Below are 56,320 nucleotides of genomic sequence, written 5' to 3'. Positions count from 1 at the left end.
GGCGAGCGCGTGCTTGCCGACCTCAACGGGCTCCGCGCCATCGGCGCCTACAAGACCGGCGTGCACAAGCCGACCCTGTCCGAGTCGCATCGCCGTTCGCTCGCATGGCTTGTCGAAAAGCTCCCCGAAGCGGGGCTCACCGGTACGATCGACGGCATCGGCAACGTCCTCGGCACGAGCACGCGCAGGGGACCGAAACTGCTGGCCGGATCGCATCTCGAAAGCCAGAACTACGCCGGCTGGCTCGATGGTCCGCTTGGTGTCGTCTATGCGCTGGAGGCCGCCCGCGTCATCAATTCCGATCCGTCGCTGCCCGGCGCGGTCGAGGTCGCGGCGTGGTGCGACGAGGAAGGGCATTTCGGGCATTTTCTCGGCTCGAGGTCCTATGTCGGCGGCGTCAGCGAAGCCGACATCGACGCTGCGCGCGACCGCACCACCGGGCAGAGCATGCGTGAGGCGCTATCCGATGCGGGTCTTGCCGGCCGCCCTCGCATCACTGCCGAACCAGGACGTCACATCGGATATCTGGAGGCTCATATCGAGCAAGGCGACGCGCTCGAGACGAGCGGCCTTGCGATCGGCGTGGTCACCTCGATCGTGGGCATCTGGCAGTATCGCATCAATTTCGTCGGCGAGCAGAACCACGCGGGCACGACCCGCATGGCCTCGCGCAAGGACGCAGGGCTGGCGCTGGCCAAATTCTGCGTGGCGATCGACGCGCGGTTTCCGGCCGTGGCCGGGCCGCGCACGGTGTGGACGACGGGCCGCATCACGCTCGATCCGGGGGCACCGAGCATCATCCCCGGCGGCGCCGAGATGCTGTTCCAGATCCGCGACGACGATCCGGCCGTGATCGCCCGGCTGGAGGCCTTGCTGCGGACGATGATCGATGAGACCAACTTGAGCGGCCCCTGTCACGCGACGCTGGAGCGGCTACGCACCGGCGTGCCCGCCAAAATGCATCCGCGCTTCCAGGAGGCCATCGAAGCTGCGGGCAAGGCCTTTGCGAACGGACGCTCCGTCCGCATGCCCAGCGGCGCCGGCCACGACGCGCAGGTTCTCGCCACCATCATGCCCGCGGCAATGCTGTTCGTGCCCTCGATCGGCGGCATCAGCCATCACTGGACCGAGAACACGGCTGACGCTGATCTCATCACCGGCGCGCAGGTGTTCGTAGACGCCTGCCGGCGCATTCTCGCGGGATGAGCGCGAAGCGGCCGTCGTCGCGCGACCATGTCGGTCGCTTGCAAGCCCTCGCCATATCTCGTTGCTCAATTTGCAGGGCAACCGAGCGGACCTTTCAAGACGTCACCTTCCGTCTTCGCCGCGTACGGCGCAGAAAGCGCCGTCTTCCCGAGAATCAGATCTGCCGCCTTCTCCGCTATCATGATGGTCGGCGCGTTCGTGTTCGATGAGGTGATACGCGGCATCACTGAAGCGTCGCAAATCCGCAGACCATCGAGGCCACGAAGGCTCAGCGACGGATCGACCACCGCCAGCTGGTCAGTGCCCATCCGGCAGGTGCCTACAGGGTGATGATCAGTCTTGCAGGTCCGATACGCATAGTCGGCGAGCGCGGCTTCGCTTGTGGCGGCAACACCGGGCATCCGCTCGACCATGACGAACGGCTCGAGCGCGGGTTGCCGGAGAATCTCGCGGGCCATCTTCAGCCCCTCGATCGCTGCCGAGCGATCACGCGCATCAGACCAATAGTTGGGATCAATCAAGGGCGTTGCGGAAGGATCGCCGCTCGCTAGCCGCACCTTGCCACGCGAGCTCGGCCGCAAGAACGCCGAATTGAGCGTGACGCCTGCATGCTCAAGCTTCTCCACGCCCGCCTCGATTCCCGAGCCGAGCCCGAGATGGAATTGCACGTCCGGCCATTCCAGCGCTCTCGTCGCCGGGTCGGCGTACCAGAAGCCCCCGGTCTCAAACAGGGTGGACGCAACCGGTCCGCGCTTGAACAGCAGATATTCCAGTCCCGCCCAGATCGTGCGGTGCAGCTTTACATAGCTGTCGTATGTGAAGTCGCCCTTGCACTCGGCAATCGCATAGAGGTCGAGGTGGTCCTGAAGATTCTCACCCACACCCGGCAAATCGTGGATCGGCCTGACACCGACTGCATTCAGATGGTCGGCCGGACCGATCCCCGACAGCAGGAGAAGCCGAGGCGATCCGATGGCGCCGCACGCAAGGATAACCTCTCGCTCGGCCCGAACCATCTCCCGTTGCCCTCGACGTACCGTTTCTAGTCCGACAGCCCGCCCATTCTCGACCACGATCCGCGTGCTGTAGGCGCCGGTCAGGACGGTGAGATTTGGTCGGCGACGGATCGGCTTCAGATAGGCGGTCGCGGTCGAGCACCGCCGCGCGTCTCGCACCGTCACCTGGTAGTGCCCGACGCCCTCCTGCCGCGCGCCGTTGAAATCGGGATTATAGGGCATCCCGTATTCCTGCCCCGCTCGCAGAAAAGCTTCGCTGATCGGCAGCGGGTTGATGGGCACCGAGACGCCGAGCGGACCACCGCGCGCATGGTAGGCGTCGACGAAGCGCTGGTTGTCCTCGGCGCGCTTGAAATACGGCAAGATATCCGAATAGCTCCATCCCGTCGCACCATCCGCTGCCCAGCCATCATAGTCTCGGGCATTACCACGGGTGTAGACTTGCGCATTGATGCTGGAGCCGCCGCCGAGCACCTTCGCCTGGGTATAGCGCAGCACGCGCCCGCCAAGATGGCGCTGGGGTACTGTCGAGTATCCCCAGGAAGCGATGCCCTTGGTCATCTTGGCAAAACCCGCCGGCATGCTGAACAGCGGGTTGTTGTCGCTGCCGCCAGCCTCGAGCAGGAGCACCCTGGTCGACGCATCGACGCTCAGTCGATTGGCGAGCACGCAGCCGGCGGAGCCGGCGCCGACGATGATGTAATCGTAAACCGTCATCTCATGTCCCCATGGATACGAAGATCATGGGTACGAAGATCATGAGTTCGAAGATCGGTCCTCGCAACATGATCTGCGACGCGCAACGCCTGGGCAGCGATCGTCAGTGACGGATTCACCGCTGCCGAAGTGGGCAGGAACGACGCATCGACGACGAACAGATTGGGATGATCAAAGGCGCGGCAGAACGGATCGAGTGGTGATGCCGCGGGATCGAGCCCGATGCGCACCGTCCCGCACTGATGCGAGGGCGTGCGCCGGTCGAACGCCTTTGACAGCACGATCGGGTAACCTGCAGCACGCAGCCGTTCCTTCAATGCCGCCACCAGCGCCAGATGGGTCGCCCAGTTCGAACGCTGCCAGTCGAGCCGGATCTTCGCGCCATCGACCGTCACGCGACTCTCCGCGCTCGGCAGATCCTCGCTCATCGCGTACCAGTCGACCGCATGCCGGCTCATCAGCCCAAGCGCCAATTCCGGTGCGAGCGGCATGCTGGCCTTCAGAATCGGCGCGGTGACACGTCCAAGCAACTGGATGTTGCCGAGCGGCGGCCCGCCGTGCCCGTCATCGAGATAGAAATCATTGATGCCGATCGTCTTCTGGTAGATCGAGTCGTTGACGACGCGCGGGTCGATCGCCAGCACGGCCGAAGCATTGTGGTTCATGAAATAGCGGCCGACTGCATCGGAGCGGTTCGCGATGCCGACCTTGGACGAGCGCAGAAGCAGTGAGGCCGAATTGACGGCGCCCGCCGCGAGCACGACGATCTCGGCACAGATCATCCTGCGCTCACCGGCCTGGATGACTTCGACGCCGGCGATGCGTTTGCCGTCCGGCTCGGCGACAAGCCGCTCGACCTGCGTACCTTCGCGCAGCTCGACATTGTCGTAGGCGAGAGCACAGGCAAGCCCGCAGGATTCGGCATCCATCTTGCCGTGCCCGGCGTCCGGGAATGCATCCCAGGGCGTCTTGGCGCGTTTGAGCCATGTCTCGATGTCGATACCAAGCGGCAGTGAAAACGGATTGAGCCCGATCTTCTTGAGCCGCTGCCGTACCGCTGATATCGCGGGCTCATCCGGCACCGGACCAAATGGATAAGGAGCCGAGTGAAAAGGCTCCGAGGAATCGTCCCCGAGCGCGCCGCGCACGTTGTAGAGCTGCTCCGCGCGGCTATACCATGGCTCCAGTTCGCAATAGCTGAACGGCCAGCCCGGCGTCGTTCCCTCGCGGTGCGCGATAGGCGCGAAGTCCTCCGCGCGGTAACGGATCAGCACCGCCCCGTAGAGCTTGGTATTGCCGCCGACATAATAGTAGTTGCCGGGGTTGAAGGCCTTCCCTGCCCCATCAAGCCAGGACTCCTGTGGCCGGAACACCCCGCGCTGGAAGATCGCCCTCGCGTCCCGCGCAGCCTCACAGTCGCGCAAACGCTGGCCGCGCTCGAGGATCACGATCCTTGCGCCGGTCGGCGCCAGACCCGCGGCAAAGGTCGCACCGCCCATGCCCGATCCGATGACGAGGACATCGGCTGTCTCCGTGGTCTTCATGCAGCTCTCGCAGCGCTCGATCAGATGCGGCGTGTCGTCTCTGGATCGAACAGCACCGCCTTGTCGAGGTTGAACGCGAAGGTGTGCTGTTGTCCGAGCCGGACGTCGGCATCGGCTCGCATGCGAGCGGTCACCTCCTTGCCCGCGACCCGGATGACGACATAGGTATCCGATCCGGCAGGTTCGATGATCTCCACACCTGCATCGAACCGGACCACCGATCTGGCGTTGCGGTCCATGCTTTCGTCATCGTTCACGGCCTCGGGACGAATGCCGAAGATCACCTTGGCACCGTCCTTGAGCGCGGTAGCATCCGCGCTCGCCGGTACCGGCAGCATGATCGATGAGCCATCCTTGCGCGCGAGCGCGATACGCTGCTGGCCATCCGCCTGGGTAACGGTACCCTCCAGCAAGTTCATCGCCGGCGACCCCATGAAGTCCGCGACAAACATGTTGGCGGGACGATTATAGATCTCACTCGGGCTTCCCACCTGCTGCAATTCGCCATTCTTCAATACGGCGATCTTGGTCGCCAGCGTCATGGCCTCGATCTGGTCGTGCGTGACATAAACGATCGTCGTACCGGTCGTCTGATGCAGACGCTTGATCTCGACCCGCATGTCGACGCGCAGCTTGGCATCGAGGTTCGACAACGGCTCGTCGAACAGAAAGACACTGGGGCGTCTGACGAGCGCCCGTCCCATGGCGACGCGCTGTCTCTGTCCGCCGGAAAGCTGGCTCGGCCGGCGCGACAGGAGATGTTCGATCTGCAAGGTCTTGGCGACCCCGGCCACCGCCTTGTCGCGCTCCGCTCGGGGAACACCGCGCATCTCCATGCCGAACCCGATGTTCTCGGCGACCGACATGTTCGGGTAGAGCGCATAGGACTGGAACACCATTGCGATGTCCCGCTTTGACGGGTGCAGGTTATTGACGACGGCACCGCCGATGCGGATTTCGCCCGAGGAGATCCCCTCAAGGCCTGCAATGGTGTTGAGCAGAGTCGATTTACCGCAGCCTGACGGACCGACCAGCACCAGAAAGCCGCCCTTCTCGAGCGTGATGTCGATCCCCTTCAGAACCTCGATCGTCCCGAAGCGTTTGCGAAGCGAGCTGATCTCGAGCGTGGCCATCTCTTCATCCCTTTACGGCGCCAGCCATCAGGCCGCGGACAAAATATCGACCGGCAATGACATAGACGAGCAGCGTCGGCGCGGCGGCGATGATCGCGGCCGCCATGTTGACGTTGTATTCGACCACACCCGTCGAGGTGTTGACGAGATTGTTGAGCGCAACCGTCATCGGTGCGGTATCGCCGGCCGCAAAGGTTGAGCCGAACAGGAAATCGTTCCAGATATTGGTGAATTGATAGATCACGGTGACGATGATGATCGGCGTGGAGTTCGGCAGCAGGATCCGGCGGAAGATCTGGAAGAAGCTCGCACCATCGATCATCGCGGCCTTGATGAGTTCGGACGGAAACGCCGCGTAATAGTTGCGGAAGAACAGGGTGGTGAATCCGAGGCCATAGATGACGTGCACGATCACCAGATTGACCGTCGCGTTGCCGAGACCGAACGACCAGCCGGTCAGGTCAGCCAGTTCGACCCCGATGCGGCCGAGCATACCGAGGATCACGGCCATCGGGATGATGACCGACTGGAAGGGGATGAAGCAGGCGAACAGCATCATGCCGAACACGAGCTTGTGGCCGGGAAAGCTCCACTTGGTCAGGACGTAGCCGTTCAATGCGCCGAGCAGAGTCGAGATCAGAACTGCCGGAACGACCATCTTCACCGAGTTGAAGAAATAGCCACTGATCCCGCGCGTCTCCGACACCCCGATGCGTGCCTCGCCCCATGCCATGGACCAGGGCGCGAACGTCAGGTGCCGCGGGAGAGCGAACATGTTGCCGCCGGTGACCTCATCCAACGGCTTGAGCGACGTCATCACCATGACCAGGAGCGGCACGAGATAAACGAGCGCGAACAGAAACAACAGGCCATAGATGACGATCCGTGTCGTCCGAGAATGACCCGGACCACGGCGCGCCGGCGCTGACGTGATCAGATCCGCGGCGCTCATCGGTTCTGCTCCCTGGTTTCGGAGTAGATGTAGGGCACCATGATCGCCGCGATCGTCATCAGCATGATCACCGCGCTGGCCGATCCAACCGCCATCTGGTTGCGAGTGAACGTATAGGAGTACATGAATGTTGACGGCAGCTCCGCCGCCCCGCCGGGGTTCTTGCCGGTCACCGACAGCACGAGGTCATAGGATTTGATCGCCATATGGGCCAGAACGATCAGGGCCGAGAAGAAGACCGGGCGTATGATCGGAATGACGATGCGGCGGTAGGTCTGGTAGGTCGAGGCGCCGTCGATCTGTGCCGCCTTGAGGATTTCGCCATCAACACCGCGCAGTCCCGCAAGAAACATCGCCATGACGAAACCCGAGCTCTGCCAGATGCCGGCGATCGCGACGCAATAGATCATCATCTTCGGATCGACCACCCAATCGAAATGGAAGCTGGTCCATCCCCAATCGTGCAAGGCGTTTTCCAGGCCGATACGCGGATCGAGAAACAATTTCCAGGCCGTGCCGGTCACGATGAATGACAGCGCCAGCGGATAGAGATAGATCGGCCGCAAAATGCCTTCGCCGCGAATCTTCTGATCGAGCAGGATCGCCAGCAACAGGCCGAGAAACAGGCAGAAAAAGATGTAGAGGCCGCCGAACAGACCCATGTTGACGAGGGCGGTGTACCAGTTCGACGGCGGGTCGGTCTCGAAGGTCCAGTTCCACAGCCGCACGTAGTTGGTAAAGCCGATCAGGTTTGTGGTCGGAAACGCCTTCGAACTCGTGAACGACAGAAACAGGGTCCAGAGATTGAAGCCGTAGACGAAGACCAGCACGAGCAGGAACGACGGCGCCAGCACAAGCCTTGGCAGCCAGTCCTGAAGCCTTCCGCGCAGAGACGGGCCGAGCTTCCGCCGGGCCATTGCGGTTGCCGCCTCGCGTTCGGTCATCGCGGTCATGATGATCCTCCGAAAGCCACACCCCGCCGCCGCGACGAGCCCTGACGGCGACGCAGGCGCAGCGATGACTTCGATTTCAATAGCCTCTCCCGTTTACAGAGCAGAGCAAACGGGAGAGGAGCCGCTGCGCCACTACTTGGCGGCGTTGATTGCCTTCACCAGCTCAGTTACGGCGATATCCGACGTCTTGATGCCGCCATGCATGAACTTCGTCACGACATCGTAGTACGCCGTGGCGATGGCTGGCGGCTGGGCGTAGTTCTGGGCGAGCGAGCCGAAGAACGTTCCCTTCGCGTTGGCCGCCTTGACGTCCGCGATGCCCTTCTTTCCGCAGATGTCGAAGGCCGCATCCGAAACATCCAGTCTCGCCGGCACGGAGCCCTTGATGACGTTGAACGCCGACTGGACTTCGGGGCTTATCGTCACCTCTGCGAGTGCAAGCTGCGCCGCCTGGCGGTCCGCCGGGACCTTGAAGAAGGCGAACATGTCGGAGTTATAGAACACCGATCCGTCCGTCCCCGGGAAGCGGTAGCACAGGAAATCCTTGCCGGCTTCCTTGTGGGCTGCTGCGAACTCCCCCTTGGCCCAGTCCCCCATCACCTGCACGAGCGCATCGCCCTTGATCACCATCGCGGTGGCCAGATTCCAGTCGCGACCAGTGTAGTTCGGGTCGACATAGTCGCGCAGCTTGGCGAGGTTGTCGAAAGCCTTCTTCATCGTGTCCGACTTGAGCGCGCTCTCGTCGAGATCCACGAACGCCTTCTTGTAGAACTCGGTGCCACCGGTCGACGCGACGATCGAATCGAACATCGTCGCTTCCTGCCAGGGCTGGCCGCCAAGCGCGAGCGGAACGACGCCGGCTTTTTTCGCCTTGTCGAGCAGTGCGACGAATTCGTCGAAGTTCTTGGGCTCCGTGCCGCCAATTTTCTCCATGACGGCCTTGTTCAGCCAGATCCAGTTGACGGAGTGGATGTTGACAGGAACGGCGCCCCATTTGCCGTTGGTCTTGGCGAACTTCTGCAGCGCCGCCGGGATGAGCTTGTCCCAGCCCTCCTTGTCGGCAAGCTTGGAGATATCGGCAAGCGAACCTTGCTCGGCGTACTCGAGCGCGTAGTAGCCAAGGATCTGCGATGCCGTCGGCGGATTGCCCGCGGCGACATTGGCCTTCAGTGTGGTCATCGCCGCGCCACCGCCGCCGCCAGCAACCGGCACGTCCTTCCAGGCGTATCCCTGCTTGGCGACGGCCTGCTTAATGACGTCGAGCGCGGCCGCTTCGCCACCTGACGTCCACCAATGCAGCATCTGCACTTCCTTGATGTCCGCCGCGTGCGCCAGCGTCCCATAGCTGATGGTGACGGCAGCCAAAGCCGTCGAGATCAGAAATGCGCGGAACTTCATACGCGTGTCCCTTCCCTTTTTTGGTCGTTTCCTGCCGGAAGCGGTCCGGCACCGTTTCGAGAGGCCGGTTCGGCTCTTGAATATCATTATCGTTGTCGTCTGCGGTTGCCGCCGAACCCATAAGAAGCGGCCCGCCTTCCGAAGCTCCTTTCCTAGTGTCCAACAAAACGAGGGGCGCGCTTGCCCCTGAAGGCGGCAACGCCCTCGGCGAGATCATCGGTCGTGGCGGTGAGCGCGCCAGCAAGCCCTTCGATGGGGGCGTCACTGTCCTCCCCTTCGGCCGCATTAATCATGGCCTTGACGATCTGCACGGCAAGTGGGCCGCGCGCGGCAACGTCAGACGCCAGGCTTTCGGCGCGTGTCAGTGCTTGGCCATCGTCGGTCACTTCGTCGACCAGACCGAGCTCGCAACCTTCTTCGGCGGTGAACAGACGTCCCGTGAGTGCCATGCGGCGCACGACGGAGGCGCCGAAGCGGCGAACCAGTCGCTGCGTTCCCGACCAGCCAGGCGCCATGCCCAGTCCCGTCTCCGGAAGCCCGAGCTTGATGCCGCGCTCGGCGATACGTATGTCCGCCACCGCGGCGAGTTCCAGTCCACCGCCGAATGCGTGGCCGGTGAGCGCCGCAATGAGCGGCACGCGCAGGCGCGCCAGCGCCTCGAACGCGCGATGGCCCGCACGCGTCCAATCGCGCCACATGTCGAGCGCCGGCAAGCCGCCCCAGGCTGCAATATCGCCGCCGGCGCAAAATGCCTTGCCTTCGCCGAACAGGATCGCCACGCGGGTCTCGCGCGAGGCCTCGATGGCCCGCGCCGCCTCGCCGAGCGCCTCGATCATGTCGCGATCAAGCGCATTGAGCTTATCGGGGCGCTTGAGGCCGAGACGGGCGATCGATCCCTGGAAGGTCAATTCGACAAACGGGCTCAAGCTGCCCTCCGCAATTCGAGGCCAATCGGTTCGGGACGGAACAGCACGGCCGGCATCAACTTGAGATTGCCCGCCACTCGCAGTGGGAATTCCGATTGTGCAAGCACGTCACGCTGCAAGTCAACACCGGGCGCGATCTCGACGACTGTGACGCCTTCGGGCTCGAGCCTCAAGACGCAACGTTCGGTGACGTAGACGATCTCCTGCCCCTGCGCGACCGCCTGCCTGCCCGAAAACGACACCTGCTCGACCTCGTTGACGAGCTTTTTGACTTTCCCTTCCCTGGCAATCCGCAACGAGCCATCGGCGATCTCGAGGCCTGCGCCCGCGGTGAAGTAGCCGGAGAACACGATCCGCTTGGCCCGCGCCGTGATGTCGACAAAGCCGCCAGCCCCGGCCGTCACATGGGGACGGAGGCCGAGCTTGGAAACGTTGACCGAGCCTGAGCGGTCGATCTGCAGAAACGAGAGCAGCGACATGTCGAAGCCGCCACCCTGGAAATAGGTGAATTGATGTGGCGACTGGACGATCGCCTCGGCATTCGACGCACAGCCGAACTGAAAATCGAGCAGCGGAACACCGCCGATGGCGCCCTGCTCGATCACCCAGGTGACCGCACCGTGCCGGCCTTCCTCGATCAGAATACGCGGGACGTTGGCCGAAATGCCGAACCCGATGTTGACGGCGTCGCCGTCGCGAAGCTCCATCGCGACGCGACGTGCGATGGCTTTGCCGACGTCGAATTTTGGCGTCTCGAACGAGGCGATTGGCCGAAAGATCTCACCGGAAATCGCGGGCTCATACGGCGTGTTCGTGGTCTGGAGTTGGTCCGGAGCCACGACGATCACATCGACGAGCACGCCTGGCACGACCACGTCATGAGGACGCAAGGTGCCGGCAGCCGCAAGGCGCTTGACCTGTGCGATCACGAGGCCGCCATTGTTGCGCACGCTCAGCGCCTGGTCGAGCGGCCCGAGAATGCCGCCCTCGTGCTCGTACGAAAGATTGCCGCGTTCGTCCGCAGTGGTGGCGCGAATGATCGCGACCTGCGGAATGATGCTCGGGAAGAACAGCCAGTCCTCGCCGGCGAAGTTCACCCGACTGACGATCGGCTCGGAAGCAGCCTTGCCGTTCATTGCGCAGCCTTCACGCGCTGGGTCGACGAAGGTGTCCATGCCGACCTTGGTCAGCACGCCCGGGCGCTTTGCAGCGGCTTCGCGGTGCATGTCGAACAGGATTCCCGACGGCACATTGTAGGCGGGAATGCTGTTCCCCGAGATCATCTCCCAGATCGCGGGGGGAGCGGCCGAGGAAGGGCCGGACGGATAAGAGCCGGCCAGGACCTTCTTGAGGCATCCAGGCTTGGCGATGTGATCGATGCCTTTGACGCCCCACATGTCGCCAGCAGCGATCGGATGCAGCGTCGTCAGGTTGCGCGGGTGGCCGTCGGCTTCAAATCTTGCGCCGATGGCGGCGAGCACCGCATCCGGGCAGCCCAGCCCGGATGACGAAGAGACCGTCACGACGGCACCGTCGGGTATCAGATGGGCCGCCTCAGAAGCGCTCAAGACCTTCGTTCGTGCCATAGTCCGCCTCAGGTCGCCAGATCGATGGGCGTCTCGTGCCCCGTTCGTGCAGCCTCACGCGTCGACAGCGCGAGGCTCAGAGACTTGATTCCATCCTCGCCCGTTGCAGAGGGTGCCCCACGGCCCGCGACCGCATCGCCGAAGAGGCGCACCGCCCGCAGATAGAGATTCTCGTGCGCGACCGTGAGCTGCCTCTCGCCGTCTTTGGTCCGCAGCAGGACCTCGCCTTTCGGCTGCTGGGTCATACAGTCGATCCCGATCAGCGACCCCTCTTCGCCGTGGACCTCGAAGCCGGTCACCGCGTATCTGGTCGTGAAGGCGTCGTGGAACTGGGCAATCAGCCCGCTTTCAAAGCGGACGACCCCCATGACGCCGTCTTCGAGACCTGCCTGGCCCATACCACCCCGCGAGGTCATCGCGGTCACGGCAACAGGCTCCTCGTCGAGCACGAAACGCATGGTGTCGGCATCATGAACGGTGATGTCGAGCACCACGCCGCCACCCGACCCCGGCCGCTCGATCCGCCAGCCCTGCAGATGCGGCGGCAGGTAGACCGAATGAAACACGCGGGCAAACAGCGGCTTGCCGATGTGGCCGGCCTTGATCGCGGCATGAATTGCGCGATGGGTGGCCGCATTGCGCAAATGATGGTTCGTCCCCATTTGCACGCCCGCCGCCTTGCAGGCCGCAACCATCCGCTTGGCATCCGCCAAATTCAGTGCGAGCGGCTTCTCACACAGAACGTGTTTTCCGGCCGCAGCTGCGGCCAGCGTTTGCGAGCAATGATGCTCGTTCGTTGTCGAGATATAGACCGCATCGATACCGCTTCCGAGCAACGCCTCGAGATCCGTCGTTGCGGTCGCGATTCCATTCTCGCCGGCAAAGCGCTGCGCGCGCTCCGGATCGCTGCTCATCACGGCTACCACCTCGCCATTCCCCCCGCGGATGGCCTCGATCACCCACTCGCGCGCGATCGTACTTGCACCGATCAATCCCCAACGCAGGCCACTCAAGATGCGATCCTCCGTTTGAATGTCGCTCCACAACTCTCCCGAACGACCAAGCGCGCTTCGCCGACATAGCTCTCGAGACGACGCTCGCCCTCGTTGATCTGCCTCAGCAACATCTGCGCTGCGCGTTCTCCGAGACTGCCGGCATCGACCGAGACGGTGGTCAGAGCGGGAGAGACATGACGGGCCTCGGCGGTGTCATCGAAACCGACGACGGCAACATCGCGCCCGACGGTCAACCCCTGTCGTGCGATCGCCAACATCGCGCCGATGGCCACGACGTCGTTGAAGCAAACCACCGCCGTCGGTCGCCTCTCCGACGACAACAGGCGCTTCATTGCGTCGAAGCCGCCATCCTTCGTTGGCATGCTCTCAATGATCCGCGCGGGCTCGACGGCAAGTCGCGCCTGCTCCATGGCGCCGGCAAATCCGGCGACACGGTCCTGGAAGACGACCATCCGGCCGACACCGCCAACGAAAGCGACATCGCGATGGCCGAGCTCGATGAGATGTTCGGTCGCCCGCGTTGCACCAGCCAGATTGTCGGAAACCACCAGCGAGGCCCGGGCTCCGATGATCCGCCGGATCGCGAGCACGATGGGCAAACGCGCCTCGAGCCGCGAGATCTCCGCCACATCGGTATCGAGCGCCGGACTAAGGATCAGGCCGGCGGCGCCATGCTCCCGCATTGAGCGCACCACCTCGGCCTGCCGGACGACGCTCTCGGCAGTATTGGCGATGAACGGAACAAACCCGGAGTTTTGCAGGGCTCGCTCGATGCCAATGGCAAGCTCGGCAAAAAACGGGTTCGACAGATCATTGATCACCATTCCGACGATGTCGGCCCTCGCGCGGCGCAAGCTCGCAGCACCACGGTTGTAGACATAGCCGAGAGCGTCCATCACGCCTGCCACGCGCTGGCGCGTCTCCTCTTTGACGAGAGGACTCCTCTTGAGCACAAGCGACACCGTCGACTTCGACACCCCCGCCGACTTGGCAATGTCGAGGATCGTCACCGCACGAGATTTGCGCCCCGCACGCGCCATGCCCTTCGCGAGCCTCCCTGAATTTGGAACGTTCCAAATACTCCTATTCTTCTTGACGCGCAAGGCTCGAAATTGCGGCTACTGCGGAATTTTGACCTCAAACGTCAGACGCTTCATATTATAGAACGTTCCAAATAGTGCCCGTTCGCTTCGGCGCGAGCGCATGGAAGGAAACCGATATGGATGATCAGCGACGACCTAGCGCTTTGGTGACGGGAGCGGGACGCGGCATCGGCCGCGCAATCGCGCTCGCTCTATCGAGAGCCGGCTTCTCGATCATCGTGAATGATCTTCCTGGCTCGGAAGATCTCGACGAGACGCTGGCAGCCATCCGCGAAGCAGGCGGGGATGCAAAGGCCATCAGCCTGGATATTTCGCGGGTCGAGCAGCACCATCAATTCGTGGACGACGCCTGGAATGCCTTTGGCGGCATCGACTGCCTCGTCAACAATGCTGGTGTATCCGTCAGCGTGCGCGATGATCTCCTGAAGATGACACCGGAGAGCTACGACCGCATCATGAATATCAACCTGCGCGGCCCCTTCTTCCTGACTCAGGAGGTCGCGCGGCGGATGATCGGCGCGCAATCGCAGCACTTTCGCAGCATCATCACGATCTCGTCGATCAATGCCGAGTTCGCCTCGATTGACCGCGGAGAGTACTGCGTCTCCAAGACGGGACTGTCCATGATGGCCCGACTTTTCGCGATCCGGCTTGCCGATCACGGCATCGGGTCCTACGAGCTTCGGCCAGGGATCATCCGAACGCAAATGACTGCCGTCGCCAAGGATAAGTACGACCGGCTCATTGGCGAGGGTCTCACGCCTATCAAGCGCTGGGGTGAACCCGAGGATATCGGAAAAGCCGTCGCCACCTTGGCGATAGGCCAACTCGGCTATTCGACGGGAGATGTCATCCACGTCGATGGCGGCCTGGCGCTGCGGAAGCTCTGACGGCGGATGGAGGCCTATCGCCTAAAGCGCGATGAGATTGGGACGCATCGTCATCGCGCTTTAGGTTATTGCTTGAGCATGATCCTTTCGGAAAACCGCTTCACACTTTTCCGGATCATGCTCTACACAATCCCCGCCGACGTTCCGGCGATGGCGGGACGCTCCCTCGCCTTTTGCGCGCGATAACCGGATGCGCGATAGGCCGCGATCGGCGCGATCGCACCGCCGGCGCGCAGGCGGGCAATGGCGAGCAGTGGCGAGACGTCGGTCGTGAAGGCGCGCTTCAATTCGAGATGTGCGCCGAGCGCGTCATTGGACTCTTGCGCCGCTTCGAGTGCTGCGCGATCGACGATGAGCGCCTGCGCATAGGCGCGCTGCAGCTCGATCGCCGATTGCATCAGGCTCTCGATCGGATCGGTCACGTTATGCGACTGGTCGATCATATAAGCTGGCGCAAAGCCTTCCGCCTTGCGACGCTCGGCGTCGATCAGCTCGTTGAAGACGAGAAACAGCCGGAACGGCTCGACCGAGCCGCTGTCGAGATCGTCGTCACCATATTTTGAATCGTTGAAATGGAAGCCTGCGAGCTTGCCGAAGCGAACGAGCCGGGCGACGATCTGCTCGATATTCACGTTCGGCGCATGATGGCCGAGATCGACGAGGCAATACGCCTTGGGCCCGAGCTCCTGCGCAACGGCAAAACTCGAACCCCAATCCGAGATCACGGTCGAGTAGAACGCCGGCTCGTAGAGCTTGTGCTCGAGGAACACCCGCCAATCAGCAGGGAGTGCGGCGACGATCTCGCGCATCGCGTCGATATAGCGGTCGAGCGCCTTGGTCAGATTCGATTGGCCGGCAAAGTTCGAGCCGTCGGCGATCCAGACGGTCAGCGCATTCGAGCCAAGCTTGCGGCCGATCTCGATGCACTCGATATTGTGCGCGATCGCCTGAGCGCGCACGCGCGCATCGGTATGCGACAACGAACCGAACTTGTACGAAAGCTCCTGCCCCGCCTGATCCTGGAACGTGTTGGAATTGACCGCGTCGAAGGCAAGGCCATGCGTCGCGGCTTTTTCGCGCAAGGCTGCATAGTCGTCGACCTTGTCCCACGGAATGTGCGGCGAGATCGCAGGGGTTGCCCGCGCCAGTTGCTGGATTACGGCGCAATCGTCGATCTTCTCGAAGACATTGCGCGGCTCACCTGGCCCCGGAAAGCGGGCAAATCGCGTCCCCCCCGTGCCGACGCCCCAGGTCGGAATGGCGACGCCGAAGGCCATGACCTTCTGGACCAAGGCGTCCGCGTCGATCCCGTGCCGCGCCAGTGTGCGCTTCAGGGCATCGAAGTCTTCAGTGGTTGCGTCTTCGAGCCGCGCGTTCTGCTTGGCGACGAAATCCGCGCTGATCGAGAACGGCGTGCTCATCGCGTGAAGGCCTGGGCGTTGCCGGCATCGACATTAAGAATGTTGCCGGTCGATTTGGCCGAAAGGTCGGACGCGAAGAAGTAGACACCCTCCGCAATATCCTCGGGGAAAACCGACAGTTTGAGCATCGAGCGCTGGCGATAGACTTCCTCGAGTTGATCTTCGGTGACCTTGTTGGACGCCGCACGCTGCTGACGCCACTCGCCTTCCCAGATCTTCGAGCCGCGCAGCACCGCATCCGGATTGACCGTGTTGACGCGAATGCCATGCGCCGCGCCTTCCAGCGCCAGGCAGCGGGCGAGATGGATCTCCGACGCCTTGGCTGCGCAATAGGCCGAAGCGCCCGCCGAAGCGGCAAGGCCGTTCTTCGAGGCGACGAAGATGATGGCGCCACCAATGTTCTGACGCTGCATCAGCCGGAACGCCTCGCGCGAGACAAGGAAATAGCCAGTGGCGAGAATGTCCATGTTCTTCTGCCACAGTCCAAGACTCGTGTCCTCCACCGGCGAGGCCGAGGCAATCCCCGCGTTCGAGACGACGATGTCGACACCGCCAAATGCGCGCGCGGCCTGTTCGAACGAAGCGACCACTGCTGCCTCGTCAGTCACGTCGAGCTTCACGCCGATCGCCGCGTCGCGGCCATGGCGTTTCGTGATCGCCGCAACGCGCTCGTTCAGCGCCTTCTCGTCGATATCGGCAATGACGAGGCAAGCGCCTTCATCGAGCAACCGCTGCGCGGTCGCTCCGCCAATGCCGCCGGCACCGCCGGTCACATAGGCGATCCGCCCGGCAAGCGATTTCGGCTTGGGCATGCGCTGGAGCTTGGCCTCCTCCAGCAGCCAATATTCGATGTTGAAGGCCTCCTGCTCGGCAAGGCCGACATAGGCACTGACGCCCGAGGCGCCACGCATGACGTTGATTGCGTTGACATAGAATTCGGCCGCAACGCGCGCCGTCGCCTTGTCCTTGGCAAACGTGAACATGCCGATTCCCGGAGCGAGATACACGACCGCGTTGGGATCGCGCATGGCCGGTGTGTCAGGATGTTTGCAGCGCTCGTAATAGGCCGCGTAGTCGCGCCGGTACGCGGCGAGGACGTCGTCGAGGCCAGCGATCACCTCGTCGAGATTGTCGCGCACGGGATCGTAGGGCAGCAGCAATGGCCGGATCTTGGTACGAAGAAAGTGATCCGGACAGGAGGTGCCGAGCGGCGCCAACTTCGTCAGCGCGCTGGCGTTGACAAACTCCAGCACCTCCGGGGCATCGGTGAAATGGCCGATCTTGCGCTCGTCGGAGGAGATCTTACCGCGGATCAGCGGCATCAGCCTGGCCGCAATCGCGCGGCGCTTCTCCGGCAAAGCTGTTTCGACCTTGGCACCGCCGAAAGCCGGCTTCTGTTCATGCAACGCAAGCCAATCAGCGGCCTGCTGAATCACGCGCAAGGTCATCTCGTAACAGGCTTTCGACGTCTCGGCCCAGGTGAAGAGCCCGTGGCCGCCGAGAACCACCCCGACATAGTCGGGATGGCGCGTGGCCATCTCGCCGAGTTTCAGGCCGAGATCGAACCCGGGCCGCTGCCACGGCAGGAATCCGAGCTTGCCGCCGAAAACCTCGCGGGTCAGACGCTCAGCGTCGACTGAGGCGGCAATGGCGATGACCGCGTCGGCGTGGACGTGATCGACATGACGGTGCGGCACGAAGGCGTGCAGGGGCGTATCGATCGAAGTCGCGCGCGGATTGAGATCGAAGGTGCAGTGATTGAACAAGGCGACCATCTCGTCCTCATGGGCGAGGCCGCGATAGAGGCCTTTCAGGCTCTCGAGCTTGTCGAGGTACAGCGTTGAAAAGCCGTCCCGCTTCATCGAGCCGAGGTCGCCGCCAGACCCTTTGACCCAGAGCACGCGTGTAGTCTCGCGCGTCAGTGGATCCTTCATCTCGATCTTGGCTGAGGTGTTGCCGCCGCCGAAATTGGTGATGCGCAGATCGGCCCCGAGCAGGTTCGAGCGGTACAGCAACTGACCTGCCTCATCGAGCCCGGCGGCGAGCGCGTCGTCCCAGAGATTTGGCAGGGGCGTGGCCGCGACCTCGCTCATTAGGCATTCTCCCTGTGCTTGATCTCTGGGCAGCTTAGGCCACGGATTCAATCAAGGTCAATCACCGACACTCAGCAGTGCGACGCAATATGATTGATGCGGCGCGATATTGAGCGAATTTGACGGTTTGCAGTTGACCACTCGTCGAGAGCGTGACCTATTTACGGGCAAAAGGGAGGGCGACGTGCACGAGCGGGAACGCTGGCAGGTCATCAAGGCACTCTTGCGTGAGCGGTCGCTGGTGCGCATCGCCGACGCTTGTCGCGCGACCGGCGTCTCCGAAGCCTCGATACGGCGCGATTTCGCCAGGCTTGCCGAGCAAGGTGTCGCGATAAGGGTGCACGGCGGACTCGAAGCCCTGCCGGAAACCGCCAACGCACCGGGCGACGTCCTCTCCCTTGCCACCCGCTCCTTCGACGTCAGCCAGACGCTCAACATCGACGCCAAGCGCGCCATTGCGAAAGCGGCAGTCGCCCTCTGCACCGACGGCGAGACGATCATCATCAATGGCGGCACGACGACGTACCAGATGGGCGAGTATTTGCGCGAGCGCCGTCTGAAGGTGTTGACCAATTCCTATCTGCTCGCCGACGCGCTGATCCACACGTCGAAATGCCGCGTCGCCTTGCCGGGTGGCGAGGTCTATCGTGAGCAGGGAATGATCGTCTCGCCTTTTGAAGAGGATGCGATCCAGCACTATTCGGCGACGCGGATGTTCATGAGCGCAATCTCGATCGGACCGCTCGGCGTGATCGAGGGCGATCCCCTGCTCGCCCGCGCCGAATCCAAACTGCTGAAGCGTGCCGACAAGCTGATCGTGCTGGCCGATTCCTCGAAGTTCGTCTCGCGCGGCAGCCTTGTCGTCTGCCCGCTCTCGCGCATCGATATGCTGATCACCGATTCCGATGCGCCGAGCGACGCACTCGACATGCTGCGCGCACATGGTGTCCGCGTCGTTGTCGTCGATGCGGGCGCTCAAACCATTGCGGCGGCGTGACCATGACAACGGACGCGCACAGTCATCCTCCTGCGGCGCCGCTTCTGTCGGTGCGCGCGGTCGAGAAATCCTTTCCAGGCGTGCGGGCGCTGTCCGGCGTCTCGTTCGACGCTGCCAAAGGCGAAGTCCACGCCTTGCTCGGCGAGAACGGCGCCGGCAAGTCGACGCTGATCAAGATCGTTTCGGGCGTGTTCCCGCCCGATCGCGGCGAGGTTCTCGTGGACGGCAAGCCGGTCGATCTCGCACGGCCGGACGATGCCCGGCGCGCCGGCATCGCCACGATCTATCAGGAGCTGCTGCTGTTTCCGGAGCTCACCGTCGCCGAGAACATCTTCATGGGGCATGCGCCGCGCGCAGGCCTCCGCCGGATCGACTGGCGGGCGATGCGGGAGAAGACAAATGCGCTGCTCGCCTCGCTCGAGATTCATGACCTGCAGGCAGACCGCATCGTCGGCTCGCTCAGCGTCGGCAATCGTCAGCGCGTCGAGATCCTGCGCGCGCTGTCGCAGGACGCGCGCATACTGATCATGGACGAGCCGACCGCGGCTCTGACCGAGTACGACGTGACGCGGCTGTTCGACATTGTGCGCAAGCTGAAAGCCCGCGGTGTCGCCGTGATCTATATCAGCCATCGGCTCGACGAGATTTTCGCGATCGCCGATCGTGTCACGGTGCTGCGCGATGGCGCCCATGTCGCTACCAAGCGCGTTGCCGACACGGACGCGGCCGAACTCGTGCAATTGATGGTCGGCCGCAGGATCGAAAGCCTGTTCCCGAAGATCACGGTTCCAATCGGCAAGCCGGTGCTGGAGGTGAAGAACCTCGAACGACGGCCACTGACGAGGAACGTCTCGCTCACGGTGCGCGCCGGCGAGATCGTCGGCGTTGCCGGCCTCGTCGGCTCGGGTCGCAGCGAGCTGGCGCAAACCATTTTCGGCGTCACGCCGGCCGATAACGGCGAAATCCGGATCGCCGGACACAAGGTCGACATCCGCTCGCCGGCACAGGCACGGTCTTTGGGCGTCGCCTATGTTCCCGAAGATCGCGGCACGCAGGGCCTGGTGCGGCCGATGACGGTGCGCGAGAACTTCAGCCTCGCCGCGCTTGGCAAGATCGCATTCGGCGGCTTCATCGATCGCGGCGCCGAACGAAAGCTCGCCGGCGACGGCGTCAAGCGCTTTGCGGTCAAGACGAGCTCGCTCGAGCAGACCGCCGGCAAGCTCTCCGGCGGCAATCAGCAGAAGATCGTGCTCGGCAAATGGCTCGCCAATGGGCCGAAGCTGTTGATCCTCGACGAGCCGACGCGCGGCATCGATGTGGGCGCCAAGGCCGAGATCCATCGGCTGATGGGCGAGCTTGCGGCCCAGGGGCTCGCCATCCTGATGATCTCGAGCGAGCTGCCAGAAGTGCTCGGCATGAGCGACCGCATCCTCGTGATGCGCGAAGGCCGTATCGTTGCCGAATTCTCGCGCGAAGAAGCAACCCAGGAGTCGATCGGCGCAGCGATGATGGGCAGTCATGACAACGCGGAGGAAGCGGCATGACGACCGTGACCTTGGCCGGCGCCGAGGCTGATCCGCGGCGGCGGCTGAAGGTGCTTGCCTCGCAGGAGGCTTTGCTCGCGATCGCAGTGATCGGACTCGCCATCGCCGTCGGCCTTTACAATCCGCGCTTTCTGGCGGCGCGCAATCTTTCCGACGTGCTGCTCGGCAACGCCTATATCGCAGTCGCGGCAGTCGGCATGTCGATGGTGATCGTTTCCGGCAACATAGATATTTCCGTTGGCGCGCTGATCGGCGTCCTGGCGACGATCAGCGGCACTCTGGCCGTGAACGGCGCGCCGATCGTGGTCGCCTGGCTCGCGGCGCTCGTTGCCGGCGTCCTCGTGATGGCCTTGCAGGGCGCCATCATCGCCTATCTGCGCATTCCGGCGATCGTGGTTACGCTCGGCATGCTGTCGATCCTCAAAGGCGGTCTGATCAGCGTCACCGGCGGCAAATGGATCACCGACCTGCCCGACAGCTTCCATCTCGCCGATATCGAGCTCTTCGGCGTGCTGCCGTTTCCGGTTTTTCTCATGATTTTGGTGACGATCCTGGCCGCCTTGTGGATGCGCTATTCGGCCTCGGGCCGCGCCATCTACGCGGTCGGCGGCAACGCCGAAGCGGCGCGGCTCTGCGGCATTTCGCAGCCGCGCACGATCGTGATGGTCTTCGCGTTGCACGGCTTCTTCGCCGGAGCGGCCGCCCTGCTCTACGCGACGCAGCTGCGCGTCATCCAGTCGACTGTGCCGCCCAATCTCGAGCTGACGATCATCACCGCGTCGGTCGTCGGAGGCGTCAGCATTCTCGGCGGCGTCGGCACGGTTATCGGCTCGACGCTTGCGGCCGTACTGATCGCGGAGATCGCCAGTGCGCTGGTCTTCATCGACGTCTCGCCCTACTGGATCCGCGCGGTCCAGGGCGTGCTCATCCTCGTGACCGTGATCGCCGACATTCTGCGGCGCCGTCGCATGGCCGGAGCATGAGCGCCATGAGCGAAATCCCACTTCCCCAGGCCGCCAAGCGTGTCGTGCCCTGGTGGCTGCTGCGCCACGAGACCATGCTCGCAGTGATCCTGCTCATTGCGCTGATCGTGCTCGGCGGCTTGAACAGTCGTTTCCTCACGCTCGACAATCTGCTCAATCAAGGCAGGCTGACCACCGAGGTCGGGCTGATCGCGCTGCCGATGACCTTCATCATCATCACCGGCGGCATCGATCTCTCGGTCGGCTCGATCGTCGGGCTGTGCGCGATCCTGCTCGGCTATTCCTGGAAGATTTTCGGCTTTCCCTTGCCGTTGGCGATCTGCTTCTCGCTACTCGTCGGCGCCGCGGCAGGTTTCCTCAATGGGATCGTCATCACTAGGGTGAAGGTACCGCCACTGATCATGACGATCGCGACGCTCGCGCTCTATCGCGGGCTCGCCGAAGGGATCAGCCAGGCGCGTTCGGTGCGCGGCTACCCGGAATGGTTCTACTTCATCGGACAGGAAAACCTGTTCGGCGTGCCGGCGCAGCTCTGGCTCTTGCTGATTGCGATCGTGGTCTCGGCGATCGTTCTTGACCGCACCACCTTCGGCCGGACGCTCTATGCGATCGGCAACAACGAGACCGCCGCGCGCTTTTCCGGTTTGCCGGTCGATCGCGTCAAGCTGATCATCTACACGCTATCGGGCTTCATGGCCGGCCTTTCCGCCTGTGTTCTCGTCTCGCGCGTGACCACGACCCGCTCGGACATGGGGATCGGCTATGAGCTCGACGTGATCGCGGCGGTGGTGCTCGGTGGCACCAGCATATTCGGCGGCATCGGCACGATCTGGGGCACGGTGGTTGGCCTCGCAATGATCCAGCTCTTGAAAAACGGACTGGCTCTGACCGGTGTCAAGGGCGACGCGACGATCGTGGTCATCGGCGCGGTGCTCATCCTTTCAACTCTTGTGGCGAGTTCGCTCCAGCGGCGCCGCGACGGCGTTTGATGGAGTGTCTGACCGCGAAAACAGCGGCTTAAACATGGGAGGACAACAAGATGAAGCTCGGATTAGCCTTTGCATTCCTCAGCGCGACGCTGCTGGCCGGAACGGCCTCGGCGGCGGACAAGAGATGGGACGGCGCGGACGACCTGCCGGTCAATCCGCTTGCCTGTTCTGCCGGCGAGGCGAACGCCGCGCCCGCGGCCAAGCCTTATGACGGCGGCCGGCCAACCAATGCGGCCGACAAAGCCGGCAAGCCGATCACGCTGGTTGACGTGCCGAAGCTGATCGGCATCGGTTATTTCAACGCGACCTCGAAAGGCATGCAGGACGCAGCCAAGGCGCTCGGCAATGTCACGGTGAAGACCGACGGCCCGACCGAGGCCAAGATCGACGAGCAGATCAAGTTCATCGACAATTACATCACCAGCGGCGTCGACGGCATTCTCTTCGCCGCCAACGATCCGGTGGCCATCGCGCCGGTCCTGAAGAAGGCTCTGTCGAAGGGCATCCATGTCGTCGGCTATGACGCCAATTCGACGCCGGACGCGCGCGAATGGTTCGTCAATCAGGCCGAGTTCAACGGCATCGCCAAGGCGATGATGGACTCGATGGCCAAGGAGGCCGGCGACGACAAGAGCTTCGCAATCGTCACCTCGACCTTCACGACGCCGAACCAGGCGCGCTGGATCGCCGAAATGTGGGCCTATGCTCAGAAGTGTCATCCCAAGCTGAAATGGCTGGAAACGGTCGAGGCGCAGGAGGACAATAACCTGTCCTTCAACCAGGCGACGACGCTGATCAACAAGCATGGCGACAAGCTGGCTGGCCTGTTCGGCATGACCTCGGTCGCGACACCCGCTTCGGCGGAAGCCGTGACCAAGGCCAAGCTCTGCGGCAAGGTGGCGGTGGTCGGCCTTGCCACCCCGAATGCGATGAAGCCGTATGTCAACGCGGACTGCGTCAAGTCGGTCGTGCTGTGGAATCCGGTCGATCTCGGCTATGCCGCGACCTACGTGATGCGCGCGGTCGTCGACGGCACCCTGAAGCCCGGCGCGACCTCGGTGGACGCAGGCAAGCTCGGCAAGCTGAACGTGGTCAATGGCAGCGAGATCCTGCTTGGCTCGCCCTTCATCTTCACGAAGCAGAACGTCAAGGACTTCGATTTCTGATCTGGACTCGTCGCCCGGCCGCAGAACGCGGTCGGGCGACGCCCTTTTGGTTTTCGCGTCGTGGCCATGACAAACCAGCCGTGACACTCATGACGTCGCCTGTTGAGATGTAGCTTAATGATGGGCCAGACGGTCGCAGTGCTCGACATCGGCAAGACAAATGTAAAGCTTGCCTTGTTCGACGACGGCCGACTTCTCTGGGAAAAGTCGGCGCCCAACCGCATTCGACCAGGCCCGCCCTATCCGCACGAAGACGTTGAGAGCGCGTGGAGCTTCTTCCTCGATGCGCTTGATGAGGCCGCACGCACGCATCAGATCAGCGCCATCGTTCCGACCGCGCATGGCGCAGCCGGGGCTTTGATCGGCGAGAGCGAGCTCGCCGCTCCGGTCATGGACTACGAATTCACGGGCGTAGAAGTGATCGAGCCCGACTATGCCAGTTTGCGGCCACCCTTTTCGGAGAGCCTGTCGCCGAAGCTGCCAGCGGGCCTCAATCTCGGTCGGCAGCTCGCCTATCAGAAGTGGCGCTGTCCGGACCTCTTTGCCAAAGGGAGATATTTCGTCGGCTATCCGCAATATTGGACCTGGCGCCTGAGCGGCGTCGCTGTCTCTGAAGTCACGACACTCGGTGCCCATACGGATCTCTGGGCGCCGCGGCAGGGACAAGTCTCGAGCCTCGTCAAAGCGCTCGGCGTCGACCACTTGCTGCCACCCCTGCGCCGCGCCTTTGATCCGCTCGGTCCGATCAAAGCCGAAATCGCCGCCGCATGCGGGCTGGCGCCGGAAACGCCAGTGTTTTGCGGTATCCACGATTCCAACGCTTCACTTCTGCCCTACCTCGTCTCGCGCCAGGCGCCGTTCACCGTGTTGTCGACCGGCACCTGGGTGATCCTGATGAGCGTGGGCCTTGCTCTCGATCAGCTCGATCCTCGCGACGACACGCTCGCCAACGTCGGCGCGCTGGGCCAACCGATCGCCTGCGGGCGCTTTATGGGCGGACGCGAATACGCCGTCGTCGCGGGCGGCAGCGGCAATCCTGATCGTGACGCGATCGCGCGCGTCATCGCCTCGGGGGCGATTGCCCTACCCTGCTTCTCCGGCCACGGCGGACCTTATGCGGCGACCAAAGGCCTGATCCGCGGCGAAGTCGCAACGCGCGATCGGACCGCGCTTGCGACGCTCTATTGTGCCCTGGTCAGCGATCTGATGCTGACGCGCATGGGAGCGAACAGCGGCGATCTCATCGTCGAGGGGGCCTTCGCCGGCAATCTTCCTTTCTGTCAGACTCTCGGCGCGTTGCGACCGACCCAGCGCGTCTTTGCCGCGGAAGACGCCGCGGGCACGGCCCGCGGTGCCGCAATGCTTGCGCATTGGCCGCCTTCCTACCCCATCGCGGCGCCAATGCCCGTCCCCGCAACTCCGATTTCCGGCCTTGACGCATATCGTGACGTTTGGACGGCGCAGATCAGCCTGATCGGTCGCTGACCGCATCGGCGGCGATGTGAGGTTATGGCTCCGCGATTCCTTGATCGTGCTATGCGATCACAGAACCGGTAGTGGCTGCGCGTTTGAGTGGGATGCTATCCTGTCGCGAGACCAGCTTGGAACCATGTCCGAAGCGCTGCGATGTCGGGGCGCTGCTCCAATCCCATTGCGCATGAAAAATGGTAGGTGTCGCCAGACAAGGTCTGCGCGAACGGCGCCTCCAGCAGGCCCGCTGCAAGAGCATCGGCGATCAGGAGCCGGCTGACTATGACGACGCCGTGGCCGGCAATCGCGGCCTGAACCGCCAGCATGCTATCGGAGAAACGGGGACCTGCATCGGTATCCACCTCCGTGACACGCGCCTGTGCGCACCAGCGGGACCAGTCCGGCGTTAGTGCCGGTCGGGTTCGCCCGTCGATATGGATCAGTGTCGAGCCTCGCAGATCGTCCAGGCGCGATATGCCGAGATGTGGGCTACACACGGGCGTGAACACGTCGACGCAAAGGGGCACGCTGATGGCACCGGGAAATGGCCCGCTCCCATAACGTATGGCTGCTTCGATACCTCCCGGCCGCAGTTCCTCGACGGCATTGGACGTATGCAGCCTGAGATTGATCTCCGGAACTGCCTGCCGCAGTGAATCCAGTCGCGGAATGAGCCAGTGGCTCAGGAATGCCGTTGTGGATGAAAGGGTGACGATCGTTCGTTCAGTGTCCGCCCGCAGCCGCGAGATGGTTCTCTCGATCTCGCCGAAACCGGTCGCGGTAGCCTCGTAGAGAGCTTGGCCCGGCCGGGTCAGCGCCACGGCCCTGAGAGTACGGTCCAGAACGCGAAAGCCCAGATAGGTTTCGAGTTGCCTGATCTGATGGCTGATGGCCGTGGGCGTCACCAGCAATTCTTCCGCTGCGGCCTTGAAGCTTTTCCGCCGCGCCGCCGCCTCGAAGGCGCGCAGCGACGACAATGGCGGCAGGCGCGAAGCGGCCATGATGAATCTGACTCATCTCTAAGCTGAGGATTTCGATTTTTCTCCTTTAGCACATTGGGATTATGATCCCAAAAAGGAACACGCAAATAAAAATTCTCATCAAGAAAAGAAGGAATCCATGGCTGACCTCGTCGTGGGACTAATCGATGTCTTCGCCGACAGGCCGTTGTCGGGCAATCCGCTTGCCGTGGTGCAAGGGGCCGACGATTTATCGGACGATGCGATGCGACGGATCGCGGGCGAGTTCAATCAGGCCGAAACGACGTTCATCATGCGCAGCATGTGCGCAGACTGGAAGCTACGGTCCTTCACCGCGAGCGGCGCAGAAGTATTCGGCGCTGGGCACAATGCGCTCGGTGCGTGGCTCTGGCTCGGAGAACATGGCGATCTGGGCCCGCTCACCCCCGCGCGGACATTCCGACAGGAGATCGGTTCGGATGTCCTGCCGATCGTCCTTGAATCGATCGATGGCCGTGTCCACGGCCGAATGCGTCAGGCGCCGTTGCGCTTGTCTGATCCACTGGAAGACATCGTACCGCTGGCTGCCGCCCTGCGCCTCGATCGCGGAGATGTCCTTCCTGAGCCGCCACCGCGACCTGCCGACACCGGCGCCGCTCATCTGATGGTGCACGTTCGCAATGCCGGCATTGTGGACAGGGCACGCCCCGATGCCGGTGCGTTGCTCGCTGTTCTGTCAGAAACCTCGGCGGAAGGCTGCTATCTCTACGCTCTCGATCCTGACGCGCCTGGCACAGCCTATGCCCGCTTCTTCAATCCGACGGTGGGACTGTGGGAGGACGCCGCGACGGGAACGGCTGCTGGCCCCCTTGCGGCCTACCTCGCGGCCACGGGGACGTTGCAGGCCAACGATCTGACGATCGAGCAAGGCACAAAAATGGGCCGTCGCAGTATTCTGCGGATCAGGTTGACACCCGAACCGGAACTCTCCGGGACGGGGATCGTCGTCATGCGAGGCGTGCTCGTTCTTTGAAAGCTTCTGCCAGAAACCGCAAAAGCCGCCGTTCCATCGCTCGGTAGGAGGCGATGCCGGGAACTCGACGGCTTTTCGGCCAGCCTACTGGCGCGCTCGGAGAGATTCGAACTCCCGACCCTCGGAATCGAAATCCGATGCTCTATCCAGCTGAGCTACGAGCGCATCCTGCCCGGAACCGGGCGAGTTCCGAGTTCCGTCAGGCTGGGGAGCCCGACAGTTCGGCTGCATTGGGATTAGCAGAGAGGTTAACCGAGCAAAAGCCCCCACCTGCCCGATCCGGGCAGGTTAGAGGACGCTCACCAGGTCGAGTTGAAGAGCCCGAAATGGGGCTGCTGCGCGACGCGCATCGGCCTGCCGAACATCGGCTGCCCATAACCATAGTATGTCGGCTGCCCATAGTAGTAGGGCTGTGGAGACCGCCTGGCGACCTTGCGCTTCGGCTGGACCGGCTTCTTGACCTCACCCCTGGGTTCCGTCGGAATGAACTGGGCGAAGGTCTCGCGGACACGTGCTTTGGCTGACGCGTCGCCGGTTGCCGACTGCGCAGGAGGTTGCGGAGCAACGCTTGCCATGTTCACCGGCGCTGTCGACGCAATCGTCGGCTGGCTGGTATCCAGCACCACACGTTCCGGCAGCTTGCGATCCGAGCGAATCCGGATCAGCGGCGCCTCGTTGCTCGATGTCACGATGCTCGGGCCCACCGGCCCTTCGGGCAACGTAAGATTCACGGCCAGCAGCAGCACAAGCAGTGCGCCGCCGACGAACATAAAATATCGGAGGATGGGCATCTGGCAGCGCTCCACCCGCACAACAGCACACGGGCCCTTCGCCTCAACCGGCGATCCTTTAATTTGTTCCTGTGCCGCCGCTTCGGTTCAACGACAACGCGAACTTTTTTTCGCGGTCGAACGGCACGACAGCAAGGTTTCCCCTATCGCGACAGATGGCCGTTTACACACGTCGCGCAGCGGCCAGCGAGCACTTGGCCTGACTGGCGTTTACGTTAACGAAGCCGATTTGCACATGCGCAAACGTCTTGCGGCTTTTCATGTTCACTGTTTCGGCAAGCACGCGCCTGCGATCGGTGAGATGGCTTCCGTCACGGCGGGCGAAGGTGCAGACAATCTCGACGTCCTTCACCGCATAGTCATTGTCATTTCGCAGCGTGAAGGTGACCAGCGCCCGCGATCCGAGCCCGCCACGGCGCCAGGTTTGCGACGAAATCCGCAGGCGATCGAGTTCGGCCGGCACTGATGCCGGGGTCGCTACAGCCGCCGCTGGCACAGACTGCGCAGGCTCAGGCTCGACGGTTGCCAACTCGATCCCATCGCTCTCATTGCCTTCGGAGGCAGCCATCAGCCCCCACGCGCCGCCGCCGACCAGGACCGCTGCCGCAAACCACAATGGGCTTCTTCGCCTCATCGAAAAAGCCGGCCTCAGCAACGCACCGAGTTTGACGAAACCGTTGAGATCGACGCGATAGAGCCCTGCGAGCATGGATGCGTCACCCGATATGCGACGACGCGCGTCTCGCGCGTGCCGTCCACATGCATAACCCGCAAGGCAGATTTGGGTTCCCGTAGGCACCCGAATCTCGGGTAACAGGGATGCGCGAGTGGCGATCGGCCCGGGGGATCGCTAACATGACCGCAAGCCGCAAAGCCCGACGGGAGGAATGAAATGCCTGTAGTCACCTGGGACCATGTCCATCTGCGCAGCCCCGATCCGGAGGCGACGGCGGCCTGGCTGCGGGACGTGCTGGGTGGCGAAATCGTGCGCGGCCCGGCGCGCATCGATGTCAAGCTCGGCGGCGCCAACATCTTCATTGCACCGCTCGAGCCCGGCAAGCCCATGAACCCGCCCCCGCCCCATCCCCATCAGGGCCTCGACCATTTCGGCGTCGCGGTGAAGGACATCGACGCCGTTGCCGCCGAGATGAAGGCGAAGGGCGTTGAGTTCACGCGCGAACCGACGACGATCCGGCCCGGTGTTCGCATCTGCTTCATTCGCGGCCCCGAGGGTATTTCAGTCGAGCTGCTCGAGCGCGACAAGAAATACACCTGATCCTGCGACGCGCAGCATCGCCCGATCCATCCGGCGCAGCTCCACCGAGCTACGCCGGAGCTGACATCGTCATGTCATGCTGCCCGGCATGAAGCAGCGGATCGTGACGCCCATGTAGCCGTAGATCGGCCATACCATGGTGCGCCCGACCCGGTTCGGCTCCGAAATCACGGCCTCTTCCGGGACATCGACCCACACCAGCTCCTGCTCCTGGCCGTTGATCATGAAGCCATAGCGCGGCACGCGAACACGGTAGTGCCCGTCCTTGCTTTCCCAGTCGGAATCCGAGATTGCCGACCCGTCGGCGTCGGAGCAACACGGCCCCTTGCCGCTGCGCAGGCCGTCAAACCACGCCTTCAATTCGGCATTGGTATTAACGAATTGACCGCGGTCGCGCGCGTGCCCGAAGGGGACCGCAAGCACCTCCAGGAGTATGGCACAACCGAGTTTCGCCGCGCGTCTCCAGCGCGTCGAGCTACCGATCTGCCCACGACTTGTTTCACGACTTGCTTCACAACTGACATTGTCTACACACGCATCGTATAGACGCGGCTCATCGCCGCCGGAATTGATCCAGTTGGTCACGTTCGTCTTGCTCCAGCACCCCGCGGCCGGTGCAACTAGGGTTTATGCATTTCGCGGGCCAACTTGATTCGCTTCACAGGGCCTCGCTGCTCCATGAGGCCGTCATACCCCTGTCACGCGCAAGCCGGGACAACTACGGCTTGGCGATAGGGCCGCAGGCGAACTGCCGCGTTGCACGAAGGATGGCGCTTTGGCATAAACATCGGACCGGCAGGCCGAGGGGCGAAGGCAGCCGGCCGCGGGACTTCATGAAGAACGGTCTTTATTCGATTCACGTGACGCTGCTCGATGGACGCGTCGGCAAGGGCAGCGGCGTAATCCTGTTTCGCGACGGCCAGATTCTCGGCGGCGATGCCTATCTCTATTACAGCGGCAGTTACACGGTGAAGGACAACACCTTCAAGGGCGAGGTGCTGGTGCAGCGGCACACCTCGCCGCGCGGCGACGACAATCCCCTGTTCGGCGGTCCGGCGCCGGTCGGCATCGGCGTCAGCGGCACCTTCACCGATACGCGCGCGGAGATGACGGGAACTGCGCTGGTTGGCAAGGCGAGCCTGATCTTTGGCGCCACGCTGCACAAGCTCGCAGACATCGATTAGGGATGCGCTATTCCGCGGCCAGCTCCAGCGGCGCAACGCGCGGCAGGATCATCTGGATGCGCGTGCCGCCGCCCTGCTCGGAGTCGAGATCGAGACGTCCGCCCAACCGGTTGGTGACGATGCTGTAGACGATGTGCAGGCCGAGGCCGGTGCCGCCCTGGTCGCGTCGTGTGGTGAAGAACGGATCGAAAGCGCGGCGCCGGACGTCCAGCGACATGCCGCAGCCATTGTCGGAGAAGATGATCTCGACATTGTCCTTGCCGGATTCGCGTACCCGGATGTCGATGAGACCCGGTCGCCCGTCGGGGAAGGCGTGCGCGACGGAATTGAGGAACAGGTTGGTCAGCACCTGGCCGTACGGGCCCGGATAGCTGTTCATGATCAGGTTGGGCTGGCACTCGACATTGAGCGTCAGGTTGTGCTTGCGCAGGCCCGGTCGCAGGCTCAGCACCACCTGCTCGGTGAGGTCGGCAAGGTCAAAGGTGCGCTGATCCGAATAGTTGCGGTCGGCGGCCACCTGCTTGAACGACTGGATCAGCTCGGCCGCGCGGTTGAGATTGGCGACGAGCTGCGAGGATGCATCGCGGCTGGTGTTGAGGTAGTCGTTGAGTGTCGAGCGGCGCAACCCGCCGCGCTCGACCTCGGACGAAAACACCGCCGTCTTTCGCTCCAGCGCGGACGCCACCGTCAGGCTGATGCCGACGGGATTGTTGACTTCATGCGCGACGCCCGCGACCAGCCGCCCGAGCGCCGCGAGCTTCTCTGCTTCGATCAGCGAAGCCTGGGTCTCGCGCAGATTGCGCAGTGCCGTCTCGGCGGCTTCCTTCGCCTTACGCATCTCCTGCTCGCCGCGTTTGCGCTCGCCGATGTCGAGCGCCACGGTGACGATCCGCTCGATCTCGCCATCGGCATCGAGCAGCGGCAGCTTGTTGACCAACCATTGCCGCATGTTGCCGGAGGAATCCTCGTACTCCTCCTCGTAGAAGCCAAGACCCTTGCGAAACTTCAACACCCGCTTGTCGTTCTCGTCGGTCTTGGCCGCGCCGTAGCGCGACATCAGGTCCGCGGTGGTGCGTCCAAGCGCGTCACCGGGCTCGATGCCGAAGATGCCGGCCATGTAACGGTTCATCAGCACGTAGCGAAGATCGCGGTCCTTGACGTTGATGACGGCCGGCACGGTGTCGATGACCTGCTGCAACAGCCGCCGGCCTTCGGCGATAGCGTCTTCCGCGCGCTTCTGGTCGGTGATGTCGCGCAGCGTCCCCTCGTAGCGGACGATCCTTCCCTCCTCGTCCCGGACGCCGCTCGCGCTGTCGGACAGCCACAGGATGTTGCCGCTGCGCTGGCGCACCTGGTACTCGAACTCGCGCACCATCCCGTCGCGTTCCATCAGGCGCTGATACTCCTCCCGCGCCTCGGCATGGACGTAGATCGTGTGAGCGATATCGCTGATGCTGTCGATGAGGTGCTGCGGGCTATCATAGCCCATCATCCGCGCCAACGCCGGATTGGCGTTGAGGAGATCGCCGGCCGGCGTGGTGACGTAAATGCCGTCGACCGATCCCTCGAATAGCTTGCGGTAGCTTTCTTCCGCGAGGCGCTGCTCGGTGAGCGCGCGGACCGCTGCCTCGCGAGCGGTGTCGGCTTCTTCCAGGGCGCGTCGGAACACCTCCGCGGCGCGCGCGATGTCGCCGATCTCGTTGTCGAGTTCGGCGGACGGGATGGATGTGTTCTTCTCGCCCGCCGCAAGAGCGCGGATCGATCGCGCGATCTGGGCCAGCGGACGCACCGTCCGGCGCACCACGAACCCGGCAGCAATGATGCCGATCAGCACGCCGATGGTGCCGAGCACGATGCTCTGCCACCTCGCCTCCGCCAGCGTCCGGGCGAAATCCCGCGACAGCACGTGCCCGCGCCGGGCGCTGACCTCGCGCAGCAACTCGGTGACGCGCCCGATCAGCCTGCCCTCGGTCCCCAGCACTTCGCTGTCAATATCGGCGATCTGGCGTTCGCGGACCGCGACGGCGGTGATGGCTTCGGAATAGTTATTGACCGCCGATCTCAGCCTGGCATCGGGAATGGTCAAGGTCCGCATGCCTTGCGCCGCCTGCTCGGCCGCCGACGGATTGCGGGCAAGCAAGCCGAGTGCGATCCGGCTCTGAGCCTCCGACAACCGGGACGCGAGCTCCCGATCGCCGGTTTCGGCAACGGCTGTGTCGAACGCCTCGCGCAGCGGCGGCAGGCCGGCGAGCAACTGCGCACGGCGATCGATCAAGGCCGAGATCCGGTCCAGCCCGCTCCGATAGGTCGCAAGGCGCTCGGTGACCCCATCGATCATGTCCTGCTGCTCGGGAGCGAGCTCGATACGGGTCTTCTTCAGGATGTCGCTCAGCGTCGAGGCGGCTTCCCCGAGCTGCTTGAACTGGATGCCGGCGCCGGGGTCGGTGACGAAATCGCGTGCAGCGAGCCGCAATTCGTTCATGCGGCGGTCGATATCCTCGGCGAGATCGCCGACGCTCTGCAGGCGCTGGAGCTCGGCGAAGGTCGAGTCGATATGGCGGATCGCGATCACACTCGCGGTCGAGGTGACGATGATCACGGCCAGCACCAGGATGAAGCTGCCGAACGTCAATTGACCGATCGAGAGCGAAAACGCTCGCTTCGGGTGCGAATTCGGCGTCAGTTCGGCAGGCATTTGGTCAGGACCGGACTCCATTCGGTCCCAATATACGACGTATTCCACCCCCGGGGGAACATGCCTCGACCGGCCGGCGGGACCGGTTTTTTACCATATCTTAGCCATCCGCACAGCGCTTCCCGGGATGGCCATGGCGGCGACGCCGATGACGACTGAGGTGAGCCCGATCCACGCCGTCTGGCTCAGGCTCTCGCCGAGGAACGCTACGCTGATGGCGACGCCGATCGGCACGCGCAGATAGGCCTGTGCGGTGGTGCCGACCGAACCGAGGGTCTGGATCAGACGGAAATAGATCACAAAGGCCGCAGCCGTCGAAAACACGGCGAGCGCCAGCAGTGCGAGGACGGAACCTGGCGAGGGCGACAGCGTCCAGGGCTGCTCGATGGCGAGCGAGGCCGGGATCAGGACGGCGGCGCCCGCGAGCAGCGAGCCTGCGGCCGGCGCCATCGGATCGAGCCCCCTGAAGCCGCGACTGAAGATGGCTGCGCAGGCGTAGCACAGCGTTGCCGCCACGATTGCGGTTTCGGCGACGAGGCCGCGGCCGATATCATGGAATGCATCGACGCCGACGATCAGGCAGATGCCGGCCATCCCGGCAACGACGCCGAACAGTTTTCGCGCCGTGGTGGCTTCGTGCCTTGTGACCAGGGCCGTAAACAGGAAGGTGAAGATCGGCGCTGCCGAGTTGAGGATGGTGGCGAGCGCCGCATCGACATAGCGCTCGCCCCAGGCGATCAGGGTCCAGGGAACCACGCTGTTGAGGCAGGCCTGGAAGGCAAAGCGGCGCCAGGTCGCAAGATCAGTCGGCATCGCGATGCCGCGCAGGCGCATGACCATCAGCAGCAGCGTGCCCGCGATCGCAGTGCGCGCCGCGATCAGCGTAATCGGCGCAATGGTGGCGACGCCGAGCTTGATGAAGGTGTAGGAGCCGCCCCAGAGCGTCGCAAGCAGGAGCAGCAATGCGAGCTCGACGGTGATTGTCGTGTTTTGGTGAGTGGCGTCCATGACGATTCCGTCCTGATATCGGACGGAACCTACCGCGCACCCAACTCCAAATACTTCGCTGCGTATCGAACTATGTCAGCCGAGCGCGCCGACCTCGAACACCTCTCCGTCGTAGCCGGCTTCGCGGGGGATGCGGAGCTGGCGACCCGTTTCAGTCTTCGTCATCACCGGCATCACCGTAACGATGGACATGCTGCGGGCATGGTCGAGAGCGGACGACACCGTCGGCTGCTTGGCAAGCCGGATCAGATTGCGTGTGGTTGGGAATGGCAGCTTGAAGCGGCCGCTTTCGCCGCCCGCCACGGCTTCGCGCGGGGAGACCCAGATCGAATCCGTCGACTCCCTTCCATCATGGGCGCCGAGCTGGTCGGGCGGCGCGGCGGCGAGGAAGAACCAGGTGTCGAAGCGCTTTGGCATGCCCTCCGGCGTGATCCAATGCGCATAGGGCACCAGGGCATCGAGCGCGAGCTGGAGGCCGTTGTCGGAGAGGATGCTGAGGAAGCTGATCTTGTGCTCGTTGAGTGCGACGCGATGAGCGTCCGCGATCGCGCCGGCACGCTTGGCACCGACCGGCGCGGAGGAGCCCTTCTCGCGCGCCAGCAAGATGCCGCTCTCTTCAAACGTCTCGCGGATCGCCGCGATCCGGAATCCGAGATCGGCATCCGAGAGCCCATCGCCGCCCGCATAAAGCGCAGGCCGCGCGATGATCTCCTTGTCGCCGGCATCGACGCTGCCGCCGGGAAACACCAGCGCGCCCGAGTTGAACTCGATCTGATGGTGACGCACCATCATGAAGACTTCGACTTCCTTAACAGCGCCGTCGCGCAGCAATAGGATCGTCGAAGCAGGGCGTGATGCGGCGGTTTCTGGCATGCAACTAACCTGCGGCGCTCGATTGCGGCTGGAGATTGGCGCGCTTGTCGATACGGGCCACGCGCGACAGCAGATAGTCGACCTCCGCTTTCGCCGCCGGCGTGATGGTCGCGCCAGGCTTGCGCTGCGCGCTTGAGGCGATGATACCGCGCTTCTGGAGCACGTATTTGCGCACCGCAAGGCCGGCGCCCGGCTGCTGCTCGTAGCGGATCAGCGGCAGATGGGCATCGAACAGGTCATGCGCGGCATCGCGCTTGCTTTCCCTCGAAAGGCGCACGACGTCGATCAGGAGTTCGGGGAAGGCATAACCGGTCATCGCGCCGTCGGCGCCACGTTCCATCTCGAAGTCCAGGAACAGGCCGCCATTGCCGCAGAGGATCGAGAGCGGCCGCAGCGAGCCGTCCTTCTGGAAATTGCGTAATGTTGAGATTTTTTCCAGGCCCGGCCAGTCCTCGTGCTTGAGCATGACGCAGTTCGGATTGTCCATGACGATCTTGCGGATCACCGCGGGGGTGAACACGACAGACAGGGTCAGCGGATAATCCTGAAGCACCCAAGGCACGTCGGGGCCGATCGCTTCGGCCGCCTGCTTGAAATAGCCAACGATCTGATCGTCGGTGCGCAAGGATGGCGGCGGCGCAATCATCACGCCGGCGGCGCCCGCCTCCATCGAGGCCTTTGCGAGCGAGCGCATGGTGGCAAAACCCGGCGCGGAGACGCCGACGATCACTTGCATCTTCTTGGCGCGCTTGACGAAGCGAACCGCCACCTGCTCGGCCTCGGCGGCATCGAGCTTCGGCGCCTCACCGAGGATGCCGAGCACGGTCACGCCATCACAGCCGGCCTGTTCGTAGAAATCGGTCAGGCGATCGATCGAGCGCTCGTCGATGCGACCGTCATCGTGGAATGGCGTCGGCGCGATCGCGAAAGTGCCCTTGGCTTCGGCGGTGAGTTTCATCAGTGCTCTGTCCTTTGTTCGTCATTCCGGGGCGATGCGCAGCATCGAACCCGGAATCTCGGGGTTCCACAATGCGCAATTGCGCATTGGGGTTCACGCTTCGCGTGCCCCGGAACGACAACGTCAGCCTAAAACCGCCGCGCCGACTTCTTGATCTCGTCCTCGGAGAAGAAGATCTCCCTGGCGTTATCGACGATGTCCTGGGCCTTCCAGCCCGTGTGCGGCGGTTTCCAGCCTTCCATCTCCATCATCCGCATTTCGCGCACGCCGCGAGGCCCGGACACGCCCAGCACCTTGCCGGTCTGATCGCCCGACAAATCGCTGACCATGTATAGCACGGCCGGCGCGATGCCGTCCGGCCCGAGCGCCGCACCGGGGTTCTCCTTATAGCGGGGCAGGTCTGCGGTCATGCGGGTCAGCGCGCCCGGCGCCAGCGTCCAGATCCGGATGTTGTATTTGCGGCCCTCGATCGCCAGCACGTTGGACAGGCCCCAGATGCCGCCCTTGGCCGCGCCGTAGTTGGTCTGGCCGAAATTGCCGATCAGGCCCGAGGTCGAGGAGGTGTTGACGATGACGCCGCCGCCATTTTCCCGCATCCAGCGAAACACCGGCAATGTGCAACAGAAGGTGCCCTTCAGATGCACCTTGATCACCTTGTCCCAGTCAGCCTCCTCCGCCTTGGCAAACGTCTGGTCGCGCAAGATGCCGGCGTTGTTGACGAGGATATCGGCACGACCAAAGTGCTTGATGGCGTCGTCGAACACCGACTGGCCGCCTTCCATCGTTGAGATATCAGCGCCGTTGGCGACCGCGCGGCCGCCTTCTGCCTTGATCGCGTCGACCACCTGCTGCGCCATCGACTTGTCGGCACCGGAGCCGTCTCGGGGACCACCGAGGTCGTTGACGACGACCGCCGCCCCTTCCCGCGCAAACAGCTTTGCGTAGGCTTCACCGAGCCCGCCGCCCGCGCCGGTGATCAGCGCAACCTTGCCGTCGAGTAGTCCCATGGTGGCTTCTCCCTATTTTTCTTTCTCGTGTCCCGAACGCGATGCAGCGTTAAACGCTGCGTCGCAGAGCCGGGACCTACTCCCTTGCGGCGGCAATGGGCGTCGCATCACCGCGTGCTGCGCCGCGTTAGCCAAGTACCGTCTTGCCGTTCTTGATCACGGTGACGCCGCGCGACTTCACCTTCGCCTCGAACGAGATCACGTTGCCGTCCTTCCACATGTCCATGGTCACGGTCTCGCCGGGATAGACGGGCGATGAGAACCGCGCGATGTGCTGGCGAAAGGCGCTTGGATCGTAGTCGGCATAGGTCTGGAGCACACCGCGGCAGGTGATGCCGTAGGTGCACATGCCGTGCAGGATCGGGCGCGGGAAGCCGGCCTTCTTCGCGAACTCGGGATCGGAGTGCAGCGGGTTGCGGTCGCCGCAGAGGCGATAGACCAGCGCCTGGTCGGGGCGCGTCGAGATGTCGACGGTTCTATCCGGCGCGCGCGATGGGATCTTGTGCGGATCGGGCTGGGTCAGGTTCGGCCCACCGAAGCCGCCGTCGCCGCGGGCGAAGCGCGAAGCGACGAGGGTTGCGAGCTTCTCGCCCTTCTCGTTCTTCAGCACAGTCTGGTGGCTGATCACCACGCCCTTGTCCTTGCCCTTGTCGTAGACTTCGAGCACCGAGGAGTCGGCGGTGATGTGGGCCGCGGCCGGCAAGGGCTGGTGGAACGTGATGTCGCGCTCGCCGTCGACCACCATGACGCGGTTGAGATTCATCTCGCCCGGCCCAGAGCCCCACGCCGCAACGGAAGCAAACGTCGGCACCACCTTGAGCGGCCGCGGCGTCAGCGCGCCCTCGTTGACGAAGGCGAGCTCGTTCTCGTCCATCGGATCAGCACCGAGCCCAATGCCATAGGCGTAGAGCATCACCTCGCGATCGCTGTAGGCGTATTTCTGGCCGAGGTTTTTGAGGGCTTTGAGTTCGTCGTATCTGACGGACATTTTTTCAGTTTCCTCCCGCTGCTTCCCATCCTCATGGTGAGGAGGCGCTCTTGCGCCGTCTCGAACCATGAGGATGCCCGGAAGCGTTTTCCACTGTGGCCATCCTTCGCGACGCTTGCTTCGCAAGCTCCTCAGGATGAGGACCGTGCTACACCGGCGTGAAGAACGGCAGCGGTGCGCCGTCGGTGGGCTTCCACGCCACCTTCACCTTCTGGCCGATCTTCAGCGTCGTCAGATCGCAATCGACGAAATTGGTCTGGAGTGAGGGGCCCTCCTTCAGCGTGACGTAGCCGATCGCATAGGGGCCGGTCGGCGATTTCCGCATCAGGCTGTAGGTGTAGATGGTGCCCTCGCCCGAAGACTCCTCCCACACCGTCTTGTCTGAGAAGCAGAACGGACAGATCGCGCGCGGGAAGTAGTGCGCTTCGCCGCAGGCGGTGCAGCGCTTGATCATGAACTTGCCTTGGCGAGCCGCGTCCCAGAACGGCGCACTCTCGGCGTTGGTCACCGGAGCCGGATATTTTCTCGTCTCGCTCATCACACGCGCTCCAGAATGGCCGTCGAGGCGGCATGGCGGACGCCCAACAATCCGCCGGTGCCGTGGGCGACGGCGAGATCGCAATTCGGAACCTGCACCTTCGGATGCGCCTCGCCGCGCAGCTGCCTGACGGCCTCGATGATCTTGGTCATGCCGCCGCGGTTGACGGGATGGTTGCTGCAGAGGCCACCGCCGTCGGTGTTGAAGGGCAGTTTGCCGACGCCCGAGATCAGATTGCCGTCAGAGACGAATTTGCCGCCCTCGCCCTTCTTGCAGAAGCCGAGATCCTCGAGCTGCATCAGCACCGTGATAGTGAAGCTGTCGTAGATCGAGGCGTATTTGATGTCCTTCGGCGTGATGCCCGCTTCTTCGAAGGCGCGCGGGCCGGACCACACGCCGGCGGAGTAAGTAAGGTCGAGATCCTTGCCGCCGCGCGGGCCCTTCATCGCTTCGCCATGACCGATCAGGCGCACAAGCGGCTTCTTCAGACTCTTGGCAATCTCTGGCGTCGTCACGATCAGCGCGCCGCCGCCGTCGGAGACGACGCAGCAATCCATGCGGTGCAGCGGATCGGAGATCATCGGCGAGTTCAAGACGTCCCCGACGGTGACGACGTCCTTGAGCATCGCATGCGGATTGTATTGCGCGTGATGGGAGGCTGCGACCTTGATCCAGGCGAGCTGCTCGCTGGTGGTGCCATAGTCGTGCATGTGACGCATGGCACACATGCCATAGGCATTGTGGGTGGTCGCGCCATAAGCGGACTCGAAATCGAGTTCGGCACCGGCCGCGCGCGGCGGCATTGGGCCGGTGCGCGGCTTGCCGGCGAGCGTGATCAGCGCGACCGAGCATTTTCCCGCGGCGATCGCTTCGGCCGCGTGGCCGAGGTGGATGATGTAGGAACAGCCACCGGTTTCAGTGGAGTCGACGTGGCGGAGCTTTTTCGTGTTCAGGCCGAGATAATCGACCATCGGCCAGGCGCCGCCCGGGGCATCGCCGGCGCAGAAATAGCCGTCGACGTCGTCCTTGCTGAGCCCGGCATCCTCGATCGCTCCCTTGGCGACCTCGGCGTGGAGCTGCGCGGTGGATTTGTCCGGCGCATGCCGGGTCGGGTGCTCATAGATCCCGGCAATGTAGGCCTTGCCCTTGATGGTCAAGTCGAGTCTCCGCTGGCGTTTCTTCTTGCTCCGTTTTTCTGACGCGCTGCGGCGGGCTTGGCAAGCGCGGAAATATTCCGTCAGGCGAGAGCGCAGCGGGTGGGCGCAAGTGCACCGATAGTCTCGTGTCCTGGACGCGCTGCAACGCGCAAGCGTTGCTGTGCAGAGCCGGGACCCACGCCGCTGCGAAGATCATTGCAACATGAGCCCCGGCTCTGCGGCGCACCGCTGAAGTAGCGCTGCGCTGCGTCCGGGGCACGAGAGCTTCGATCGGACGAAATCGTAAAGGTGATTTGCCCGACGGCTCGTCGCGATTTCATTTTTATCGAAATCAACCCCATGCAAAGTAGCAATGGGTATCTGGCCGGCCGCGCAATACAATAGATTGTGGTGCTGTAGGTAGGCAAAGCGCAGCGTGCCCACCTCTTCTGCCGAGGTCGCGGCGAGATGGTGGGCACGGCGCTTTGCGCCTTTGCCCACCCTACGGCAGATGCATTCGGGGCACGAACACACCCTACTCCGCCGCGATCTGGCGCGGTGCGGGTGGCGGGTTCGCCAAGTCCGCAGCGAGCTGGGCGTAGCGGGCTTTCGCGGCTTCCACCGCCTTTTCCTTCACGGGGCCGTAGCCGCGGATGCGATCGGGCAGCGACAACAATTCCACTGCGGTGTCGTGGGTGACCGACGACAACAGGCCAAGCACGGTGGCGACGTCCTTCTCGTAGCCATTGATCAGGTCGCGCTCGAGCTTGCGGTCGGCCGAGTAGCCAAAAATGTCCAGCGGGGTGCCGCGCAGGAAGCGGAGTTTCGCCAGCCAGCGGAAAGCGCCCAGCATCCACGGGCCGAAGGCGCGCTTCTTCGGGCGGCCCTGCGCATCGACGCCATTGCTGAGGATCGGCGGCGCGAGGTTGAAGCTGAACTTGAAGTCGCCTTCGAACTGGTCGCGGAGCTGCTGTTCGAACTGGCCGTCGGTGAAGAGCCGCGCGACCTCGTACTCGTCCTTGTAGGCGAGCAGCTTTGCATAGTTGACGGCGACTGCGCGCGGGAGCGCCTCGCCATAGCCGCCCTTTACAGCGGCATTGCGAACCTGGTCGACCAGCTTGCGATAGCGCTTTGCGAGGCGGCCGTTCTGGTAGGCGGTGAGATGCTTGGCGCGATGTTCGATGATCTCATCCAGCGTCATCGCCTCAAGGCTCTTTGGCGCGACGACCTCGTCCTGGCCCTTCAGCATGTCGGCGAGCCGCTTGGGATCGGCGACCGCGAGACGGCCGAGGCGGAAGGCTTCCTTGTTCATCTTGATCGCGACGCCGTTGACCTCGATCGCCTGCTCGATCGCCTCGGCGCCGACGGGCAAGAGGCCCTTCTGATAGGCGTAGCCCATCATCATCATGTTGGTGGCGATGGCGTCGCCCAGGAGCTGCTCCGCGGGCTTGGTGAAGTCGAAGAAGGTGGAGTCCTTGTGCAGCGCTGTCTCCAGCACCGCATTCAGCTTTCGGGTCTGGAAATTGAAGTCACGGTTCAGGATGAAATCGGCGGTGGGAATGACGTGGCTGTTGATGATGCCACGGGTGCGGCTGCTATCGCAGAGCGATATCGTATCCTTGGCGACCGCGACGACCTCGTCCGCGGCGAGCACGAGATCCGCCGTGCCCGTGACGATACGCGAGCATGTCACTTCCGCCGGATGATCCGACAGGCGGACATGGCTCAGCACCGCACCGCCCTTTTGTGCGAGGCCGGACATGTCGAGGATCATCGAGGCCTTGCCCTCGATATGGGCGGCCATGCCGAGCAGCGCGCCGATTGTGAGCACGCCAGTGCCGCCGACGCCGCCGACGGCGACGTTGTAGGGCTTGTCCAGCGCCGGACGCGAGGTGGGCTCCGGCAGCTCACCGATATCGGCCAGCTCCGCCGGTGCGCGATGGCGCGGCGCGCCGCCGTCGATGGTGACGAAGGACGGACAGAAGCCCTTGAGGCAGGAATAGTCCTTGTTGCACGAGGACTGGTTGATGGTGCGCTTGCGGCCGAACTCGGTCTCCAGCGGCTCGACCGAGATGCAGTTCGACTGCACCGAGCAGTCGCCGCAGCCCTCGCAGACCGCCGGGTTGATCATCACGCGGCGCGGCGGATCCTCCATCAGGCCGCGCTTGCGGCGGCGGCGCTTCTCGGCGGCGCAGGTCTGCACGAAGACGATCGCCGACGTGCCCTTGTACTCCCGGCATATCTTCATGACGTTCTCGAGCTCGTCGCGATGATACTTCTTCACGCCGGGCGCGATGGAGTTGGCCGGATACGCGTCGGGATTTTCCGAGACCAGGTAGATCTCGCTGATACCCTCGGCGTGAAGCTGGGCCATGATCTTCTGCGGCGAGAGATCGCCGTCATGGCGCTGACCGCCGGTCATCGCCACCGCATCGTTGTAGAGAATCTTGTATGTGATGTTGGCCTTGGAGGCGATCGCCTGGCGGATCGCAAGAATGCCGGAGTGGAAATAAGTGCCGTCGCCGAGGTTCGCAAAAATGTGGTTTTCGTTGGTGAAGGGCGCGATGCCGACCCACGGCACGCCCTCGCCGCCCATATGGGTGAACGTTTCGGTCGAGCGGTCCATCCACAGCGCCATGAAGTGACAGCCGATGCCGGCCATGGCGCGGCTGCCTTCGGGGACTTTCGTCGATGTGTTGTGGGGGCAGCCGGAGCAGAAGTAAGGGGTCCGGGAGACCGGCGCGGTGGCCTGCATCTGGGTCGCCTGGCGGCCGTTGAACCAGTCGGCCTTGGCGCGGAGCATCTCGGCGATCTCAGGGTTGAGATTAAGTCGAAGGAGCCGCTCGGTGATCGAGCTTGCAAGCGATGCGACGCTCAGCTCGGCGGCGAAGGTGAGGAATCGCTTGTCGTGGTCGTCCATCTTGCCGACGATGCGCGGGCGGACGTCGTCGCGCCAGTTGAACAGCTCCTGCTTGACCTGGTTCTCGACGATCTCGCGGCGTTCCTCGACGATGAAGATCTCCTCGAGGCCGACCGCGAACTGCCGTACGCCCTCCGGCTCCAGCGGCCAGGGCATGCCGATCTTGTAGAGGCGAAGGCCGATCTTGGCGGCGACCTCCTCGGTGACGCCGAGTTCGCGCAGCGCTTGCCGCACGTCCTCATAGCTCTTGCCCGACGCCATGATGCCGTAACGGGCGTTCGGGGAGTCCATCGTGACGCGGTTGACCTTGTTGGCGCGGGCAAAGGCGATCGCCGCATAGCCCTTGTAGTCCTGGAGGCGGCGGTCCTGCTCGAAGCGGTCGTCGGGCCAGCGCAGATTGAGGCCGCCGGGCGGCAGCTCGAAATCGGTGGGGATGATGAAGGGCTTCATCTCGTCGGTGAGATCGATCTCGGCGGTGGTCTCCACCGTCTCCGTGATCACCTTCATGCCGACCCAGCAGCCCGAATAGCGCGACATCGCGATGCCGAGCAGGCCCATCTCGATCATCTCATGAATGCTGGACGGATAGAGATAGGGCATCAGCGCCGAGATGAAGGCATGGTCGGACTGATGCGGGACGGTCGAGGACTTTGCCCCATGGTCATCGCCGGCAAGGCACAGCACGCCGCCGTTCTTGGCCGAGCCCGCAGCATTGCCATGGCGGAAGACGTCGCCGCAGCGGTCGACGCCGGGACCCTTGCCGTACCAGATGCCGACGACGCCGTCGTACTTGGCGCCGGGCGAGAGATTGAGCTGCTGCGAGCCCCAGATAGCGGTGGCGGCGAGGTCCTCGTTCACGCCGGGCTGGAACTTGATGTTGTACTGTTCGAGGTGCTTGCGGGCGGCGAAGAGCTGCTGGTCGTAGCCGCCGAGCGGCGAGCCACGATAGCCGGAGATGAAGCCTGCAGTGTTCAGACCCGCGGCGCGGTCGCGCCGGATCTGGGCCATGGGCAGACGGACGAGTGCCTGAATTCCCGTGGTGAAGACGTGTCCCGTGGATTGGGTGTATTTCTGATCGAGACTGATCGGACCCTGGTTGATGCCCATTTTTGTCCTCTTCGCCCTCTTAAGTCGTTGGCGTGCCCGTTGTTTTTAGCTAGGGCGCCTCGGGTGTCCGCGCCACTCTATGTCGGAATTTTAAGCCTCCGCATCACAAATCTGGACCAAAGCGGGCTACCCTCGAAAATCGCAATTTCGTGGCGGCAAGTCCGCCCGCCCTTTTCAATTTGTGTCAGCATACCCGGGGCGTCGCGAAACGACGTAACGCGTCTATAATGCGTCCCATGGCGATTGGTCGCAGGGGGAGGCCGGGAATGCGGACGATTCTGGCGTCGCTGGTAGCAGGGCTCACGTTGTGCAGTGCGGTCGTAGCGACCGCCAGCGAGCCGTCACCGGAGGCGATCGCCCACGGCAAGGCGCTGGTGGAAGCCGGCGACTGTGCGAGCTGCCACACCGCCGACCCCGCAAAACCGTTCGCGGGCGGTAAGCGCATCGACACGCCCTTTGGCGGGATTTATGCGCCGAACCTGACACCGGATCGCGACACCGGGATCGGAGGCTGGACGGACGCCAACTTCACCCGCGCGCTGCGCTTCGGCATCGCTCCGGACGGCTCGCATTACTATCCGGCGTTCCCCTACCCCTACTTCACCAAGATGACCAAGGACGACACGCTGGCAATCCGCGCGTATCTTTCGACGCAGGCGCCCGTCAGCAATCGCGTCAAGTCGCCGGAGCTGCGCTGGCCGTTTGGCTATCGATCGCTGATGCGCGCCTGGAACTGGCTATTCTTCAAGCCCGGCCTGTTCGAACCCGACCAGTTCAAGAGCGCGGCATGGAATCGCGGCGGCTATCTCGTCACAGGGCTCGGCCATTGCGGCGCCTGCCACACGCCCAAGAACTATTTTGGCGCCGACAAGCGCAAGCTGGCGTTTTCGGGCAACGAGGTGGATGGCTGGTTTGCACCGCGGCTCGATAGCGCCGTGCGAAGCGGGCTGAAGTCGTGGAGCGTCGACGAGATCGCCGAATATCTCCAGAGCGGACGCAATGCCAAGAGCCACGCCGACGGGCTGATGGCCGAGGTCATCGTCAACTCGACCTCGAAGATGAGCGATGCCGACGTGCACGCCATGGCTGTCTACCTGAAGGGGCTGCCCCCGGGACCGAACGAGCCAGCGGTGACGCCGCCATCGGACGCCGAGATGAAGACGGGCCAGGCGGTCTATGCGAAGCTCTGCATTGCCTGCCATGAAGCCGACGGCTCCGGTGCGCCGCGCATCTACCCGCCGCTGCCCGGCAATGCGCTGCTGCAATCGGACAATCCGTCCTCCACGCTCCGCGTCATTCTCGACGGCGCCCACACCGTGACGACGCCGCGGGCCCCCAACACCGGCGAGATGCCGGGCTACGCCAAACAATTGTCGGACGAACAGATCGCAGCGGTGACGAACTACATCCGCAACTCCTGGGGCAATGCCGCGCCGCTGGTCACGGCGGCGCAGGTCGGGAAGGCGCGGAGCCAGGGGCCGTAGTTAGTCCCCTCTCCCCGCTTGCGGTAGGCTCTGTGCGGGCTGAAGTTTCCGCCTCGTCATGGCCGGGCTTGTCCCGGCCATCCATGCCCGTTCGCGCGGCAAGAACGTGGATACCCGGGACAAGCCTGGGCATGACGGAGTTTGTGGATGCGCAAATGCGATTAAGCAGCCGCGCGCAGGGAGAGGCGAAGAAGCACTACTTCTCGTCCCCCGTGAACACGAACTTCGGCATCTCCCATTTGTAGCGGACCGCGAGCAGGCGGAAGCTGATGCCGAGCACGAAGGTGAGAATGGTCCAGAGCTCGTCGTTGATCTTCAGCCCGAACGCGGTGGCGTAGAACAGGCCCGTCACCACCGAGACGCTGGCGTAAAGCTCGGAACGAAACAAGAGCGGCACGTCGTTGCAGAGGACATCGCGCAAGACGCCGCCGGCACAGCCCGTCACCATGCCGGAGACGATCACGATGGGCAGCGAGGCATCCATCTGCCAGGCGACGTCGCAGCCCGTCATGGTGAAGACCACAAGGCCGATCGCGTCGAGCACGATGAAGGCCAGCTTGAGCCGATGCACGAAGTGCGCGAACAGAATCGTAATGAAGGCCGCGCCGCCGCTGAGCGCGAGATAGACGGGGTTTTGCACCCAGCCGAGCGGATAGTGGCCGAGGAAGAGATCGCGCAGCGTACCGCCGCCAAGCGCCGTGATGCAGCCGAGGAAGCAGACGCCGAGCCAGTCCATGCTGCGCCGACCCGCGGCAAGCGCAGCCGTCATCCCCTGCGCCGCGACCGCGACGAGGGAAAGGATATGCAGCACGCTGTCGCTGGGTGGCAGGCTCCACATCGGATGTCATCCCGTTTCGAGAGCGGAACTTACGTCGAAGGTTCCAGGATGAACAAGTTTCATCCGGAATGAACAGGTTCCCGATTCCAGCGCGCGCGGCAACATGCGACGAAAGCATGAGATCCCCCGGAACCGAAATTCGCATCCCCGGGTTGTCTGGTCAGTCCATTCGAGGAGATCAAGCGATGGCCGATGACCGTTTTCCGAATGACCCCTATCGTCCCATCGGTGAGGATGAGTATCTTCGCGCCGCGCGACGAGACGCCGACCTCCAGGCGGACCCCGAGCTTGGCGAAGGCCCCGCCTCCAGCGGCAAGATCGCGCTGTTTGCGGTCGCAATCGCGGTGGTGCTCGGCGCAGTGTTCTACGGCTTGAACAATACCAGCGTGAACCAGGCCTCGACCGAACCGCCGGCGAAGACCGCACAGACGACACCTGCAAATCCGGCCGCGCCTCCGGGCATGCGCGACGTGACGCCGAAGAGCAACACTGCGCCCGGCGTGACCACGGGTGCGGCACCGAGCCAACCGGCTCCGCCAGCCCCGGCTCCGACCGCACCGTCTGACGCCGGCAAGGCGCAGTAACGCTGCAGAAATACAAAAACGGCGGGACGCTAACGTCCCGCCGTTTTTGTCATGTATCAGCCGAACATCTTGTTCAGCTCGCCGCCGGGATAGCCGCTCCCGAGCTCGGCAAACGTGCCCTTCTCCGCCATCTCTTTCGCCGCGCGCATGAAGCCGCCCCAGGCGACGCGAGCGAGCGAGCCGCCGACGCTGATCCGGCGCACGCCGAGATCGGCGGCCTCTTGCAGGGACAGGCCGGAGGCGCCGATCAGGAGATTGAACGGCCTAGGATGGACCGCCTTCACCACGGCCGAAATATCCTCGCGCGTCTTCAGTCCGGGCGCATAGAGGCAATCAGCACCGGCATCGGCGTAGGCCGTGAGCCGGTCGATGACGAGCTTGAGGTCGCTCACGCCCCACAGATAAGCCTCGCAGCGACCGACCAGCAGCGCGCCGCTGTCACCGACCGCCTTGCGCGCCGCCTTGATGCGCTCGACTGCGAGCGCGCGATCATAGAGCGGCTTGTCCTTGTCGCCGGTGGAATCCTCGATCGACAGCCCGGCAACACCGGTCCGCACGCCGCGTTCAACATTTTCCGCGACCTTGTCCGGCTCGACCGCGAAGCCGCCCTCGAAATCCGCATTCACGGGGATGTCGATGGCCGAGCACAATGCTGCCAGATGCTGACAGACATCGTCGACGGTGACGCGGTTGTCGGCGCGCCCGATCGTCCAGGCAAAGCCGGCGCTCGATGAGGCGATCGCCTTGAAGCCGAGATGTTGCAGGGCCTTGGCGCTGCCGACGTCGAACGGGTTGGGCAGGATGAAGCAGCCGCTCTCGTGCATCCTCCTGAATGTCGCGCGCTTGTCCGCGGTCGTAACGTGCATGTTTCTCTCCCTTGTTGGCCGCGCAGACATAGGCACCCATCCGGGGCAGCGCTAGTGTGCGCCCGGCAGCCCCAGTGCAGCGCTAGTGCGCATCGTGCACGGCGCGGCTGTCCTTCGGCGCCTCGTCGCGATTCTGCATGCCGTAGTCGCGGACGACGCTGGCAATCCGCAGGCGATAATCGGCAAAGAAGCTTCCGCGGCCCTTGGCTTGCGCGCGACGATGCTCCATCGTCTTGCGCCAGGCCTCCACGGCCGCCTCATCGCGCCAGAACGAAACCGACAGCACCTTGCCCTTCTCGGTCAGGCTCTCGAAGCGCTCGACCGAAATGAAGCCATCGATGGTCTGGAGGATCGGCTTCAGATCGGCCGCGAGATCGAAATAATGCTGCCGGTGCTCCGGCTTCGGCCAGACCTCGAAGATCACGGCGATCATGGGGCGCCTCCTTCGTCTTGGTTTGCGCCTACAATACCACCTTGCGCAGGAACGTCCGCTCCTCCGCGAGAATAAACCTGTTCTCCTCGGCGAAGTGGAAGTTCGCCAACCCCTCGGCGTCCTGGCGCAGCCGCGCGCGATAGGCCTCGTAGGCGCCTAAGCTTTCGAAGGAGATCAGCGCAAAGGCGATGTTGTTGGTTCCCTCGTGCGGCATGAAATAGCCAATGAGATCGCCACCGCATTTCGGGATGATGGTGAGCCAGCGTTTCGAATAATCCTCGAACTGCGCGCGCTTGAAGGGATCGAGCTGGTAGCGGATGAAGACGGTGATGGACACGGTGGGTTCTCCTTTTTTCCGTCATTGCGAGCATCGCGACGCAATCAACCGTGCCGGCCCTCATCCTGAGGAGCGCGGAACGCGCGTCTCGAAGGATGAAGGCCCGGCCGGTGGCCTCGCCCTTCGAGACGCGCGCAAGGGCGCGCTCCTCAGGGTGAGGATCGGCTTTCCGATTTGTCCGTCACTCTTCGCTCGCAATAACGAGCTGGCCACAGCCTACGCCCTTGCCGCACACCAATGCTTCGGTTATCATCGAAGCATGAAAGCAGGACCTGACATTGCCATGGTCGCTTCGCTCGTCGGCGACCCCGCCCGCGCCAACATGCTCACCGCGCTGATGAACGGCCGCGCGCTCACCGCAAGCGAGCTCGCGCAGGAGGCCGGGATCACGCCGCAGACCGCGAGCTCACATCTTTCAAAGCTCGAGGCCGGCGGCCTGATCGAGCCGGAGAAGCAGGGCCGGCACCGCTACTACCGCCTCACCGACCCCGACGTCGCTGGCGTGCTCGAGGGACTTGCGGGACTTGCCGCCCGCGCCGGCCACATGCGCGTGCGCACCGGGCCGAAGGATCCGGCGCTGCGGCGGGCGCGCATCTGCTACGACCATCTCGCCGGCGACCTCGGCGTGCAGATGCTCGACTCCTTACGCGAGCGGCGCCTGGTGAAGCAGAAGAAGCAGGACATCGAGCTCACGGTCGAGGGCGAGCGCTTCCTCGCAAAGCATTTGCAGATCTCGCCCGACATGCTCACCCATCCGCGCCGGCCGGTCTGCAAGGCGTGCCTCGACTGGAGCGAGCGGCGGCATCATCTCGCCGGCACGCTCGGCGCGGCCATGATGAAGCGCTTCACCGAATTGAAATGGGCGGCTCGCGATGCCACGCCCGGCAGCCGCGTGGTGAATTTCACCCGCACCGGCGAGAAGCAGTTTGCCGCGCTGTTCGGCAACGGGCACGAGTAATCACGCAAATCGCGTGAACTCACACAATGGCGTGTGACCGTCCCCGCGCGACCAGCGCGGTACGCGCTTGCGCGGAGATTATGCTCAAACAATAAGCCAATGCGCGATGACGATTCACCCCACTCATCACGCTTTGGCCCTACCCTGTCGCTTCAAGCAGCATGAACGGCGTCGTTCATGCCGCATTCAGGTCATGATTGCCAATTTGGATCGCGCCGCTTCGGCATGTCGCCAAAATTTAACATGCCGAATCGTACCTTTTGATTCATTGTGCGCCGCAAGCGCGTGACCCAAGGACCGAAAAAGGGAGCTCAAATGAAGTATCTTCTTGCCGCCATTATGCTCGCCGGCGTTGTCGTCGGTTTCAGCGAAGCAGCCAGCGCCGCTGGCGGTTGCGGGCCCGGCTGGTATCGCGGCCCCTATGGCGGCTGCCGCCCGATGGGCCGTACGGTCATGGTAGCACCCGCACCTGTCGTCGTCGCTCCGGTCGTCGTCGCCCGTCCGCGCGTCTGTCCGTGGGGCTTCCGCTGGTGGGCCGGCCGCTGCCGCCCGGTCTGATCTGATTTTGGCGTAACAGCATGGCCGCGCGTTCCACCGCGCGGCCATCTTCTTTTTGAACGCCTGAAGTTTTCGTGGGCACGAAAAAGGGGATCGCCACGCGATCCCCTTTCTGATTCGACTGGCAGCTTGCAGCACGCCCTACCAGTGACGCCAGTGGCGACGGTGCCAGCGATGGCGCCATCCCCAGTGACGGCGACGCCATCCCCAGTGACGATGATGCCAACCCCAGTGTCGCCGGCGCCAGCCCCAATGGCGGTGATGATGCCAGCCCCAATGATGACCGCCGCCGTGCCAGCGCACCTCCTCGGGCTTGAGCTGACCGGCCTCCTCGCTGCTGGTGACAGCGGGATGGATCTCGGGATTGCCGCGCGGCAGGTTGGCCGGGCCTTCGATGGGCTGAGGCGCCAGGGGCGCAGCTTGCGCCGCCGCCGTCAATGCAGCGGCACCGGCGGCAACACCGAATGCGAGTTTCAAAAAGTGGCGGCGCTCCATGATGTCTTCCTCTTCAATCAGCGTTGAATGATGCAAAGGAAGTTTCGCGCCGACGAAATGAACTCAGGCTGAACCTTGCATTCAGGTAGGTTGCGCGAAACTGACACGCGCGCAGCCGGGAACGCACAACGGCGGTCATACTTTGTCCAAAGAAGGGATCGAACATTCCGAACAAAACAGGGGCACGTGGGGTCGTCCTGCATGGATCAAGTCCATCAGACCAAAGGAGACAGCCATGGCAACACAGGTAAAGCCGGTTCCCGAAGGATACCACACTGTCACGCCCTATCTCGTCGTCGAGGGCGCGGAGAAGGTCATCGGCTTCATGAAAGACGCCTTCGGTGCGCAGCCTTTGTTCGAGCCGATGATGCGGCCCGACGGCAAGGTGATGCATGCCGAGTTCAAAATAGGAAGTTCCATCGTGATGATTGCCGACTCCTCGGAGCGAGCACAGGCAACGTCCACGATGCTGTATCTCTACGTGCCCAACGTCGATACGGTCTATCAGAAGGCGGTCAAGGCTGGCGGCACCCCCTTGATGGAGCCAACGGACCAGTTCTATGGCGATCGCAGCGGCGGCGTGAAGGATCCGGCCGGCAACCAATGGCACATCGGCACCCACATCGAGGACGTATCGCCGGCTGAGCTGAAGAAGCGCGCAGAGGAAGTCATGAAGCGGCAGAACAAGGCGGCGTAGGCAGCGACTGGCTTCGTAGGGCGGAATGGCGAAGCGTCATCCGCCAAGTGTGCCTTGCGAACAAAAAGGGCGGGTTAGCTTCGCTAACCCGCCCTACGCACTCCAATGGCCTTGAATGGGAGTGCCGCGGCTGAGCGCTTTGGCATGCGCAAGATCCCCTCGCCAGGCGAGGTTTGCTTGAGTTCAGTTGCCCTCGAACTTGAACGACACGTTGAGTTTGGCGCGATAGGCTTCCACTTTCCCCTTCGCGTCCAGCTGCATATCGAGTTTGATGACCTCGGCGACGCGAAGGTCCCTCAGGGATTTTGCGGCTTGCTCGACCGCGTTGCTGGCGGCCTTTTCCCAGGAGTCAGTGCTGGTACCGATCAGTTCTATGACCTTGTAGATGCTCTCAGGCATGTCGTTCTCCCGTTCGGTATGAAGCAGGAAGCAGGTGCTCCCTGCCGCCCTCGAACCTAGCACGGATCGGCGCTCAGAGGACGCGCATGTCGCAGGGCTGACGGGCCCAGGCCGCTTGGCGGTGCTGTGGTGCCCGCTATCGAGGGAGAGCCGCAACGGCGGCGCCGTGAACCGCTAGCCCGTATTCCTGACCGCTTCAGCCAGCATGGCGTAAAGCTGGCGCTTGCTGAATTCCTTGGGCTGCTTGTCTGTTGTCTTGCGCGAGACCTTCTTTGCTGCCGGCTGGGCGCAGGCAGCCGACAACACCGCCTCTTGCCTCCGGACCGACCTTATCTGGGGTTTTGCCGTTGGCGGCTTGTGGCCGCGCTTCAGACCCAAGCGAGTTAGCATGCCGCAGACTGCGTTACGGCTACACCCGAGACGGCGCGCGATCTGCGCGGCACTCTGGCCTTGGCCCCAGAGTCTTTTGAGCAGCGCTACGTCTTTCGCATCCCAACTCATGGGAGATATTGTACGCCACTGCCATCCACTATTCTAGTCTTCGTCCGGTTCGCGTACGACCGCCGGTTCGTCGTCCTCGTCCTCTTCTTCCTCATCGTCCTCCTCGTCCTCTTCATCGTCATCAGGATCCCGGGGCGGCATCGTGCTGCCCTTGATCACCAGGCGACTTCCATCCATCAAGCTGGCGAGAAACTCTTCGGGGGCGTTTGGCTTCATATTGTTGCTCCTCTGGTCTGGAGCTAGAGAGCGCCGGTGGTTAACGGGCCGGACGTCTCGCTATTGTGGGGCCGACGGATTGTCGATGCAGGCCCGTCGCTTCGGCTGCATTGAGCCACGACAACTTATAGCCCATCTTTCGCAGCAGGTCTTCCGCCACGCAATGTCTGCACCGGCCTCGACACCCGGCAAGGAAGGCTGCTGGTATGGGTTCCTCCACGGGCTCGTTTGCTGCGGAGGATCGCCGATGCGGTCGGCTAAACCCACCCTCCCCGCGCCATGATGGCCGCACAGAGCAGGATGACGACGATCGCCGCGAGCTCGCCATGGATGATCGACGTCACCAGCCGCCTGCGTTTCGCGTCGATCACCGGCGCCTTACCCGCCTTGATCGCCGCGGTCCAGGACAGGAATTCCCGTGTCGGAATGATCGACAGCAGGCCGATGATGATGAACAGCGAGAACTTGGTCATGAAGGCGTGACTGTGCAGGTAGTAGTCGGAGCCCTTCTCAAAGAAGAACACCCGCAACGACCCGACCACGAACAGCGCGCCGGCCGCGATGCCGAGCACGAGATCGGTGCGCTGGAGCCTGCGTGCCGACTCCATCGTCAACTCCTGCCGGATCAGCGTGAACTCGATCGCGACTGCCGCAACCAGCGTGAAGGCGCAGAGATGGTGCAGGAAGGCGAACAGCGTGGACATGGCTGGATTTCCCCGGACGGACGTCGATCTCGTCTGCCGCAATGATATAGGCAGTTCCCGCCAATGAAAAATGACGCGAGAGCGGTCGTCGAGGCTGCAAACCCGCCGCTTCTATCGCCACGGAAAGCCGGCGGGTTACGCTGACGCTAACCCATCCTACGCACCGCGCACGTGGCCGCAACTCACATCAACTTCATCGGCGCATCGTGCACCACGCGTAGATTGATCCGGCTGATCAACTCCGCCCGTAGCGCCTCGGCAGCGCTGATCGCGGCGTCGGTCTGGCGCAGCGTGCTGACGTTCGATCCCAGCGACACGATGCCGCCGAGCACCAAGGCAATCGATCCGAGCGCTGCGACCTGACCGGATCCGATCAGGCCGAGGATCGTGACGAGCAGCAATCCGCCGCCACCCGCGATCGCGATCTTCGAGGCCAGAATGAACTTCCGGCATCGTTCGGCGATCTCGGCCAACGCCTCGATCCGCGCTTCGATGTCTGAAATCTCGTCGGTCGGGTCGTCTTCGGTCATCAGGTTCAGGATCGAATCTGTAGGGTGGGTGAGCGTAGCGTAACCCACCGACACTCTGACACGCGGTCGGTTCAGCCGGTGGGTTGTGCTTCCACCTTCGCTCTTCGAGCTACGGCGGACAAGTCGCTAACCCACCCTAGGCTCCCCCTCACAACGGCAAATTGTCGTGCTTCTTCGCGGGAATCTCGACCTTCTTATCCCTCAGCATCGCCAGCGCCCGCGCGATCCGCCGCCGGGTCGAGTGTGGCATGATGACGTCGTCGATATAGCCACGCTCCGCCGCAATGAACGGTGACAGGAAGCGGTCTTCGTATTCCTTGGTGCGAGCGGCGATCTTGTCGGGGTCGCCGATGTCTGCGCGGAAGATGATCTCGACCGCGCCCTTGGCGCCCATCACCGCGATCTGGGCGGTCGGCCAGGCGTAGTTCATGTCGGCGCCGATCTCCTTGGAGGCCATGACGTCGAAGGCGCCGCCATAGGCCTTGCGGGTGATGATGGTCACCAGTGGAACGGTGCACTGCGAATACGCGAACAGCAGCTTGGCGCCGTGCTTGATCAGGCCGCCATATTCCTGCGCGGTGCCCGGCAGGAAGCCCGGCACGTCGACGAAAGTGACGATAGGGATGTTGAAGGCATCGCAGAAGCGGACGAAGCGCGCGGCTTTGCGCGATGCGTCGCTGTCGAGCACGCCGGCCAGCACCATCGGCTGGTTGGCGACGAAGCCGACGGTGCGGCCTGCGATACGGCCAAAGCCGGTGATGATGTTCCTGGCGAAGGCTTCCGAGATCTCGAAGAAGTCACCCTCATCCACGACCTTCAGCACCAGCTCCTTCATGTCGTAGGGCTTGTTCGGATTGTCGGGGATCAGCGTGTCCAGGGACATGTCGATCCGCTCGATGGAATCGAAGCTCGGCCATTCCGGCACGCCGTCGCTGTTGTTCGACGGCAGGAAGTCGATCAGGCGGCGCATCTGGAGGATCGCCTCGACGTCGTTCTCGAACGCGCCGTCGGAAATCGAGGAGCGTGTGGTGTGCACGGAGGCGCCGCCCAGCTCCTCGGCCGTGACCACCTCGTTGGTAACGGTCTTCACCACGTCGGGGCCGGTGACGAACATGTAGCTGGTGTTCTTCACCATGAAGATGAAGTCAGTCATGGCCGGCGAATAGACATCGCCGCCGGCGCAGGGCCCCATGATGACGGAGATCTGCGGGATCACGCCGGAGGCGATGACATTGCGGCGGAAGACGTAGGAGTAGCCCGCGAGCGCCGCGACGCCCTCCTGGATGCGCGCGCCACCCGCATCATAAAGGCCGATGATTGGCGCCCTCGCCTTCATCGCCATGTCCTGAAGTTTTGTAATTTTCAGCGCATGGGTCTCCGAAAGAGAACCGCCGAACACCGTAAAATCCTTTGCGAACACAAAAGTCTTGCGGCCGTTGACGGTGCCCCAGCCGGTGACGACGCCGTCGCCCGGCACCTTGCTCTTCTCCATGCCGAACTCGATGGAGCGGTGCTCGACGAACATGTCGAACTCCTCGAACGATCCCTTGTCGAGCAGCAGCTCGATGCGCTCGCGCGCGGTCAGCTTGCCGCGGGCGTGCTGCGCCTCGATGCGCTTCTCCCCGCCACCGAGCTTGGCGCCGGCGCGGCGTTCTTCAAGGGCGTCCAGGATATGCTTCATTTGCTCCCGCCAGTTCTTAAAGGTGCGATTGGCTGCGGGTTCTAACACGGCATTTTGCGGGCCGGAAAGCCGCTTTGCGCATGCCCGCCGCGCCCGGACGGGCTAAAAAGCCCAAGGAATTACAAGGGCCTATCCCAGGAGATTCAGATGGACGATGCAGTCACGGCAACTGGCGAGGTGACCGGCGGCGTCAAGGTCCTGCTCCGGCTGGAGGGGCTGACGCTGTTTGCCGGCATGATGCTGCTCTATGCGGTCTGGGGCGGGTCGTGGCTGGTCTTCGCCCTGCTCATCTTGGCGCCGGATCTCAGCTTCCTGGCATACCTCGCCGACAGCCGGTCCGGCGCGATCGTCTACAATGCCGCACACAGCTACATGATCCCGGTAGCACTGCTAACGGTGGGCTTTGCGCTGGAATGGCCGCTCCTGCTCTCCATCGCCATGATCTGGCTCGCCCATATCGGCATCGACCGGGCGCTGGGTTACGGCCTGAAATATCAGGCCGGCTTCGGCTTCACCCATCTGGGGCGGATCGGACGCATGGGGAAAGCGTGAATGGCAGGCCCGGGCCGCGCCTTTGCCCGCGATTTGGGCCTTTGGGGCGGATTGACCGTGGTCGCCGTGCCGATCGTGATGCTTCGGCTTGCCCGCTCGCAGTTCGATATCCTGTCGGACGGCTTTGCCAAAAACGGCGACGTGATCTCGCGCGCCATCAGCGAGATCGGCGGCTGCGCGATCGACCAGGCGCTGGCGGGAAAGCAGCCGTAGATTCCTAAAGCGGGATGGGGTTAGGTTGAATCGATTTGGGATTCCCAAATCAGCTTGTTTCTGATTCACCATGCTGGCTGGACGGAGGCCAGCATGGATGGGCAAGCCGTACTCTCTGGATCTTCGCAAGCGCGTCGTGGCGGCAATCGAGGGCGGGATGTCCCGCAATCAGGCGGCCAAGCAGTTTGGTGTGGCGATCAGCACGGCCATCGGCTGGATGAAGCGGGTCGATGAGACCGGCAGCGTTGAGCCTGGTCAGATAGGCGGCTACAAGCCGAAGGCAATTTCGGGCGAGCACGCGCTCTGGCTGTCGCAGCGGATCAAGGACGGCGATTTCACCATACGGGGGCTGGTTGCCGAGCTTGCCGGACGCGGCCTGAAGGTCGACTACCACTCGGTGTGGGACTTCGTGCATGCCGAGAAGCTCAGCTTCAAAAAAAAGCGTGGCGGCTGGCGAACGCGATCGACCCGAGGTGGCGCGGCGGCGCCTCCAATGGACAAAGTATCAAGGTCGCGTCGAAGCTGAGCGGCTGGTCTTCATCGACGAGACCTGGACCAGAACCGATATGGCGCCTTTGCGGGGATGGGCGCCGCGCGGGCACAGACTTCCCGCCAAGGTTCCGCACGGCCGCTGGAAGACCATGACCTTCCTGGCGGCCCTGCGCCATGACCGGATCGATGCGCCATGGTTCATCGAG

54 protein-coding genes, 1 tRNA gene and 1 pseudogene (1 of these 56 cut by a window edge) are annotated in these 56,320 nt (G+C 63.3%); 19 read left to right on the top strand and 37 right to left on the bottom strand.

The window, feature by feature from the left end; genetic code table 11:
* Positions 1-1,206: the 3' portion of a Zn-dependent hydrolase gene (locus SO180_RS06765; RefSeq protein ID WP_449378042.1), read on the top strand. The gene continues 24 nt to the left of window position 1, outside the view; 1,206 of the gene's 1,230 nt are visible here — the last part of the coding sequence; its start codon lies off the left edge, out of view; its stop codon occupies positions 1,204-1,206.
* A 65-nt stretch (positions 1,207-1,271) separates the two neighbouring features.
* On the opposite strand, the gene SO180_RS06760 is transcribed toward SO180_RS06765, so the two are convergent.
* The 10 genes from SO180_RS06760 to SO180_RS06715 all read right to left on the bottom strand — a co-directional run bounded on the left by SO180_RS06760 (position 1,272) and on the right by SO180_RS06715 (position 13,487).
* Complete coding sequence (locus SO180_RS06760) at positions 1,272-2,939, bottom strand: GMC family oxidoreductase (protein WP_449378041.1); 1,668 nt, start codon at positions 2,937-2,939, stop codon at positions 1,272-1,274.
* The gene (locus SO180_RS06755; protein ID WP_449378040.1) at positions 2,936-4,483 is read right to left on the bottom strand and encodes an FAD-dependent oxidoreductase; all 1,548 of its coding nucleotides are present in this window, start codon (positions 4,481-4,483) and stop codon (positions 2,936-2,938) included. Before SO180_RS06755 ends, SO180_RS06760 begins: the two co-directional genes overlap by 4 nt.
* Before the next feature lie 20 nt (positions 4,484-4,503).
* The gene (locus SO180_RS06750) at positions 4,504-5,616 is read right to left on the bottom strand and encodes an ABC transporter ATP-binding protein (protein ID WP_449378039.1); all 1,113 of its coding nucleotides are present in this window, start codon (positions 5,614-5,616) and stop codon (positions 4,504-4,506) included.
* 4 nt (positions 5,617-5,620) lie between these two features.
* Complete coding sequence (locus tag SO180_RS06745) at positions 5,621-6,568, bottom strand: carbohydrate ABC transporter permease (protein ID WP_449378038.1); 948 nt, start codon at positions 6,566-6,568, stop codon at positions 5,621-5,623.
* Entirely contained in the window at positions 6,565-7,512 is a 948-nt protein-coding gene (locus SO180_RS06740; RefSeq protein ID WP_449378130.1) for a carbohydrate ABC transporter permease, read from the bottom strand. Before SO180_RS06740 ends, SO180_RS06745 begins: the two co-directional genes overlap by 4 nt.
* A 141-nt stretch (positions 7,513-7,653) precedes the next feature.
* Complete coding sequence (locus SO180_RS06735; protein ID WP_449378037.1) at positions 7,654-8,919, bottom strand: ABC transporter substrate-binding protein; 1,266 nt, start codon at positions 8,917-8,919, stop codon at positions 7,654-7,656.
* A gap of 152 nt (positions 8,920-9,071) precedes the next feature.
* Positions 9,072-9,845 carry an enoyl-CoA hydratase/isomerase family protein gene (locus tag SO180_RS06730; protein WP_449378036.1) on the bottom strand — a complete coding sequence of 258 codons (774 nt, stop codon included), beginning with the start codon at positions 9,843-9,845 and terminating at the stop codon, positions 9,072-9,074.
* A complete protein-coding gene (locus SO180_RS06725) occupies positions 9,842-11,431 on the bottom strand; it encodes an acyl CoA:acetate/3-ketoacid CoA transferase (RefSeq protein WP_449378035.1) in 1,590 nt (529 codons plus the stop codon). Before SO180_RS06725 ends, SO180_RS06730 begins: the two co-directional genes overlap by 4 nt.
* Positions 11,432-11,439: 8 nt before the next feature.
* On the bottom strand, positions 11,440-12,435 hold the full coding sequence (locus SO180_RS06720; protein ID WP_449378129.1) for a Gfo/Idh/MocA family protein: 996 nt from the start codon (positions 12,433-12,435) through the stop codon (positions 11,440-11,442).
* Positions 12,436-12,440: 5 nt separating this feature from the next.
* Complete coding sequence (locus SO180_RS06715; protein WP_449378034.1) at positions 12,441-13,487, bottom strand: LacI family DNA-binding transcriptional regulator; 1,047 nt, start codon at positions 13,485-13,487, stop codon at positions 12,441-12,443.
* A gap of 179 nt (positions 13,488-13,666) precedes the next feature.
* Between SO180_RS06715 and SO180_RS06710 the strand changes: the two genes are divergently transcribed.
* A complete protein-coding gene (locus tag SO180_RS06710) occupies positions 13,667-14,440 on the top strand; it encodes a 3-ketoacyl-ACP reductase (RefSeq protein ID WP_449378033.1) in 774 nt (257 codons plus the stop codon).
* A 122-nt stretch (positions 14,441-14,562) separates the two neighbouring features.
* Here SO180_RS06710 and rhaI read toward each other — a convergent pair whose 3' ends face one another.
* Entirely contained in the window at positions 14,563-15,861 is a 1,299-nt protein-coding gene (gene rhaI, locus SO180_RS06705; RefSeq protein WP_449378032.1) for an L-rhamnose catabolism isomerase, read from the bottom strand.
* Positions 15,858-17,954, bottom strand: a complete 2,097-nt coding sequence (locus SO180_RS06700) for a bifunctional rhamnulose-1-phosphate aldolase/short-chain dehydrogenase (protein ID WP_449378031.1) — start codon at positions 17,952-17,954, stop codon at positions 15,858-15,860. Before SO180_RS06700 ends, rhaI begins: the two co-directional genes overlap by 4 nt.
* 184 nt (positions 17,955-18,138) lie before the next feature.
* Here SO180_RS06700 and SO180_RS06695 point away from each other — a divergent pair, with 184 nt between their 5' ends.
* The 6 genes from SO180_RS06695 (at position 18,139) to SO180_RS06670 (ending at position 25,118) form a co-directional block, all read left to right on the top strand.
* The gene (locus SO180_RS06695; RefSeq protein ID WP_449378030.1) at positions 18,139-18,951 is read left to right on the top strand and encodes a DeoR/GlpR family DNA-binding transcription regulator; all 813 of its coding nucleotides are present in this window, start codon (positions 18,139-18,141) and stop codon (positions 18,949-18,951) included.
* 2 nt (positions 18,952-18,953) lie between these two features.
* Entirely contained in the window at positions 18,954-20,495 is a 1,542-nt protein-coding gene (locus SO180_RS06690; protein ID WP_449378029.1) for a sugar ABC transporter ATP-binding protein, read from the top strand.
* Positions 20,492-21,478: an ABC transporter permease gene (locus tag SO180_RS06685; RefSeq protein WP_449378028.1), complete on the top strand. Its 987-nt coding sequence runs from the start codon at positions 20,492-20,494 to the stop codon at positions 21,476-21,478. Before SO180_RS06690 ends, SO180_RS06685 begins: the two co-directional genes overlap by 4 nt.
* Positions 21,475-22,467 (top strand): ABC transporter permease, encoded by a 993-nt coding sequence (locus SO180_RS06680; protein WP_449378027.1) that lies wholly within the window; start codon positions 21,475-21,477, stop codon positions 22,465-22,467. The genes SO180_RS06685 and SO180_RS06680 overlap by 4 nt, the downstream gene beginning before the upstream one ends.
* Before the next feature lie 50 nt (positions 22,468-22,517).
* Positions 22,518-23,633, top strand: coding sequence for an autoinducer 2 ABC transporter substrate-binding protein (locus SO180_RS06675; RefSeq protein WP_449378026.1), 1,116 nt, complete (start codon positions 22,518-22,520; stop codon positions 23,631-23,633).
* A gap of 117 nt (positions 23,634-23,750) precedes the next feature.
* Complete coding sequence (locus SO180_RS06670) at positions 23,751-25,118, top strand: FGGY-family carbohydrate kinase (RefSeq protein ID WP_449378025.1); 1,368 nt, start codon at positions 23,751-23,753, stop codon at positions 25,116-25,118.
* Positions 25,119-25,213: 95 nt separating this feature from the next.
* On the opposite strand, the gene SO180_RS06665 is transcribed toward SO180_RS06670, so the two are convergent.
* Positions 25,214-26,104, bottom strand: coding sequence for a LysR substrate-binding domain-containing protein (locus SO180_RS06665; RefSeq protein ID WP_449378024.1), 891 nt, complete (start codon positions 26,102-26,104; stop codon positions 25,214-25,216).
* A gap of 118 nt (positions 26,105-26,222) precedes the next feature.
* Here SO180_RS06665 and SO180_RS06660 point away from each other — a divergent pair, with 118 nt between their 5' ends.
* Positions 26,223-27,095, top strand: coding sequence for a PhzF family phenazine biosynthesis protein (locus SO180_RS06660; RefSeq protein WP_449378023.1), 873 nt, complete (start codon positions 26,223-26,225; stop codon positions 27,093-27,095).
* 88 nt (positions 27,096-27,183) lie between these two features.
* Here SO180_RS06660 and SO180_RS06655 read toward each other — a convergent pair.
* The 3 genes from SO180_RS06655 to SO180_RS06645 form a co-directional block, all read right to left on the bottom strand.
* A tRNA-Arg gene (locus SO180_RS06655) sits at positions 27,184-27,260 on the bottom strand.
* Positions 27,261-27,394: 134 nt separating this feature from the next.
* Positions 27,395-27,886, bottom strand: a complete 492-nt coding sequence (locus tag SO180_RS06650) for a hypothetical protein (protein ID WP_449378022.1) — start codon at positions 27,884-27,886, stop codon at positions 27,395-27,397.
* Between the two features lie 163 nt (positions 27,887-28,049).
* Entirely contained in the window at positions 28,050-28,454 is a 405-nt protein-coding gene (locus SO180_RS06645) for a hypothetical protein (protein WP_449378021.1), read from the bottom strand.
* Positions 28,455-28,778: 324 nt separating this feature from the next.
* On the opposite strand from SO180_RS06645, the gene SO180_RS06640 reads away from it, so the two are divergent.
* A complete protein-coding gene (locus SO180_RS06640) occupies positions 28,779-29,162 on the top strand; it encodes a VOC family protein (protein ID WP_449378020.1) in 384 nt (127 codons plus the stop codon).
* A 69-nt stretch (positions 29,163-29,231) separates the two neighbouring features.
* On the opposite strand, the gene SO180_RS06635 is transcribed toward SO180_RS06640, so the two are convergent.
* Positions 29,232-29,747 carry a hypothetical protein gene (locus tag SO180_RS06635; protein ID WP_449378019.1) on the bottom strand — a complete coding sequence of 172 codons (516 nt, stop codon included), beginning with the start codon at positions 29,745-29,747 and terminating at the stop codon, positions 29,232-29,234.
* A 248-nt stretch (positions 29,748-29,995) separates the two neighbouring features.
* Between SO180_RS06635 and SO180_RS06630 the strand changes: the two genes are divergently transcribed.
* Positions 29,996-30,346, top strand: coding sequence for a GrlR family regulatory protein (locus SO180_RS06630; RefSeq protein WP_449378018.1), 351 nt, complete (start codon positions 29,996-29,998; stop codon positions 30,344-30,346).
* A gap of 7 nt (positions 30,347-30,353) precedes the next feature.
* Here SO180_RS06630 and SO180_RS06625 read toward each other — a convergent pair whose 3' ends face one another.
* From SO180_RS06625 to SO180_RS06585, 9 genes are all read right to left on the bottom strand, one after another.
* The gene (locus SO180_RS06625) at positions 30,354-33,041 is read right to left on the bottom strand and encodes a PAS domain S-box protein (protein WP_449378017.1); all 2,688 of its coding nucleotides are present in this window, start codon (positions 33,039-33,041) and stop codon (positions 30,354-30,356) included.
* Positions 33,042-33,131: 90 nt separating this feature from the next.
* Positions 33,132-34,049 carry a DMT family transporter gene (locus SO180_RS06620; RefSeq protein ID WP_449378016.1) on the bottom strand — a complete coding sequence of 306 codons (918 nt, stop codon included), beginning with the start codon at positions 34,047-34,049 and terminating at the stop codon, positions 33,132-33,134.
* Positions 34,050-34,124: 75 nt separating this feature from the next.
* Positions 34,125-34,922 carry an NUDIX hydrolase gene (locus tag SO180_RS06615; protein ID WP_449378015.1) on the bottom strand — a complete coding sequence of 266 codons (798 nt, stop codon included), beginning with the start codon at positions 34,920-34,922 and terminating at the stop codon, positions 34,125-34,127.
* A gap of 4 nt (positions 34,923-34,926) precedes the next feature.
* Complete coding sequence (locus SO180_RS06610) at positions 34,927-35,880, bottom strand: dihydrodipicolinate synthase family protein (protein ID WP_449378014.1); 954 nt, start codon at positions 35,878-35,880, stop codon at positions 34,927-34,929.
* Positions 35,881-36,008: 128 nt separating this feature from the next.
* On the bottom strand, positions 36,009-36,887 hold the full coding sequence (locus tag SO180_RS06605) for an SDR family oxidoreductase (RefSeq protein WP_449378013.1): 879 nt from the start codon (positions 36,885-36,887) through the stop codon (positions 36,009-36,011).
* Positions 36,888-37,014: 127 nt separating this feature from the next.
* Positions 37,015-37,875 carry a MaoC family dehydratase gene (locus tag SO180_RS06600; protein ID WP_449378012.1) on the bottom strand — a complete coding sequence of 287 codons (861 nt, stop codon included), beginning with the start codon at positions 37,873-37,875 and terminating at the stop codon, positions 37,015-37,017.
* Positions 37,876-38,023: 148 nt separating this feature from the next.
* Positions 38,024-38,413 (bottom strand): Zn-ribbon domain-containing OB-fold protein, encoded by a 390-nt coding sequence (locus tag SO180_RS06595; RefSeq protein WP_449378011.1) that lies wholly within the window; start codon positions 38,411-38,413, stop codon positions 38,024-38,026.
* Positions 38,413-39,570: a thiolase domain-containing protein gene (locus tag SO180_RS06590; protein ID WP_449378010.1), complete on the bottom strand. Its 1,158-nt coding sequence runs from the start codon at positions 39,568-39,570 to the stop codon at positions 38,413-38,415. Before SO180_RS06590 ends, SO180_RS06595 begins: the two co-directional genes overlap by 1 nt.
* A gap of 514 nt (positions 39,571-40,084) precedes the next feature.
* Positions 40,085-43,576, bottom strand: coding sequence for an indolepyruvate ferredoxin oxidoreductase family protein (locus SO180_RS06585; protein WP_449378009.1), 3,492 nt, complete (start codon positions 43,574-43,576; stop codon positions 40,085-40,087).
* Between the two features lie 266 nt (positions 43,577-43,842).
* Here SO180_RS06585 and SO180_RS06580 point away from each other — a divergent pair, with 266 nt between their 5' ends.
* Positions 43,843-45,060 (top strand): cytochrome c, encoded by a 1,218-nt coding sequence (locus tag SO180_RS06580; protein WP_449378008.1) that lies wholly within the window; start codon positions 43,843-43,845, stop codon positions 45,058-45,060.
* 196 nt (positions 45,061-45,256) lie between these two features.
* Here the strand turns inward: SO180_RS06580 and SO180_RS06575 are convergent, their stop codons facing one another.
* Positions 45,257-45,898: a trimeric intracellular cation channel family protein gene (locus SO180_RS06575; protein WP_449378007.1), complete on the bottom strand. Its 642-nt coding sequence runs from the start codon at positions 45,896-45,898 to the stop codon at positions 45,257-45,259.
* Positions 45,899-46,083: 185 nt separating this feature from the next.
* Here SO180_RS06575 and SO180_RS06570 point away from each other — a divergent pair, with 185 nt between their 5' ends.
* Complete coding sequence (locus SO180_RS06570) at positions 46,084-46,482, top strand: hypothetical protein (RefSeq protein WP_449378006.1); 399 nt, start codon at positions 46,084-46,086, stop codon at positions 46,480-46,482.
* Between the two features lie 56 nt (positions 46,483-46,538).
* Here SO180_RS06570 and SO180_RS06565 read toward each other — a convergent pair whose 3' ends face one another.
* The 3 genes from SO180_RS06565 to SO180_RS06555 all read right to left on the bottom strand — a co-directional run bounded on the left by SO180_RS06565 (position 46,539) and on the right by SO180_RS06555 (position 48,118).
* Positions 46,539-47,348 (bottom strand): isocitrate lyase/PEP mutase family protein, encoded by an 810-nt coding sequence (locus SO180_RS06565; protein WP_449378005.1) that lies wholly within the window; start codon positions 47,346-47,348, stop codon positions 46,539-46,541.
* Between the two features lie 82 nt (positions 47,349-47,430).
* Complete coding sequence (locus SO180_RS06560) at positions 47,431-47,781, bottom strand: antibiotic biosynthesis monooxygenase family protein (RefSeq protein WP_449378004.1); 351 nt, start codon at positions 47,779-47,781, stop codon at positions 47,431-47,433.
* Positions 47,782-47,809: 28 nt separating this feature from the next.
* The gene (locus SO180_RS06555; RefSeq protein WP_449378003.1) at positions 47,810-48,118 is read right to left on the bottom strand and encodes an NIPSNAP family protein; all 309 of its coding nucleotides are present in this window, start codon (positions 48,116-48,118) and stop codon (positions 47,810-47,812) included.
* Between the two features lie 259 nt (positions 48,119-48,377).
* On the opposite strand from SO180_RS06555, the gene SO180_RS06550 reads away from it, so the two are divergent.
* Positions 48,378-49,076, top strand: coding sequence for an ArsR/SmtB family transcription factor (locus SO180_RS06550; protein ID WP_449378002.1), 699 nt, complete (start codon positions 48,378-48,380; stop codon positions 49,074-49,076).
* A gap of 315 nt (positions 49,077-49,391) precedes the next feature.
* Entirely contained in the window at positions 49,392-49,634 is a 243-nt protein-coding gene (locus SO180_RS06545) for a GCG_CRPN prefix-to-repeats domain-containing protein (RefSeq protein WP_449378001.1), read from the top strand.
* A 141-nt stretch (positions 49,635-49,775) separates the two neighbouring features.
* Here the strand turns inward: SO180_RS06545 and SO180_RS06540 are convergent, their stop codons facing one another.
* Complete coding sequence (locus tag SO180_RS06540; RefSeq protein WP_449378000.1) at positions 49,776-50,129, bottom strand: twin-arginine translocation signal domain-containing protein; 354 nt, start codon at positions 50,127-50,129, stop codon at positions 49,776-49,778.
* 235 nt (positions 50,130-50,364) lie between these two features.
* On the opposite strand from SO180_RS06540, the gene SO180_RS06535 reads away from it, so the two are divergent.
* A complete protein-coding gene (locus SO180_RS06535; protein ID WP_449377999.1) occupies positions 50,365-50,826 on the top strand; it encodes a VOC family protein in 462 nt (153 codons plus the stop codon).
* A 183-nt stretch (positions 50,827-51,009) separates the two neighbouring features.
* Here SO180_RS06535 and SO180_RS06530 read toward each other — a convergent pair whose 3' ends face one another.
* The 6 genes from SO180_RS06530 to SO180_RS06505 form a co-directional block, all read right to left on the bottom strand.
* On the bottom strand, positions 51,010-51,225 hold the full coding sequence (locus tag SO180_RS06530; RefSeq protein ID WP_449377998.1) for a dodecin family protein: 216 nt from the start codon (positions 51,223-51,225) through the stop codon (positions 51,010-51,012).
* 174 nt (positions 51,226-51,399) lie between these two features.
* Complete coding sequence (locus SO180_RS06525; RefSeq protein ID WP_449377997.1) at positions 51,400-51,726, bottom strand: GcrA family cell cycle regulator; 327 nt, start codon at positions 51,724-51,726, stop codon at positions 51,400-51,402.
* A gap of 33 nt (positions 51,727-51,759) precedes the next feature.
* Entirely contained in the window at positions 51,760-51,942 is a 183-nt protein-coding gene (locus SO180_RS06520) for a hypothetical protein (RefSeq protein WP_449377996.1), read from the bottom strand.
* 257 nt (positions 51,943-52,199) lie between these two features.
* Positions 52,200-52,646: a DUF2214 family protein gene (locus tag SO180_RS06515; RefSeq protein WP_449377995.1), complete on the bottom strand. Its 447-nt coding sequence runs from the start codon at positions 52,644-52,646 to the stop codon at positions 52,200-52,202.
* A gap of 182 nt (positions 52,647-52,828) precedes the next feature.
* On the bottom strand, positions 52,829-53,176 hold the full coding sequence (locus SO180_RS06510; RefSeq protein ID WP_449377994.1) for a hypothetical protein: 348 nt from the start codon (positions 53,174-53,176) through the stop codon (positions 52,829-52,831).
* Between the two features lie 148 nt (positions 53,177-53,324).
* Positions 53,325-54,857, bottom strand: coding sequence for an acyl-CoA carboxylase subunit beta (locus tag SO180_RS06505; protein ID WP_449377993.1), 1,533 nt, complete (start codon positions 54,855-54,857; stop codon positions 53,325-53,327).
* 147 nt (positions 54,858-55,004) lie between these two features.
* Here SO180_RS06505 and SO180_RS06500 point away from each other — a divergent pair, with 147 nt between their 5' ends.
* The 3 genes and pseudogenes from SO180_RS06500 to SO180_RS06490 form a co-directional block, all read left to right on the top strand.
* The gene (locus SO180_RS06500; protein ID WP_449377992.1) at positions 55,005-55,409 is read left to right on the top strand and encodes a DUF4260 domain-containing protein; all 405 of its coding nucleotides are present in this window, start codon (positions 55,005-55,007) and stop codon (positions 55,407-55,409) included.
* Positions 55,410-55,622, top strand: coding sequence for a hypothetical protein (locus SO180_RS06495; RefSeq protein ID WP_449378134.1), 213 nt, complete (start codon positions 55,410-55,412; stop codon positions 55,620-55,622).
* A 97-nt stretch (positions 55,623-55,719) separates the two neighbouring features.
* A pseudogene (locus tag SO180_RS06490) lies at positions 55,720-56,320 on the top strand (IS630 family transposase); the annotation flags it as partial.

The organism is Bradyrhizobium sp. UFLA05-112 (assembly GCF_053572325.1).
Note: the sequence above shows the minus strand (reverse complement) of the source record. Positions and strands in the feature narration are given on the sequence as shown.

Excerpts from the sequence above, each read along its gene's own strand:
- SO180_RS06610 (WP_449378014.1), bottom strand. The coding sequence starts at position 35,880 with ATGAAACTCACCGCCGAAGCCAAGGGCACTTTCGCGATCGCGCCGACG.
- SO180_RS06755 (WP_449378040.1), bottom strand. The coding sequence starts at position 4,483 with ATGAAGACCACGGAGACAGCCGATGTCCTCGTCATCGGATCGGGCATG.
- SO180_RS06660 (WP_449378023.1), top strand. The coding sequence starts at position 26,223 with ATGGCTGACCTCGTCGTGGGACTAATCGATGTCTTCGCCGACAGGCCG.
- SO180_RS06600 (WP_449378012.1), bottom strand. The coding sequence starts at position 37,875 with ATGTCCGTCAGATACGACGAACTCAAAGCCCTCAAAAACCTCGGCCAG.
- SO180_RS06570 (WP_449378006.1), top strand. The coding sequence starts at position 46,084 with ATGGCCGATGACCGTTTTCCGAATGACCCCTATCGTCCCATCGGTGAG.
- SO180_RS06690 (WP_449378029.1), top strand. The coding sequence starts at position 18,954 with ATGACAACGGACGCGCACAGTCATCCTCCTGCGGCGCCGCTTCTGTCG.
- SO180_RS06565 (WP_449378005.1), bottom strand. The coding sequence starts at position 47,348 with ATGCACGTTACGACCGCGGACAAGCGCGCGACATTCAGGAGGATGCAC.
- SO180_RS06625 (WP_449378017.1), bottom strand. The coding sequence starts at position 33,041 with ATGCCTGCCGAACTGACGCCGAATTCGCACCCGAAGCGAGCGTTTTCG.
- SO180_RS06535 (WP_449377999.1), top strand. The coding sequence starts at position 50,365 with ATGGCAACACAGGTAAAGCCGGTTCCCGAAGGATACCACACTGTCACG.
- SO180_RS06735 (WP_449378037.1), bottom strand. The coding sequence starts at position 8,919 with ATGAAGTTCCGCGCATTTCTGATCTCGACGGCTTTGGCTGCCGTCACC.
- SO180_RS06740 (WP_449378130.1), bottom strand. The coding sequence starts at position 7,512 with ATGACCGAACGCGAGGCGGCAACCGCAATGGCCCGGCGGAAGCTCGGC.
- SO180_RS06495 (WP_449378134.1), top strand. The coding sequence starts at position 55,410 with ATGGCAGGCCCGGGCCGCGCCTTTGCCCGCGATTTGGGCCTTTGGGGC.
- SO180_RS06550 (WP_449378002.1), top strand. The coding sequence starts at position 48,378 with ATGAAAGCAGGACCTGACATTGCCATGGTCGCTTCGCTCGTCGGCGAC.
- SO180_RS06615 (WP_449378015.1), bottom strand. The coding sequence starts at position 34,922 with ATGCCAGAAACCGCCGCATCACGCCCTGCTTCGACGATCCTATTGCTG.
- SO180_RS06640 (WP_449378020.1), top strand. The coding sequence starts at position 28,779 with ATGCCTGTAGTCACCTGGGACCATGTCCATCTGCGCAGCCCCGATCCG.
- SO180_RS06580 (WP_449378008.1), top strand. The coding sequence starts at position 43,843 with ATGCGGACGATTCTGGCGTCGCTGGTAGCAGGGCTCACGTTGTGCAGT.
- SO180_RS06545 (WP_449378001.1), top strand. The coding sequence starts at position 49,392 with ATGAAGTATCTTCTTGCCGCCATTATGCTCGCCGGCGTTGTCGTCGGT.
- SO180_RS06725 (WP_449378035.1), bottom strand. The coding sequence starts at position 11,431 with ATGGCACGAACGAAGGTCTTGAGCGCTTCTGAGGCGGCCCATCTGATA.
- SO180_RS06665 (WP_449378024.1), bottom strand. The coding sequence starts at position 26,104 with ATGGCCGCTTCGCGCCTGCCGCCATTGTCGTCGCTGCGCGCCTTCGAG.
- SO180_RS06760 (WP_449378041.1), bottom strand. The coding sequence starts at position 2,939 with ATGACGGTTTACGATTACATCATCGTCGGCGCCGGCTCCGCCGGCTGC.
- SO180_RS06500 (WP_449377992.1), top strand. The coding sequence starts at position 55,005 with ATGGACGATGCAGTCACGGCAACTGGCGAGGTGACCGGCGGCGTCAAG.
- SO180_RS06540 (WP_449378000.1), bottom strand. The coding sequence starts at position 50,129 with ATGGAGCGCCGCCACTTTTTGAAACTCGCATTCGGTGTTGCCGCCGGT.
- SO180_RS06525 (WP_449377997.1), bottom strand. The coding sequence starts at position 51,726 with ATGAGTTGGGATGCGAAAGACGTAGCGCTGCTCAAAAGACTCTGGGGC.
- SO180_RS06650 (WP_449378022.1), bottom strand. The coding sequence starts at position 27,886 with ATGCCCATCCTCCGATATTTTATGTTCGTCGGCGGCGCACTGCTTGTG.
- SO180_RS06750 (WP_449378039.1), bottom strand. The coding sequence starts at position 5,616 with ATGGCCACGCTCGAGATCAGCTCGCTTCGCAAACGCTTCGGGACGATC.
- SO180_RS06745 (WP_449378038.1), bottom strand. The coding sequence starts at position 6,568 with ATGAGCGCCGCGGATCTGATCACGTCAGCGCCGGCGCGCCGTGGTCCG.
- rhaI (WP_449378032.1), bottom strand. The coding sequence starts at position 15,861 with ATGAGCACGCCGTTCTCGATCAGCGCGGATTTCGTCGCCAAGCAGAAC.
- SO180_RS06680 (WP_449378027.1), top strand. The coding sequence starts at position 21,475 with ATGAGCGCCATGAGCGAAATCCCACTTCCCCAGGCCGCCAAGCGTGTC.
- SO180_RS06595 (WP_449378011.1), bottom strand. The coding sequence starts at position 38,413 with ATGAGCGAGACGAGAAAATATCCGGCTCCGGTGACCAACGCCGAGAGT.
- SO180_RS06605 (WP_449378013.1), bottom strand. The coding sequence starts at position 36,887 with ATGGGACTACTCGACGGCAAGGTTGCGCTGATCACCGGCGCGGGCGGC.
- SO180_RS06630 (WP_449378018.1), top strand. The coding sequence starts at position 29,996 with ATGAAGAACGGTCTTTATTCGATTCACGTGACGCTGCTCGATGGACGC.
- SO180_RS06620 (WP_449378016.1), bottom strand. The coding sequence starts at position 34,049 with ATGGACGCCACTCACCAAAACACGACAATCACCGTCGAGCTCGCATTG.
- SO180_RS06715 (WP_449378034.1), bottom strand. The coding sequence starts at position 13,487 with ATGGCGCGTGCGGGGCGCAAATCTCGTGCGGTGACGATCCTCGACATT.
- SO180_RS06685 (WP_449378028.1), top strand. The coding sequence starts at position 20,492 with ATGACGACCGTGACCTTGGCCGGCGCCGAGGCTGATCCGCGGCGGCGG.
- SO180_RS06575 (WP_449378007.1), bottom strand. The coding sequence starts at position 45,898 with ATGTGGAGCCTGCCACCCAGCGACAGCGTGCTGCATATCCTTTCCCTC.
- SO180_RS06585 (WP_449378009.1), bottom strand. The coding sequence starts at position 43,576 with ATGGGCATCAACCAGGGTCCGATCAGTCTCGATCAGAAATACACCCAA.
- SO180_RS06700 (WP_449378031.1), bottom strand. The coding sequence starts at position 17,954 with ATGAGCGAGGTCGCGGCCACGCCCCTGCCAAATCTCTGGGACGACGCG.
- SO180_RS06710 (WP_449378033.1), top strand. The coding sequence starts at position 13,667 with ATGGATGATCAGCGACGACCTAGCGCTTTGGTGACGGGAGCGGGACGC.
- SO180_RS06560 (WP_449378004.1), bottom strand. The coding sequence starts at position 47,781 with ATGATCGCCGTGATCTTCGAGGTCTGGCCGAAGCCGGAGCACCGGCAG.
- SO180_RS06670 (WP_449378025.1), top strand. The coding sequence starts at position 23,751 with ATGATGGGCCAGACGGTCGCAGTGCTCGACATCGGCAAGACAAATGTA.
- SO180_RS06520 (WP_449377996.1), bottom strand. The coding sequence starts at position 51,942 with ATGAAGCCAAACGCCCCCGAAGAGTTTCTCGCCAGCTTGATGGATGGA.
- SO180_RS06510 (WP_449377994.1), bottom strand. The coding sequence starts at position 53,176 with ATGACCGAAGACGACCCGACCGACGAGATTTCAGACATCGAAGCGCGG.
- SO180_RS06675 (WP_449378026.1), top strand. The coding sequence starts at position 22,518 with ATGAAGCTCGGATTAGCCTTTGCATTCCTCAGCGCGACGCTGCTGGCC.
- SO180_RS06645 (WP_449378021.1), bottom strand. The coding sequence starts at position 28,454 with ATGGCTGCCTCCGAAGGCAATGAGAGCGATGGGATCGAGTTGGCAACC.
- SO180_RS06515 (WP_449377995.1), bottom strand. The coding sequence starts at position 52,646 with ATGTCCACGCTGTTCGCCTTCCTGCACCATCTCTGCGCCTTCACGCTG.
- SO180_RS06505 (WP_449377993.1), bottom strand. The coding sequence starts at position 54,857 with ATGAAGCATATCCTGGACGCCCTTGAAGAACGCCGCGCCGGCGCCAAG.
- SO180_RS06530 (WP_449377998.1), bottom strand. The coding sequence starts at position 51,225 with ATGCCTGAGAGCATCTACAAGGTCATAGAACTGATCGGTACCAGCACT.